Below are 57,671 nucleotides of genomic sequence, written 5' to 3'. Positions count from 1 at the left end.
CATTTTTTTCTTTTTTTGATTCTTTAACTTAATAAGCCATTTTTACTATTTTCTCTACTTTATCTGGAGATAAGTCTTGGTGTTCACCTAATCCCAACCATCCACGGTCAGTAAATCGTTTGGCTATTTTTTCAGCAGTACCTTCATAATCTTTAGTGTAATCAGATAACTTTGTATCGATACCTAATTGGTGAAAGAACTCGGTTGTTTTTTCAATCGCAGCATAAGCCTTATCGTCTGTGCTACCTTCGGTAACATTCCAAACTCGTTCAGCATATTGTGCTAATTTTTCTTTCTTCGCTTCAAAATTAAATTTGTAATGGCTTGGTGCAATTACCGCTAGTGTACGTGCGTGGTCAATACCAAACATTGCTGTTAATTCGTGTCCCATCGAATGAATAGCCCAATCACCTGGTACTCCTTTCTGTATGAGTCCATTTAATGCCATTGTACAACTCCACATAAAGTTTGCGGCAGCATTATAATCTGTAGGATCTTTTAGAACTTTTGGTGCAACTTCAATTAGAGTTTGTAATATACTTTCCGCAAAACGATCTTGTAATAAGGCTCCAACGGGGTAAGTCATATATTGTTCTAGAACGTGAGTAAATGCATCTGTTAATCCGTTTGCTAATTGTCTTTCCGGAATAGATGTAATTACTTGAGGATCTAGAATAGAGAATTCAGGAAATAAACCAGGTCCACCCATAGCTAATTTCTCTTGAGTTTCAGCTCTAGTAATTACGGCACCAGAATTCATTTCAGATCCTGTAGCAGGAAGTGTTAAAACGGTTCCAAAAGGCATTCCTTTTTCAGTTCTAATGTTTTTAGTTAAAATATCCCAAGGTGTTTCTCCTTCAAAAACAGCTGCAGCAGATAAAAATTTTGTACCATCTATTACCGATCCACCACCAACAGCTAATAAATACGTAATGTTTTTGTCTTTAATTATTTTTAAAGCTTCCATTAACTTAGCGTATTCTGGATTTGCAGGAATTCCACCAAATTCAATAACATCAACTTTCGCTAAGGCTGTTTTTACTTGGTCGTAAATGCCATTCTTTTTTATACTACCACCACCATAAAGCATTAATACTTTGGCGTCTTTAGGTATTTCGTTTTCTATTTTTTCTATAGTATCCTTTCCAAATATAATTTTGGTTGGATTTTTAAATTCAAAATTGTTCATTTTTTTTTATTCTTAATTATTCAATTACAGTTACTAAATCTTCCATAGGCTTTCTAACTTTTACCAAGTTTACTAGCCAATCTTTGTCTTCTGCTCTATATCCTATTGGTAATAAAACAGCACTGCGTAATCCTTTTTCTCTTAGTCCTAGGATTTCATCAACAGCAGCAGGATCAAATCCTTCTAAAGGTGTTGCATCTACATTTTCGTAAGCAGCTGCTGTAATTGCATTTGCAAAAGCTATATAAGCTTGTTTTGCAGCATGGTTAAAGTTTTCTTCTGGATCTCTTTGTGGATACATCCCTAATAACATTTGGCGGTAGTTTTCCCATCCTTCATTTTCAAAACCTCTAATTTTGTTTGTAAGATCAAACATATAATTTATTCTATCTACTGTATAAGTATCCCAAGCAGCAAATACAAGTAAATGTGAACAATCTGTAATTACAGATTGATTCCAAGCTATAGGTTTTATTTTTTCTTTAATTTCTTTATTTTTAATTACAAAAATTTCAAAAGGTTGTAACCCACTTGAGGTTGGTGCTAAACGTGCTGCTTCTAAAATACGTGTAATTTTATCTTCTGATACAGCTTTTCCGTTCATTGCTTTGGCTGCATACCTCCAATTTAATTTATCTAATAATTCCATATCTATAATTTATACTTAAACGTTGTTTCCTAATTTATGAATGTTTTCTGAAGTTATAATCACATCAGCATAATAGTTTGTATTTGCCAAGTATATCATAGCTTGTGCTATGTTTTTGGCGTTCACTATTTTATATTTTTTTAATTTACCGAAGAAAAAAGGTTGAATTACTTTGAAAATTACTAATCCTATTTTTTCTAATCGTCTAGATTCTTTTCTTTCACCACCAATTAAAGACGGTCTTAAAACCCATGTTTTTTTAATCTTTTGCTCTAAGACCTTTTGTTCCATTTCTCCTTTCGTCTTATTGTAAAAAACAGTACTATTTTTATTTGCTCCCATTGCTGAGATCACTAAAAATGTAGGGATGTTATTTTCTTTGGAAAGCTTTGCGGCAGCAAGCGGAATTCCGAAATCTATTTTTTTATAAAGCGTTTTATCTGGAGTCTTTTTCGCTGTGGTACCAATACAACAATACACTTCGTCGGCTGTAAAGTCAGTTTTAAATTGATTGAGCTCTAAAAGATCACCAATAAAATGCTTGACTTTATTTGGCAAACCTTCCATTTTTGAACGCGAAAACAATTTAATGGTATCGTAACGCTCATCTTCAATTAATTTTTGAAGCACCAACCCCCCCGTTAAACCAGAAGCACCTAATATAATAGCTGTTTTTTTCATGTTATTTACACATTTTTATGCTGCTCCAAGCTGATTGATAAGCTTCTTCTAAATGTGTTTTATCTAATGTAAAGGCCCCACTTTTTTGAGTCATCATTAAAAATGATAACGGATTGATGGCATAAGCATATAATATATAATCAGAAATCGGTTTTATAACCCCTTCTTTTTTACCACGTTCCCAAAGGTCGAGTAGTGGTTGTAAGTGCTTAATACCTTCCTGTCTGCTTTCCTCGTCTATCATTGGAGTATTATCACACTGTGCTAAAAACATAGCATACTCGCATTCCTTGAGTTTAAAATCAGCGATGCGTTTCCATATCATTTCAAAACCTTCTTTAATGGGCATTGTAGGATCATAATTCGCAAATGCATATTTTGTGTATTCTGCCTTAACATCTATATACGTTTGATTCACTAAGTCTTGTTTGTTTTCAAAGTATAAATAAATCGTTGCTGGTGAGACCTTAGCCATTTTAGCAATTTTACTCATAGGCGTCGCATGAAATCCATTATTATTAACCAGTTCTATGGTTGCCTTAACAAGTGCATTACGTTTATCGATACTTTTTTGAAGTTTTGCCATGATTTCATAAATTCTGAGGCAAAGCTATGTTAAAAATGAATGTTCATTCTTTTTTTTTGATAAGATTTTTAATTACTATTATAAAGAAAATCGATAGGGAAGAGAATATATATGTAGGAAAGTAAAAGCGATTAAAATTAAAAAACTTAATTGTTTATGAACCAATGTAATTAAAACAAATACTTAAAATAAAAAAAAGTAGTTTAAACCTTATTTACACGATCTACATGATCTAAAACTGAAATAGATAAACGAATGATGCAATCTACAGTACAGGTTAAATCATGAGGAACATTTCCTTGTAAGGAAATAATGTCGCCTTTTGATAACACTTGTTTTTCACCATTAATACCAAAGGTTATCTCTCCTTCAAAAATTTCTATAACGATTGGAAAAGGTGCCTTATGTTCTTTCATAAACTGCCCTTCTTTCATTACAATACGAATTTCTTTGGTATGGGCTGTTTCAAATAAAACTGTAATTGTTGGTTTATTGTTTTCTTTATAAGTAATATTATTTAGTAAAGATGCTTTTTGCATAATGATAAATCTTAAATTAGTAATTATATATAAATTAACTTGTTCAATAATAAGGTACAATAAAAGTAGTTTTTCTTTCTAAACAAATGCCACAATATTTCTAAATTATTTTTTGAATAAATTTTGCTAAATTCACCTAATAAATAGTATTACTAATACTTCCAATATTAATAAACAAAATATGATCAAAAAAAGCATATCCACTATTTTAATGATGATTTGTACAAGCATAATATTAGGACAAAGTATTGCAAGGGTCGAGAATATTAAAATACAATCCAAAAAGTTAAAGCAAGAAAGAGAAATTATAGTTTATACTCCAATTGATTACGATTGGAGGAAAAACGAATTTTTTAATGTAATCTATGTGTTTGATAGTCATAGTAGAGAATTCTTTGATTATACAAGCGCTATCGTTTCATTTTTAAATACCAAATCCTTTATTGTAGTTGGTATAACTTCTCCTTATAATGAAAAACTTGATTACTCAAGAAATAACGACCTTTTACCAATTTTAAAAACTAAAAATTCGATTGATAGATTCGGGAAATACTCAGGAAATGCAGAGAACTTCTTTAATTATGTTAGTAAAGAAATCATTCCATATATTGATTCTCATTATAGAACCTTAAATAGTAGAATAGCGGTTGGACATTCGTTAAGTGCTTCATTTATTTTAGATTCATTTATTAAAAACCCTAATCTGTTTAATAATTATATAGCTATTTCGCCAAATTTTGCTTACGATAATAACAAGTTAGCCAATAAGCTTGTTGATTTTGATTATTCTAAAATAGATAAAACAACCTATTTATATTTAAGTAATGCAAATGAGGGTATAAAATATTGGGAAGAATGGAAACCAGCAAGAAATATAGTATACAAATTTTTTAACCAAACATTAAAGAATGATAATTTAAAAGTTCAAATTAATGAATTTCCAGAAAATACCCATTGGAATACTTTTCCTCCAAGTCTTAATAAAGGACTTAATTTTTACTTTAAAAGAATTTCTGATTTACAAGAAAAAGAATTAAGTAAAGAAGAATATAAAGTTACAATAAAAATTAAAGTATTAAATAAAAATGATACTATTTACATAACAGGAAATCAAAATAATTTAGGGAATTGGAATCCTAAAAAAATAAAAATGGAAAGAATTTCAGATTTTGAAAGAGAAATTAAGTTAAATCTTAAAAGTCCAGCTCAATTTAAAATTACAAAAGGAAATTGGAATTCTGAAGCTCAAATAAAAGGAACTTATAAAGCTATTACTATTAAACCTGAAAAACAATCTAAATTTGAGTTTGAGATAGAAAGTTATTATTAAAAATATTCTTGTTTAAACAGATTGTAGAGCTTCTTTTTTTCACTTATTAATATTTAAAACAGCCTTTAATTAAGCATTGGCATTATATATTTTCTTTAAAATGAATGACGTTGCTCTTCTGTTGCAGAAGCTTTTAGCAATTGATTAAAAGTTTTAATACGATTAAAATCATTGGTGATTTCTTGTGCTACAGCAACACCTGAAATTCCACAAGCTAAAATAAGTGGAACATCTGCTGTAGTAATACCTCCAAAACCTATAATGGGTGTTTGGGTATTTAAAGTATTTAGAATGCTTGTATAACCTTCTATTCCTAAATGGTTTGTAGCATTTCTTCTAAATGGGCCTAGACTGATATAATCTACTTGTTTAGATATAGATAATTGACAATCTTGTAAGGTATTGGCTGTTGTTCCTATAATTTGCCAAGTATATAAATAAGTTCTTACTTTAGTAGGACAAGTACTGTCATTTCCTAAATGAACACCATCAGCTTTTACCTCTTTGGCAATTTTATAATGATCTTTTATGATTAATCTTGTTTGAAAATATGCCGTAATTTCTCTGACTTCTTTAGCTAATACCAAAGCTTCCTCTTCCGTTAGTCCTTTTAATGACAACTGTACCAATTCTGCTCCATAAGAACAGGCATTTTGAATATTTTCTAGATGCTCTTTTGGTGTGTTTCCTAGAGAAATATAATGTAGTTTAGAGATAACCATTGTTTTTTATAAAGGTATTTGCAAATTAAAAAATATTAAATAGTCACGGTCTTAGCGTATTCCATAAAAGTAGATTCAAAACGTTTTAGTATAGGATGCATTTTTTCAGAATAAATCACAAACTGACATTTCTGAATACTTTGTGTAATAGCTACCAATGCAGTATAGGATGCATTATCTACTAAAAACTCAGCATCATCTATATTAAATATTTTTAATTGAGAGGTAGGTAATCCTTCTAACAACAGCAATTTGTTTACAGTTTTAGGTGTACCAATTAAAATATCTACTCCTTCAAATATTTCAGATTTAAGAACATCAATATGTGATTTTTCATCACATAAATACACACGTAAATCTGTAAACCTTGTATAAGGTAAAAAGGCATCATTGGTTTCTAATGCTTTTTCATTGTTTGCTACCAAAACAATGGCCCTTGGAGCATTTCCTACTTCTTCACATTTTAATTTATGTAAAGTGGTAAGAACTAATGTACTTGTTTTTCCTCCATCTTTTGGGGCAGTACAAAATACGTTGGTACCACTTTTAATAACAGGAATACTTTTACTTTGAAAAGGGGTAGGAATGTTAATTTCTAGAGAGGTTAACCGCTCTTTAAGATGTGGGTGTAATTTTTTAAAAGGCATAGTAATATAGCTATGATTATGGGATAAAAATGTGCGCAAATGTACAATTAAAACGGCATACAACTAGATAAGATAAATCTACATGTATTTTTTAGAAAAGAAAATTTGTACGCTTATTTCTAATAATTATTTTTTACCTAAATTTTTAAAATGATAGGTGATTCCAAAATTAATTCCGAAAGAAGAATAAGGTACTTTTTCAGCTAATTTGATAGAACCATCTGTATTACTATTTGGCAAATCATCTACATATGTGGTTTTCTTATAAACACCTACAGGTAAATTGTTTAAAGAGTACAAGCCACTTACTGCTACATTTCCATTGGGTAAAACAACATCGGTATTAAATTCAGAAAGTTCAGAGTCTTTTCTTTTTAAACTAATTCCATAATATTCTGCTTCAACAAAAATACTAAAATTGCTACTTAATTCATGTTTATAACCAAGAGCAGCTACAAAACCTAAAGGAAATTGACCGTGAAAATCTTCTATATAATTGGTTTCAGAATACGAGCCTAAGGGTACACCTATTTGATCTGCTTCTGCTTGCGAAAAAACCGATTTTTGGTACACAACTGCCTCTGTTTTTCCTCCAACCTTTATCAAAGCACCAAATCGTCCATAAACATTATTTGTAAATCGATAAACTACAGAAGCTGATGCTCCAAAAGCACGTGCTCTTGCAACCGCATCTACTTCCATAGAAGCTAAAGTAACTTTAGAAACGGTTTGATCTGTTCCTCTTAAATACCCAAGAGATACATCTAAGCCAAATGAATCATTAAAAAAATAGGTTCCTCTTAACTGTACATTACTTCCTTCACCATAACTCCCATAGCTATTTTTTGTTTCTAAGGGATTCACTTTTTCTCCTAATTTCATGCCTGCACTACCTAATGCGTATCCAGAACTCAATGATACTTGAAGTTGTGCATAAGAAATACAACTGATGAAGAGAACTGTAAATACTGTAATTAAATGTTTCATAATATATTATTTTTCAATGATTTATTTTATAAAGTTGATTAAAATAGAGTGATAGAATATCCCTAGTAGTATTTTTTAATACATAGAAATATATTCATAATACCCCCAATTAAATCGACGGCAAATATACTTTTTAGTAAGGTTAGTTAGAGACTATAAAGTTAAATCTTTTAAGATAAAATATGTACATTTATTTAAAAAATAGGATTGATATTTTATAGATATAATAAGTTTTACAAAAAATGATAAAAGTGTACTATTATAAATATAGAAATAACTTAATAACAAAATAAAATTACAACGATCAAACCTTTATTATTTTTACAATTGATAGTATACATTTATGAAAACAGCACATACACAATATTCAATATTAGATCTTGCTTTAGTTTCTAAAAATCATACACTAAAACAAACGTATAAAAATGCTCTTAATTTAGCACAACACGCCGAAGCTTATGGGTATACTCGCTATTGGTTGGCAGAACATCATAACTCTACCAACATTGGTAGTAGTGCAACTACTGTATTAATGGGATATGTAGCTGCAGGTACAACTACGCTTCGTATTGGTTCGGGGGGAATTATGTTACCAAACCATTCTCCTTTAATTATTGCCGAACAGTTTGGTACCTTAGCAACTTTATATCCTAATCGTATAGATTTAGGTTTAGGAAGAGCACCAGGGACCGACAGAGAAACTGCCCAAGCCATTCGTTCAGATTTTATGCAAGCCGCACAATTGTTTCCTAATGAATTACAAAAAATACAACAATACTTTTCTATAGAAAATACAAACTCAAAAGTACGTGCTACCGTAGCAGAAGGAGTAGAAGTGCCTATTTATATTTTAGGTTCCAGTACAGATAGTGCACATTTAGCAGCAAAAAAAGGATTGCCTTATGCTTTTGCAAGTCACTTTGCAACCACATATTTATGGGATGCTATAGAAATTTATCGCAAAGAATTTCAACCATCAAAACATTTACAAGAACCTTATGTAATGGCAGGTATAAATGTAATTTTAGCTAAAACAGATGAAGAAGCACAAAATTTATCAACTTCTTTAATTCGTATGATTTTAGGAATATTTACAGGAAAAAGAGATTTTGTACAACCTCCTATAGCAATGACACATGAACTAAAAGAAAACTTACAAAACCCTCAAGTGCATCAAATGCTAAAATATTCTTTTATAGGTAGTAAAGCTACAGTTAAGGCACAGCTAAAAGAATTTATAAAACAAACACAAGTCAATGAATTAATTGCTGTAACTAATATTTATGATGGTAAAGATAGAATACAATCATTTAAACTATTTTCAGAAATTATGAAAGAGTTAAGTAAATAAGATTACATACATAAAACACTGTTTATTAAATAGATAAATAGTATTATTTAAAGTTATAATACTATTTTATAATTTTAGATTTTATAAGTTAAATAATTACAAATAATGTCTGAACTTAAAGATGATAATACCTGTTTTAAGTTTAGTTTTTATTTATTTCTTTTCTACTTTAAATATAGCATCTAGTGCATTATAAACAGCATTATGTAATGCATCTCCATGTGTTTTATTTTCTAAAAATTCATAAAACAATTTTACATGTTCTTTTTTATTTAACTTTAATTTATTGTACAATTCTTTAGCAGTTCTTTCCATCACTTCTCCTTCTTTTCCTACAGCTATATAAATAGAGGTATTTGAGTCAAAAGAACAAGGTTGTACCTTTAATAGCTTTTCATCATTCCACCATAAACTAGGGCTTACAATAATATAATTATCAAAAAGTGTTGGCTTAGTTAATAAAATTTCAGTAGTTAACAATCCCCCTAAAGACTGTCCAATAATAGTTTTAGTTGTATTTGTTCTGTATGTTGCTTCAACAAAAGGTAAAACTTCTGTTTCTAAAAATTGTATAAATTTTTCGGATTTCCCAGAAGTAGGAAATTCTTTTTGATCTAATTTGTTTAGAGAAGGGGAGGTAAAATCTCTTTTTCTATCTACATTTCCAATTCCAATAACAATAGATTGGAACCATATTTATCCAAGAAAAAGAACCAAATTGAACAATTCCAGAAATGTGTATAAAATCCTCATCCTTAGAACCATCTAACAAATAAATAACAGGATAAGTCTTTAAACTATCAGTAGTATAACTTAAAGGCAAATAAATATTTAAATCTCTCGTTTCTTTTAATATAGTCGATTCAATTGCTATTGATTTTCCAATAGAAAAATCCGTTTCACTTATTTTCTTGGGTATTGTTTGTCCAAATGACAAACAAGTTATCAATATCAAACTAAATCTATATAATCGCATCTTATACTTTTGTAATTAATCTTAAAATATGAAATATTTTTTTAAGGTAGTTGTAAAATAATTTCAATAAATATATTGTTTTTTTTCTTGATACTTTTATAGTCACTCTAAAACTAAAGTAAAAGAGAAGCTAAATACATACAACAAACACAAATATCAAATATAACACTCTAAGATAGAAAAGAAATATTAAGTTCCATAACGTTCTTTAAGTTTGTCAAATAAATAAGTTGTGTTGGTAATACCAACAGCTTCAGCTATTTGCTTTTTACTTGCAAAAGGTTCTTCTGCTCTTAAGTTTCTGGCTTTTTCTAAACGCGCTTCTTGTATTAACTGGTTTACGGTTTGCCCTAATAAACTTTTAACCTTACGATTTAATGTACTTCTAGAAACTTTCATATATTCAGAAATCGTATCAACAGTAAGCAAAGGAGAATTTATATTTTTATTAATGTAGGTAGTAATTTTGATATTAAATTTACCCGCATATTCGTTTAGATTTTTAACTTTTTCAACAGTAGTACTTTTGTCAAAAGTGATTACATTATTATAAAGCGCAATAGAATTTTTGATATTAATTAAAAGTTCCTCTTCCATAAATGGCTTATATATATAACCATCAATACCTAAGCGCAACATAGATAATTTTCCTTGCTGATCTGTTCTAGCAGTAAGTACTATAAATGAACTTACATCAACAGGAGTACTTATCACTTGAAATTGATCACTTTCCATTTTACTCAAATCCATAATACTATTAATAATATCTTGCATCTGTTGGCATTAATCTTTAATAATAGGCGTTTTTTGTTGGTTTTCTTTATCAGATTCTTTAAAAATTAATTGGTATAGCCTTGTAGATAGATTTACAACAAAAATGCGATTTAAATTCATTCAATTCTCGTAATTCTGGTTTTTGTCTTTCTAATATAATTTTATCAGAAAGTACCTTGTCTCTTTCTAGTGCTAAAAGTTTTTCGAATTGTAAATTATTTGATTTAAAATAATTTACCAATAGATGTATTACTAGAAAAACACAAGCAGTTTCTAAAACAATTAAGCGATCTACAACATTAACAGGGTAAACTACATAGAAATAGTAGGGTGTTAAAAACAGTAAAAAACTAATAACTAATGCAAGATATGCTGAACTTTTTTTTTCAAAAAGCGTAATTGCAAGAGGAGATAATAATACAAAATAATACTCAATATATTGACCTGGAGAAATAATCAGTGTAGCATAAGAATTAACAAGTATAAAAAGCCCCATAAAAGATAAACGTGCCCATTTATAATGAAAACTTTTATTAAGAAAAGTAATGAATGTAAGAGAAATTCAGAAATAGGGCACAGCTTATATTTATGCCGTAGATGAAAATCTTTAGTCCTGCTTCGGTAGGACTTTTTTTTATAAAATACCCTCAAAACCAACACAAAAGAGGAGGGAAGCACCACTAAACAAAGTTACCATCTCAACACAGACATATCATTAACAAAAAAACAATTCATTATTTACACTAAAACCTCTCCCTTTTCGGCTACAAGATAAACACCCCAATCTGCAATAGATTGGATAAGCGGAATTAAAGTTTTCCCTAAATCGGTTAAAGAATATTCCACTTTCAAAGGGGGTTTAGAGGTATATACTTTTCTTTTAACAATACCATCTTCTTCCAAAGTCTTTAATTGTAAACTTAAAGTACGTTCTGTAACAGTAGGCATTTCTTTTCGTAATTCATTGTATCGTAGTGTACCACCGATTAAATGATATAATATAACGGTCTTCCATTTACCTCCAATAATTCCCATCGTTAAACTAGCACAACATGGGTATTCTTTTCCTTTAAATTTATACATAGTAGGTTTCATAAATAAAAATCGTTACCGTTATTAAGTGTACAAAGATATAATACTATACTAAATTATACAACTATATTTTTTATAGTAAAAAATTATAATTACAAACTACTGATAATAAGTAGATTAAAAAAATATTTACATACTATCCTTTTTGACCGTTATTGCGAGAGATTAAAACTATATATACTTTTGTCGCTATACTTTTGATAGTATTAAATTATAATATAAAAGACCAAATAAAAACATAGAATTATGACAATACCAAACATCGCAAAAGAAGACATCTTAAACGCATTTAATTATAGACATGCTACAAAAGAGTTTGATGCTACTAAAAAGGTTTCTGATGAAGACATAAAATTCATCTTAGAAACTGCACATTTATCACCAAGTTCATTTGGTTTTGAGCCTTGGCATTTTGTAGTTGTTCAAGACAAAGAATTACGCGAGTTATTAAAACCGGTAGCTTGGGGAGCTCCTCTAAAATTAGATACAGCTAGTCATTTTGTATTAGGGTTAAGTATGAAAGCACCAATGGTAAAACACGATGCAGACTATATTATGCACATGATGAAGGATGTAAAACAATTACCACAAGACGTAATTGATATGTATGCTACATTTTACAGAGAATTTCAAGAACGTGATTTCGATTTAGATACCGACAAAAAATTATTCGATTGGTCTTCTAAACAAACCTACATCGCTTTAGGGAATATGATGACAGCAGCGGCATTAACAGGAATTGATTCTTGTCCTATAGAAGGATTCCATCAAGAAAAAGCAGAAGCGTTATTAAAAGACAAATTTGGAATAGATACAGACAAATATGGTTTATCATTTATGGTGGCTTTTGGATATAGAAAAGCAGATCCAGAATTTGGTAAATCAAGACGTAATTTTGAAGATATCGTAACCTTTAAATAAGTATTTTCCTTCTAAAAAACACACAAAATGAAAGCAATAGGATATAAAGAAAATCTTCCAATAGAAGATGTTAAATCTCTGCAAGACATTCAATTAAGTACCCCCAAAGCAACGGGTAGAGATCTTTTGGTAGAAATTAAAGCCATTTCTGTAAATCCGGCAGATTATAAAGTACGTGCAGGAATCCCTGTAGAGGGAGACAATTGGAAAGTAATTGGTTGGGATGCTACCGGAATCGTTAAAGAAGTTGGTAATGATGTTTCTTTATTTAAAGTTGGTGACGAAGTTTGGTATGCAGGCGATTTTACGCGTCAAGGTAGCTATGCGCAATTCCAAGTGGTAGACGAGCGTATTGTAGGTAAAAAACCTTCTAGTTTGTCTTACCCAGAAGCGGCTGCATTACCCTTAACATCACTTACTGCTTACGAAATGTTGTTTGATAGATTGCAGGTTGCAAAGAACAATGCTAGCAAATCTATTTTAGTCATTGGTGCTGCCGGTGGTGTAGGATCTATTTTGGTACAATTGGCTAAAAAGTTAACCAAACTAAACATTATTGCTACGGCTTCTCGTAACGAAACCACAGATTGGTTAAAAAAATTGGGCGCAGATGCTGTGATTAACCATAGAAATAAATTAAGCGAAGAGTTTCTAAAACACAACCTTCCTGCTCCAGAATATGTAGTGAGTTTAAATGCCACAGAACAGCATGTAGATGAAATTGTAAAACTGATAAAACCTCAAGGTAAATTTGGGTTTATAGACGATCCAAAATCGTTAAATGTAATGCCATTTAAAGCAAAAGCGGTATCTACACATATCGAGTTTATGTTTACCAGATCTATGTTTCAAACAGACGATATGATAGAACAACACAACATTTTAAATAAAGTAGCTACTTTAATTGATAACGGAACTATTAAGACCACTTTAGGTGAAAATTTCGGAATTATTAATGCAGAAAACCTTCGTAAAGCACACGCATTTTTAGAAACTGGAAAAGCTAAAGGTAAAATCGTTTTAGAAGGATTTTAATAAGTACTAAAGGCATTTCTTTCAAAGAATTTTAGCCTTAATAAAACAAGCCCCTAATTATTATTAATTGCAAGGAAGAAACCACTATTTTTTTAGTGGTTTCTTCTATTTTAAAGAATATGTAATACCATATTCCCTAAGAATTCAAAAGATAAGAAACGGCTAAGCGTCCAAAGAGGACAGAGCGTTAAGAAAATGTCCAGTAGACATTTATAGCGAATGGGCCAGCCTGTGCCTGGTGTCTGGACGCGTTAGTGGAAGATCTTGTAGAATTCAAGAAAAATAAAATAAGTCTAGATTTTTGGTGCTGTTCTTCAATAAAAAAGAACAAAGAAAAACCAATATCAAGAACTTTAAGAAGCATTCATTTTACCCCAAGCCATATCCGCTAAAGCTCTTAATTCCTCAGGTTTTTTAACCCATTGTCTTTTTGCATCAATAATTCCGAAAAGCATTCTAGTAAAAAAATAGAGTTTCCCATCTCGAACTTCCCAACTTTTAGGATTAGGATTAGCTTCTGCACCTTCAGACATCGCAATAGCGCAAAATCCACCATATTGGGGAGTGTATTGGGCTGGTGCTGCATCAAATTTTTCCTTGTTTGCTAATGAAGCAAATAAATACTTAGCATCATGGTAAGTTGAAGTATACGAGTCGTTTCCTTTTTTAGGGTTGTCGTTAAAAAATGATACCACATCATATCCTTGTGCTGCCATTCCGTTTTTTAAATTTTGTTTCATGTTATCTATTTCTATTTGTATTAAAGTTTTGTTCGTAATTTTTTTTTAATAGGGCAGGTGCATTTAAGCGTTTTTCTAAAACAAGTTTAACCTATTCAATTTTAGTTACATTATTTTAAATTGTTTTTGTCTAATCGTTACTGCTCTAAAAGAGAAAATCACTAAAGAAAATAGCCCTATAAGCGCAAAAATGATAGCCAATACACTTGTATATAGCGATATTTTTCCAGCAGAATATAAACCATTAAATACTGCAGAAACCAATAAAAGGGCTACTGCTACATAGAAAAACACCATGCCCATATTAAGTAATTTTAATTGCTTTAATTTTTTAGCAATGATGGTTTTTTCTTTAGAGTTTTCAATCATTGTACTTATCTCATTACTTAAAGTAACCATTAAGTTTGATGTTGAAAGAATAAGCAATCCCAAACCAGGAACAATGGTTATGGGCAAATACCAGTTTTCCATGCTTATTTATTTGATACCTGCGTAATTTATTCCTGTTAAATAATGCATCTCTCTATCAAAAGTTGAAAGATCTTCAAAATTAAATTTCGTAACATTATCATATCCACAAGCACGCGCAACAACTCTAATTAAATCGTTGGTCGCTTCAAAGTAATTTTGTAATTGTTTTGCAGATGAATCTATTATTAGCCTACTACGCAAAGATTCTTTTTGAGTCGCAATCCCAACCGGACAATTATTAGATCCACAAGCACGCATCCCTAAACAACCAATTGCTTGTAATGCAGAATTAGATACCGCAATGGCATCTGCACCCAACATCAAAGCTTTGGCAAAATCTTCGGCAACGCGTAAACCTCCTGTAATAACTAAGGTAACATCTGTGGCTCCTACTTTATCCATATAGGCTCTTGCTCTGGCTAATGCCGGAATGGTTGGAACGTTAATATGATCTCTTAAAATACTTGGTGCAGAGCCTGTTCCACCACCTCGTCCATCTAGAATAATATAATCCACTCCAACATCCAATGCAAATTGTATGTCTTTTTCTATATGACTGGCTGCTATTTTAAATCCAATAGGTATACCTCCGGTATGTGCTCTTACTTTATCGGCAAATACTTTAAAATCTTCTACGCTATGAAAATTCGGGTTTGCGGCTGGCGAAATAGCGGTTTCTCCTTCTTTTAATCCTCTTACTTCTGCAATTTCTGCACTCACTTTATTTCCAGGTAAATGTCCTCCTGTTCCTGTTTTAGCTCCTTGTCCGCCTTTAAAATGAAAAGCTTGTACATGGTCTAATTTATCCCAAGAAAATCCAAATTGTGCAGAAGCTAATTCGTAAAAATATTTAGAATTATTGGCTTGTTCTTCGGGCAACATACCTCCTTCACCAGAACATATTCCTGTGCCTGCTAATTCTGCTCCTTTAGACAAGGCTATTTTGGCTTCACGAGATAAGGCTCCAAAACTCATATCACTTACAAAAAGAGGCATAGCTAAGGTTAAGGGCTTTTGGGCATTCGGACCAATAACTACTTTCGTAGCAACTGCTTCATCATCCAACAAAGGTCTTGTAGCCAATTGTGCGGGTAAAAATTGAATATCATTCCACTTAGGAAGTGTATTTCTATCCACGCCCATGGAAGCTGAAAAACCATGATGTCCAATGTTTTTAAGACCATTTTGAGCCAGTTCTTTTATATAACCTGTATAAGGTTCGGTGTCTTCCGGATGTGTATCTGCGTAAGCTCCTAAATAGGCATCTCTATTAAAAGGTTGTGGATTCTTTTCTAAATAGGCATCAATTTCAAAAGCATCTACAAATAAATCATCGCCTTCTATTTTAGTTGAAAACTTATGAAGTACTTCTTTATTATTATATTCAGAAACGCCAGAATCTACACGATAATCCCATCCGTGAACTCCACAAATTAAATTATCTCCATCTACATGTCCATCAGACATTAGTGCTCCTCTATGCAAACACCTTCCGTAAAGTACAGAGATATCTTCATCAAATTTTACAACTACTAAATCCAATCCATTTACAAGTGCGTGTTCGGGTGTTTTGTTTTTTAATGCACTTACTTGTGCAATCACTACTGGTTTTTTCATAGGTATGTTTAGTTAATTATTCGTTTAATTTTATTAGTATTTGTTTAATATTACAACATCTTGTTCAATTTGGTCGTAAAAAACACAAAGTCTTACATAAAAATCAGGTCAAAGCAGCAAAAAAATTTATAAACCCCTAAAAAACATTTGTTTATAAAATAAAAATATTATTATATTTGTTTCACTTTCAAATACTATAAATTTCTTACACCCAAATCAATTACATTATTGTAATTGTAAAAAAGACATCATTGGCCAATGATTTTCAAGAGTTTGTACACCAACAAACCAATTTATTAATCAGATTGTTATAATTTCTGATACGTAAAAAAGAAAAAGTGTAAGAATAAAACACATACCATAAAGAAAGAATAGCAATCATAAAAACCATTTTTATTATGGCTAAACAGAAAGGCTTTATTAAGCTACAAGGCTCTTTAGGCGGACTAACATTCTACGAAAGCAGTGGACAAAGCATTGTAAAAACCACTGGAGGTGTAGATAAAAGCAGAATTACCAACGATCCTACTTACAAAAGAACAAGAGAAAACATGTCAGAGTTCGGTGCCTCCGCAACCGTAGGCAAAGCACTAAGACAAGGTTTTGGTACAATCATCAAAAACATCAAAGACAGCACCGTTACAGGAAGGCTCACAGGTGTAATGAAACGTATAAACAACATGGGATCTGGTGTGCGTGGACAAAGAGAATTTGATATCCTTACCAATAAAGAAATTTTAGAAGGATTCGAGTTCAATAGCAAAACGCCTTTAAACACAGTATTTTATCCAGAATACACAGCGCCAACCTTAGATGCCAACAGAAGCATTGCAACATGGGTAATACCAGATTTCAATACTTCTAATTTTTTAAGAGCTCCAGAAGGGGCAACACACTTTAAACTCATATTGGCATCTACCGTTTTAAGCAATTATCATTACGTATCTGGTTTAAAAAAATACGAAGCCGTAGAGCCTACAGACAATAAAGTAAATGGCATCAACTTAAGCAATGCAATACCAATAGAAGCTATGGTAGGGGCAGACACAACCCTAACCGTAGACCTAGGTTTTGCAGCTGTATTACCAAATACAGTAGCAGTGGTAATGGCAACAGGTATTTTATTTTATCAAGAAATTAATTCCGAATTATACGAGCTATCAAGCGCAAACGCTATGAGAATCTCTGCTGTAGGTTAATACCGATAAAATAAAAGCAAAAAATTAAGGTCGTAAGAAAACCTTAGTATTTGAAAGTTAGAGGCAACCTTGTCCAAAGGTTGTCTCTTTTTTTGTGTAAAATTAAAAACTATCTATTCAGATTATTGTAAGATTAGTTATTTGATAAACATTAAAATAAACTATTCTAAGACTAAGAAACTTATATCTCCATTTTTAAATAAAAAAGAAAATTTTTATCTTTAAGAAAAAAACTATGATAAAAAGAACTCTTTTCTTTCAAAACAAATGTGCTTTAACAACAAAATTAGAACAACTAGTAATTACAAATAGGCAATCAACTGTAAAAACAGTACCTATAGAAGATATAGGGTTTCTTGTTATAGAAAATCAAGAAACGTATATTTCTATACCTGCAATTTCTAAATTAACTCAGAATAATGTTAGTGTTATTTTTTGTGATGATAAACATATGCCCCAAAGCATGTTATTAAATTTAAACAATCATCACATACAACAACAACTTTTTACAAATCAAATAAATGCTTCTGAACCCTTAAAAAAACAATTATGGCAACAAATAATCAAACATAAAATTCAAAATCAAGCAATACTTTTAAATAAACAAGGTATAAACAGCACACCATTAAATCATTATAAATCCAAAATACTAAGTGGAGATAGTGATAATAGAGAAGCTGTAGCTGCAGCATATTATTGGAAGAATATTTTTGATTTTAATTTTATTAGAGAAAGAAATGGCGTATATCCTAACCTGTTTTTAAACTATGGTTATATTGTTTTAAGAGCAGCAGTAGCAAGAGCACTTTCAGGCAGTGGCTTGTTAAATACATTAGGAATCCATCACCACAATAAATACAATGCTTTTTGTTTAGCAGACGATGTTATGGAACCATATCGCCCCTTAATTGATGCTAAAGTCTTAGAAATTATAAAAAAATATGACGAACATGATTTAATTACACCCATAAAATTAGAATTATTAAGTGTACTAACACAAACTGTTTATTTCCAAGACAAAAAAAGCCCATTAATGGTCGCTTTAAGCAGAACAACTAGTTCTTTACAACAATGTTTTGCAGGAAAATCCAGAAAAATTTTATATCCTAAATTATGGATTTAAATGCTTATAGAATTATGTGGTTATTTGTTTTTTTTGATTTACCTACCGACACAAAAAAAGATAAAAAAAATGCGCAGCAGTTTAGAAAAAATCTACTCAAAGACGGCTTTACAATGATGCAATATTCTGTTTATATGCGTCATTGTGCTAGTAGCGAAAGTGCAGATGCTCATCAAAAAAGAATAAAAGCACTTTTACCACCCTACGGAAAGGTTAGTATTTTAAGAATAACAGACAAACAATATGGCAACATCATGAACTTTTGGGGTAGAGTAGAAGCTTACAAAGAACCAACACCAATGCAACTAGAATTATTTTAATAGAAAACAAAAAATGCTTCAAACAAAGTAATTACACCTTTGCAAGAAGCATTTTTTATCTACGATATTTATATTTAAAACTATGATAATTAGAAGTTAACAAAACAACTAATATCGTTTTTTCTAATCTTTAATCAAACCACAACAACACTTCTTGAAGTCACAAAAAACGCTTGAATATCGTTTTTTCTAATCTTTAATCAAACCACAACAATCTGAAATACAGAAGTAAAAGGCGACAAAATATCGTTTTTTCTAATCTTTAATCAAACCACAACAACATCGATAGGTATTTATTATACCGGTCTAATATCGTTTTTTCTAATCTTTAATCAAACCACAACCGAAGGAAACGTGTTGTTTTCGTTCTCTTTAATATCGTTTTTTCTAATCTTTAATCAAACCACAACTAAATAAGATGTTTTGCTTTACTTTATCTAATATCGTTTTTTCTAATCTTTAATCAAACCACAACTAAGACCACTTAAACCCTCCAGAAGTTTTGAATATCGTTTTTTCTAATCTTTAATCAAACCACAACTAAAGTATCATAATTTAGATTATTTGTACAAATATCGTTTTTTCTAATCTTTAATCAAACCACAACGCGCATGGATTCTTACTAAAAAAGAACTTCAATATCGTTTTTTCTAATCTTTAATCAAACCACAACAATAAAGTGTCCACTAAAATATGACCAATCAATATCGTTTTTTCTAATCTTTAATCAAACCACAACCGCTTTTCCGTTTTCGTCTAGCGTTTTCATAATATCGTTTTTTCTAATCTTTAATCAAACCACAACTGGTTTTCCTACTAAAATAAATGTAGTGGTAATATCGTTTTTTCTAATCTTTAATCAAACCACAACAATGGGCAATTACTAACAGATTTTAGAGATAATATCGTTTTTTCTAATCTTTAATCAAACCACAACAGCGAGGAACTTGCAAACTTTATTACAATTAATATCGTTTTTTCTAATCTTTAATCAAACCACAACATGCATTTGGAGGGGAAAGAAATATAGCAAAATATCGTTTTTTCTAATCTTTAATCAAACCACAACTCCATCAGCTCTCTCGTATGAAGTATTTAAAATATCGTTTTTTCTAATCTTTAATCAAACCACAACTATACAGTAATACAAAGTCAAAAATACCCAATATCGTTTTTTCTAATCTTTAATCAAACCACAACAGATACGGACAAGCTTGGAAAGATAGCAGGAATATCGTTTTTTCTAATCTTTAATCAAACCACAACAATACCTGCTGTTACCTTTTTGTCGTGCTCAATATCGTTTTTTCTAATCTTTAATCAAACCACAACGCAAAGTAAATTATAAACCTCTTTCTCTATAATATCGTTTTTTCTAATCTTTAATCAAACCACAACATTTCGCCAGTAGAGTCTACTTTGATTATTAATATCGTTTTTTCTAATCTTTAATCAAACCACAACTTAGTTCTAAACATAGATACTAATATGAAAAATATCGTTTTTTCTAATCTTTAATCAAACCACAACTTTGGTTCTTCAACTCCTGCAGGAACATTAATATCGTTTTTTCTAATCTTTAATCAAACCACAACTATTAATTTAAACAAGCATATAGTGGAAAGAATATCGTTTTTTCTAATCTTTAATCAAACCACAACACTGAAAAAACTGTATATTTTGAACAAGAGAATATCGTTTTTTCTAATCTTTAATCAAACCACAACTAAATTCTTTGGAGGTGATGAAGCTTTAAAATATCGTTTTTTCTAATCTTTAATCAAACCACAACATGCTTACAAAAAGACCTTTTATAGAAGCTAATATCGTTTTTTCTAATCTTTAATCAAACCACAACTAAAAACTGATTTTATAAAATTGAATAATCAATTTTCTGTTGTGGTTTGGTTGTTTAAGATTGATAATTTTATGTCAAAGAACTTTGGTTTGTCATTCCGACGCAGGAGGAATCTCATAATCTGAATCTGAGCATTTTTATGCGATTCCTCCTCATACTTCGTAAGGAATGACACAGAGAACTAGCTTTTTATAAAACGGTTTTCTAAAAATTCAAACTTACTATTAAAAGTACGTATTAGATTCAATTTCTTTTCTCTACGCCAACCTTTTAATTCTTTTTCTCTAGCAATAGCATTTTGGTTTCGTTATAATATATATAAAATACGTGTGGCTACCTTCATTTTCATTATAAGCTATCATCTTTTTTTGATATGTGTTTTCTCCTTTGTAGGAATGACAAAAACTTACTTATTATAGTTTCACTATTTTGCCAATACTATTAAGTTTTACTTTTATTGGTTTTAAATTTTGAAAACTAGGTATACTCTTAATTCTAATTGCTTCTATTTTATTGAGAATAGTAGAAGCTTCGACTTTCCTAAAGTTATAATCTTTAGAACTTATTTTCTGAACTCTATACAGATATCTATTTAATAAATTATTATCTGGTTTTTCCCAATCAATCTCATTTTCATCAACACCTAGTAAAAATAAATCATTAATTTGTAGTGTACTTATAATTTCTTTACCATCTTTTGGTAGCTGAAAAACAGCTTGTTTTTGTCTTTTACGTTCAATGGCAGTCCAAAATGTAACTACTTCTTCTTTTAAATTATCATTAAAATCTTTATATATAAGCACATGATGGTTATTTCGTGGGTTTACATATTGGTTTGTATGTTCTTTTAATTTTTCTGCGCCACCAATATTTTCTTTTATTCTTACTTTTTTAATAGGAACAGGCTTTCCATTTCTATTGGGTAAAAATATTTGTGGTTGTTTTTCTCCATTTTCATCAATAATAAAAAAGGTTTCTTTAGGTATTTTCCCTTTAATAAAACCACCTAATTGCTGTACCTTTTTATAAATTAATTCTCTAATACTTTTATCTACTATTTTTTCTAAATGTTTTTCTGTAGTTAAACTTTCTAAAGGTTTTCGTACATGAAATGCTTGTGTAGAATTTGGAGCTTGTCTTAAACCATAAACAGACTCTTTATGCAATTGCCCTCTTGCAGCAATGCCTAAATTTTTATGTACAACACCGTTTTTTTTAGTGATATGGGTTCTTACAGTTAATAAGCTTTTTTGTTTTTTATGAGATACTAAAATTTGAGCAATAGCCTTTTCAGCATCATTTCTAAAATTAAACCAAGGCTCTGGAAAATCTTTTAATTCATAGTTTTTATTGTATCTATTTCTTTTACTTAGTTCTTGTAAATGACTTCTTGTAGCACAAGCCATTACCAAAGCATCTATAGCATGATGTCTATGGTCATCTCTCGTTTTTGTATCGTCGTCTTTGTTTAAAATACTATTTAATCCCCATTGATGTCTTAAAACGGCAGTCATTTGTCCTGGTGCCACCATAACATTATTACAAATTTTAGATAAATAGTTTTTAGCTTCTTTACTTATATAACGGGTATCGTTCAATTGTCTACTTATAAAATCTTCATCGTGTTTTTGTTTTACAAAATGTTTAAATTTTCTGTAAGCATTAGGGTAACTAGGATATTTATCTTTAAAACAATTTAAGGCTTGCAGTTTTATGGCTTCCCATTTTTTATCTCCATGTTTACTGTAAAACTCATAAGGGGTATAATTTCCTTTCGCTCTGTTTTCATCTGCAAAACAAAGGGTTTTATTATTAAAACTATCATTTAAAGACCTGCTCCAAGGAAAAATATGTTCTATTTGTATCTCTCCTGTAAACAATTGGCTTATGGTAATTGTTTTTCCTGTAAAAGGGCAGGTATGGTTACACTCTTCCCACAATTTATATTTTAAAATATTAGTGTGATTTATACGCTGACCTAATTTCTCTAATTCACCTTTTACTCTATCATTTTCTTTTTCTAAGGTTTGTTGTTTTCTCCTTGTTTCGTAACGATTCTTTTTAGAAGCTTTTAAATCTCTTGCTAGTTCTACTTTTATTTCATCTGGTTTTCCATAAGTATCTATAATTTCGTTAACCAATTTTCTGATTTCAAATAGCGCTGTAATAACAACAGGGTTTTTAATCTTTTGTATTTCTCTATCTGCATGTATATTTACAGGAAGTTTATCTAAAATGGTTACTGTTTCAATGGCGCTACTATGATGATATAGTTTTTCTAATTGTTTATCTGTACAATTAAATTCGTTTTTCATCATATTTTTTAAAGGTTCTATATAACCTCCTTTTAAATTTGAGCGAACAATTTCTGGCACATTGTCCAAAACAAATTGTTTATGCTCTTCCCAATCTTTGCCTAAAACATTTTTAACACCTGCCAAACCAACAGCAACATCATACATAAAACCTTCTTTTAAAAAAGGTAAAATGTTATTAATGGCTTTTCTACTTAAATTAGAATACCCTTCTTTTAAATTAAATTTAGAAATCTTAGTTGCTTTTTCTTCGTCAAAACCCCAATTCTTTATAGCATATTCTTTTAATTTATCTCTATCATCAAAAAAGGAAAGTACATGCCATATATTTTCTTGCTCTTCATCAGAAAAATCAAACCATTCTTTCCCAAAGAATTTTTTATTAGATAAATTACTAATAGTATGCGAGCCAACTATTTTATCATCATCTTTATAATTAAATTGATAACAACCATCTAACTTGTTAATTACCTTTCTAATTTCTTTAAAATTAGGTTTTTCTTTAGATAATAGAAGTGTAACTATTTTCTCTCGTTCTTCAGATGTAATTTTTTGTTTTATTCCATTAACATCATAAGAAAGCGTATTTAACCACTGGTAAATTCTAAATAATTCAAAAGGGATAGCACTAATAGGGCACTTTGTTTTCTTAGGTTCAAAAGTACAGTAACCAACCAAATGCTTTTGAGAACGTAATGGTCTTTGATGAAATAAAACACCATCTTCTTTATATCCATCTTTTTTCCTACCTCCAAGTATCGTTTTTAGAGTAATTGTAAGTTCTTTATGATATTGCTGCTGAAACTCCCAAATAGTTTCAAATTCATCAATATACATCTGCCTTGTTGTATACCTGTTTCTTATACGCTCTAATTCTCCAGAAAAAGGTTCATTTTCTTTTGGATAAATAGTACTTAAATAAGAACCCAATGTTTTGTTTTTATCAATACTATTTAAGGTTTCACTAATCCCAATTTTTCCAATTTTAGCATCTCCTTTAAAAATAGTACTCGCTTCTTTTACATCTGCACCAGCACTTCTACTATTACTTAAAAAGCCTCTTCTTTGTATAAAATGGTAAAATATTCGTCCTAATTCTAACAAGGTAATTTTTTCACTTATAGCTTTTGCTCTTAGTTCGTAAGGGTTTAATTTAAACCATTTTTGTAGTTCTTTATTTTTAAAAATTTCAGTTCCATTCCAATCTTTTATAAGTGTATCAGAAATAGGGCACAGCTTATATTTAGCTAGTTCTTTTAATAAGTATCTTTTACGTAAACGCCTCCTGTAAAATTGTCTTCTAACACCTCTAGCTTCTGTTCTACTTGCGTTTTTAGAAGTTTCTCTTCCTTCTCCTTCTCCTTCTCCTAGATTAACAACTCCTTCAGGAAATATTCTACTTCCCATTCCTAAAATAGTATTGTCTTCTATCAAGGCCCAACCAATAGAGTTAGTCCCTAAGTCTAATCCTAGTATTTTTTTCATATTTTTTTAGCAATTTAAAATGAATACTTAAATTTAAAAATAAAATACATCATAAAAAAATAATTTCTTATATTTGAAACAGATTAAAATTTCTAATCTTTAATCTTATCACAATAAGGCTATATGCCGTAGATGAAAATCTTTAGTCCTGCTTCGGTAGGACTTTTTTTATAAAATACCCTCAAAACCAACACAAAAGAGGAGGGAAGCACCACTAAACAAAGTTACCATCTAAACCCGACATACTTTTATTTTCCCTAAGAATTCAAAAGATAAGAAACGGCTAAGCGTCCAAAGAAGACAGAACGTTAAGAAAATGTCCAGTGGACATTTATAGCGAATGGGCCAGCCTGTGCCTGGTGTCTGGACGCGTTAGTGAAATATCTTGTAGAATTCAAGAAAAATAAAATAAATCTAGATTTTTGGTGCTGTTCTTCAATAAATAAGAACAGAGAAAATAACATCCAAATTTTTAGTGATATTCATAAAAAAAAGAACAGAAAAAAAGCACTATAAAAACATCCAAAAGGTAAAATATTATGTTAAATAGAGTACTTTCAAAAAAGCCCTAAAAAAACCAAAAAAAAGAACCCCAAAATAGACCTTCAAAGTAGTCCCATAGCAACGTCATAGCAGCGTCATAGTAACGTCATATCAACGTCATGGTTACTGCACCTAAAAATCACCTCAAAATCAGAGGTATTTTACACTCAAAAAACAGCATTTTTTAGCCACAAAAAATCAAAGTTAAAAACAACCAAATTTCACAAAAACCTTTCAAATTCAGAAACATAAAAAAACCAGCAAAATACACCCCAAAATAAAACAGATACACAACAGAATTCAGCAGCACAAAAAAGAGAAAACACACCAACCAATACCATATTACAAACAAACAATTACTAAAGATCCCAAAAAGCTAATTACACGTATATACAGCTCAATGTCAAAACAATATTACTTGTATTATAATTTATATTATGTTAAATAGTATTTTTAACAAACTGTACTAATCATAAAATATCTTATATAAAACAATAGGCTCTATAATTGTATTCAAACAATGATAAAGCCTATTACAATACTATGGTCAAAAAAGCTATTCCAACCAATTCAAAAAATACGTCATCATTTCTTCTATCAATTCATAATGCATTTTAATATAAGTACGCATATCATCCATTAAAGGTTGATGGTCATCATGAAATTTTGGTTCTAATAATTCATAAGAATCAGGAGAACTCAATAAAGCAATCTTGTGTTTACAGCGGTGTTTCAATTTAGAAATAACATCCTTCTCTATCATAATCCTGTTCTGAAACTGCTCTAAGGGTACAGAAGTACTCTTACTATAACCTCTTGCGGCAATCTCTTCTAGTTTTTCTTCAAACGTATCCATTTCAGATAAATGAAAACGCAATTCCCTTCTCCAAGTTTCTAAATTAAATTTTAAATCACTTAAGCGTAGTACTTTGGTGTGCATGTTTTGGGGTGTTTAAGTTAAAACTCTTGTAGGTAAAATACTTACCAATTTTAGACCTCTAGATCCAGATATAAAATTAAAGCCTTATCTTCTTAAAAAACATGATTTTTGTTAGGTTCTATCAAAAATTACATATTTTGTGTATAAAAATTATAATCCTTTAAAATCGCGTCTATAAACTCTTTGTCTGTAGTGTGTTTAGACTTTATACCCGTTACTTCTTGTATTTTAGAACGTAGTTTTATCAAGGTCTTATAGTCATTATGTTTACTGGCAACTTTAAACGTTTCTTTTATAATTCTTGCATCATTATCCGTCAACTTTACCACATTAGGATACGTAGGTATATAATCTTCTTTAATATCTTCTAAAATAGTTTCAGAAAATTGGGCTTCATCTTTGGTATTTATGACAACAGTATCTGCTATAATATCTCCAAAACGCTGGTTTTTATCGGTAAAAAGAATCAATACAAATCCTACCAACTTACCAAATATAAAAATGAGCATCAGCAACATATAAAGGCTAGACAAACCTAAAGATGCCATATAAATATAGATCAGAGAAAACAAATTAAAATCAACAATACGCAAAAACCAACGGATAATATAATCCGTTGTAGAAGGTTTAAATCCATCAACATTAATAACCCTAATCTTCAAAAGCTTTTTACCTATAGTCTGTCCATTCATTAGTATTTCAGAATACAATGAATAAAAAGTAATAGGCAAAAAAACCAAAACATCTATTGCTTTTATAGACCATTGGTCTCCTTTTAAAGAATCATTAAACAAATTAAAGTCAAATACGGCTATTATAAAATAGATATAAGCAAACTTTAACAAGTTATCTACTAAGAATGCAACTAGCCTTTGACCAACATTAGCCAAGGTAAAATTGATGTTTACATTTTGTGCAGTTTTTATTTGGAGTGTTTTCATGCAATGGTTAAATTCGCTCTTAATGAGAGAGGTCGCTTTTATAAAGCAAAATAAAGAAAAATGGCTCGAATTTGAACAACTAATTTCAAATAAAGAGAAAAAAAGTCCAGATGCCATAGCCAACCTGCATATAAAAATCATGAACGATTTGGTATATGCACAAACCTATTACCCAAAAAGTAAAGTTACCATATACTTAAACAAACTGGCTAAGTCTAGTTTCGATAAGGTATACGACTCTAAACGTAGAGATACAAATGTGTTTCTATACTTTCTTTTCGACAAAGTACCACTCCTCTCCTACAAATACAGAAAATACATTTATTTGTCTTTCATTTTCTTTTTCATTTGCTTTTTTATAGGATTACTTTCTACTTTTAATGACGAAAATTTTGCCAGACAAATCCTAGGAAATCATTATGTAGACACAACTTTAGAAAACATTAGCAACGGAGACGCCATGGCTATTTACAAAAGCGGTAGCAACTGGGGTACTTTTATTGGCATTTACGACAACAACCAAAGAGTAGGTTTAAACATGTTCCTTTCTGGTTTGTTTGTTGGTATTGGTACCGGTTTTTACATTGTTTACAACGCCATCATGGTAGCTGTTTTTCAAGCATTCTTCTATCAACACAACAGTTTGTTCGATAGTTTAAAAGGAATTTGGATACACGGTACTTATGAAATCTTCGGAATGATTATAGAAGCTGCTGCGGGTTATATTGTGGGCGCAAGCATATTATTTCCTGGAACCTTAAAACGTTTTCAGTCTTTTAAAATCGGAGTCAAAGAAGCCTTTTATATATTTATAAGCACCATTCCTTTTACCATATTTGCGGCTTTCTTAGAAGGATACATTACCAGATATTCTAATACAATGCCTACAATATTTTGCTTTGCAATTATACTTTTTAGTTTCATTACAATTAGCTATTATTATTTGGTTTTACCTTTTAAAGTGGCTAAAAAACACGCACTACGTTAATGAAAAAGCACTTATTTTCTCTCTTTTTAGTAGCCGTAGTACTCACAACTTACTCGCAACAGAATTCAAAAACTGTCATAGAAACAAAGGCAAATACAGATACTATTGTCTACAACAAAACCACTAACTTTTCTTCTAAAAAAGAGTTTAAAGATAATTTAAAAGAAAAATACAACAGCAAAGACTTTCATTATACAGAAGAAGAAGAAAAGGCACAACCCAAAGAAGAAGAAAACAACAAGCCCTCTCCTATTTCCAAGGCTATTGTGGCTGCAATACTCTTTTTCTTTAAAAACATATTTCCTTTTCTATTAGCAGCTGTTTTAATACTAATCATTCTAAAAACATTTGTAGGCACAGACCCAAGCTTCTGGAACTTTAAACGAAATAAGAAAAAAGTAGCAGAAAAGTTAATTTTCCAAGAAGAAGACATTCACGAAATAGATCTAGATACCTTACTTAAAAAAGCAATACAGCAAGAAAACTTTAGATTAGCCGTAAGATATTATTACCTTTCTATATTAAAAAAGCTATCTCAAAACAAACTCATAGACTATCACAAAGACAAAACCAACTCAGAATACCTTTTCGAAATACAAAACAAAGACATTAGAAGTCAGTTTTCTTACCTTTCTTATGTATACGCTTACGTTTGGTACGGAGAGTTTCCTATAGAAGAAAACAAATTTAAAGTAGTAGAAAACAAATACAAATCTTTTTTTAAATCAATTAGTTGAAAAATACAAACTACATAAAAATAGGAATTCTATTACTCATAGTGCAGTTAACTAGTTGTAATAAAACTAACTGGAACGAGTCTTTTAGAGAAAAAGATAAAAACCCTTTTGGTACTTACATACTTTACAACGAAGCAAAAGACTTTTTAAATACCAATGATGTGGTGTATTTAAAAGAAAATATTTACGATTATTTATACAACAATTACAGTACCACTTCTAAAGATTTTGGCAACTACATTTGTATAAAAGACAATGCTTATAAAATTACAGATTCTGGGGTAGACAACCTATTATCTTTTGTTTCTGATGGTAACAATGCGTTTATTTCTTTAAATACTTTTAGTAATTACTTAAAAGAACAGCTAGACTTTACTACAAACAATCTAGACAAACAAGTTTACAAAATAGCAGACTTAAAAAAACGTAAAGGAAACTTTTACTTAGAAAATGAGGCCTTTAAAAACAACACCTATGCTTTCGATAGAAACATTCAAAGAAATTACATTGTAAAATACAATACCAATAAAACAATCGTTTTAGGTACCACAGAAATAGACGGAGAAAAATTACCTAATTTTATAAAAATATACCACGGTAAAGGAGCCATTTATATACACACCAATCCAATAGTTTTTACCAATTATTATTTATTAAAAGACAAAGAAACCTATACAGAAAATGTGTTTTCTTACCTAAACAATATTACCGTCCTTTGGGATCCAATGTCTAAATATAGCAAGTACTCAAACAAAAGAGAAAAAGACAATACATCAGTATTTAAGTTCTTTTTAAAACACAAAACACTTACCTGGTTTCTAATAGTCTCTTTTGTGGGGCTACTCCTATTTATGCTCTTTAACGCCAGAAGAAAACAAAGAGTCATCCCCATAATACATCCTCTACAAAATACAACAGTGGCATTTACACAAACCATATCTAGTTTGTATTTAAAAGAAAACGATCATAAAAACCTTGTCGATAAAAAGATTGCCTTTTTCCTAGAAAAAGTAAGAACAAAATATCTGTTAGATACCTCTAACTTAAACGCAAGTTTTATAGAAAAGTTAGCCGCAAAATCAGGAAACAAACTACAAAACATAAAATACTTAATCAATTCTATTATTGCATTAAATAAAAAAGTAGAATGCTCAGAAGAAAATCTACTAGTTTTACATAAAATGATAGATAATTTCTTTAGAAAATAAAATATATGGAAACACCTAACAACAACCCAAAAACTACCGAAAATACAGAAAACAAGGTAGTTACAGATGCTCAAGAGCAGATAGAATTTACCAGTAGAATCGATTTATCTCAATTACAAGAAAGCGTTTTTAAAATCAAAAAAGAACTGCAAAAAGTAATTGTAGGGCAAAAAGATATGATGGATTTGCTAATTGTTTCACTTTTAGCCAACGGGCATGTACTTATAGAAGGGGTTCCTGGAGTAGCCAAAACCATTACAGCTAAATTATTGTCCAGAACCATAGATGTAGATTTTAGTAGAATCCAATTTACGCCAGATTTAATGCCTTCAGACATTCTAGGTACTTCTATCTTCAATGTAAAAAACTCAGAGTTCGAGTTTAAAAAAGGACCAATTTTCTCTAACATGATTTTAATTGATGAAATCAACAGAGCGCCAGCCAAAACACAAGCAGCACTCTTCGAGGTAATGGAAGAAAAACAAGTAACCATAGATGGTAAAACCTACAAAATGAACGAACCTTTTGTAGTACTAGCAACACAAAACCCTATAGAACAAGAAGGTACATACAGATTGCCAGAAGCTCAATTAGACCGTTTTTTATTCAAAATTAACGTAGCCTACCCTAATGCCGATGAAGAATTAGAAATAATTATGAAAGAGCAAGCATTAGAAAACACTACTAAAATGGAGCAAATAAAAACAATCATTTCTGGTGAAAAAATAGTCGAATATAGAGCTCTTGTCAATCAAATAAACATAGAAGAAAACCTATTAAAATACATTGCCAACATTGTAGTAAACACACGTTCTAATTCATTCTTATATTTAGGGGCATCTCCAAGAGCAAGTATTGCTATTTTAGGAGCTTCTAAAGCTTTTGCCGCAATCAATGGTAGAGACTTTGTAACTCCAGAAGATATTAAAAGAGCTACAATTCCGGTGCTACAACATAGAGTTATAGTAACTCCAGAAAGAGAAATGGAAGGTTTAACAAGCAAACAAATCATAGAACAAATTATAGAGGCTGTAGAAATCCCTAGATAAAAAAAGAGGCTTCTAGCCTTTAGTTTTCTACTAACCGCCAAAAGCCAACAAGCAAATAGCACAAAAAACATTGAAACACTTTTATAACACTTTATTTTTAAACAATAGGTTCTTCTATATACTAGGAGCAATTGCAATACTCTTTGTAATGGGCTTCTTTATACCCATATTTTTCGAAATCTCTAAAGTGTTGCTTTTTATACTCGTAATATTAACACTTATAGATGTTTTTATTCTTTACAAAACAAAAAATGCCATAACTATCCAAAGGTTTTTACCAGAACGTTTGTCTAATGGCGATAATAATAAGATTTCTTTAAAAATAAAAAGCGAATACCCTTTTGTGGCAAATCTATCATTAATAGAAGAATTACCTTATCAATTCCAAAAAAGAGACTTTTTCTTCAATCAAAAGTTAATAAAAAAAGAAGAAAAAACAATCCATTACAATTTAAAACCCAAAGAAAGAGGTATTTACTTATTTGGTTGTATCAATGTTTATACAAGTTCTCCCCTACAATTAGCTACCAAAAAATATATCTTAGGACAAGAAAAAGAACTAAAATGCTACCCGTCTTTTTTAAAGTTAAGAGAGTTTGATTTTAAAGCATTCCAAAATCAATCGGTTTCTTACGGAACAAAAAAAGTACGAAGAATTGGTCATTCCTTAGAATTCGAACAGATTAAAGAATATGTTGCTGGCGATGACATCAGAACTTTAAATTGGAAAGCAACTGCAAAAAGCAACCAATTAATGGTAAATCAATATGTAGAAGAAAAGTCGCAACCCGTATATTCTATTATAGATAAAGGAAGAGCAATGCAAATGCACTTTAATGGTTTAAGCTTATTAGATTATGCCATAAATGCCACATTAGCAATTAGCAACGTAATTCTTAGAAAACAAGACAAAGCTGGAATGTTGTCTTTCTCTAAAAATTTAGAAGACTGGGTAGTCGCAGAAAAAAGAAACTCTCAAATGAGTTTAATATCAGAAGCACTACATACCATCAAAACAGATTTCTCAGAATCAGATTTTAGTACGCTATACACCGTTATTAAAAGAAAAATTACCCACAGAAGTTTATTAATTGTATACACCAATTTCGAAACCATGGATGGTTTAAACAGGCAACTACCTTATTTAAGAGCCTTAGCAAAAAACCATTTGGTCTTAGTTGTATTCTTTAAAAATACAGAATTAGATTCCCTAATTACTTCCAAAGCAAAGAACATTCAAGAAGTTTATGATAGCATCATAGCAGAAAAATTCATGTACGAAAAAAAGCGTATAGTTAATGAATTAAAAAAATACGGAATACAATCTGTACTTACAAAACCAGAAGATTTAACAGGAGATACCATAAACAAATATTTAGAATTAAAATCTAGAGGGCTTTTTTAAATGATTTCCTTACTTTAGCTGTTCATACTAACTAACTAATTAATATATTATGAGTAATTTAAAATTAAAACTAAAAAAGGTTGATGCTGTAAAATATGGTATTATTACAGGGGCAACTATGGCACTATTGTCTTTTATCATGTTATCTATTGCTTTCTTATTTACTAGCTTAATAGGATTAGGTTCTGATGCAGGTGCTCTAGGAGCTATATTTGGTGGCGGTATCATTATGATTATCTTAGCACCTATTTTATACTTTATTATAGGCTTTATTGTTGGATGGATTGGTGCCATCATTGTAAACTTTATTCTAAAGAAAACAGACGGATTAAATCTTGAGTTTGAAAATACTGGTTTAGATATTAACCAAATAGGAAATGAATAAGATTTCCCTTATAAAATAAAAGAGAGCTGCAGTATTTGCAGCTCTTTTTTTTGGCCTTTATTTTAAAGATCTTTTGCTACTTATTACACGAATTAAAACTACTTTTGTTTCCATGGAAATTAAACAAAAAACCGAGTTAGAATTTATAATAATTATGGCTTCTTTAATGTCTTTAGTGGCATTATCTATAGACGCTTTATTACCTGCGATTACAGACATTAGTCTATCTATCAATGTTACCGATCAGCAAAATAACCAGTTATTAATTACCATGATTTTTTTAGGGTTGGGATTCGGACAATTAATTTCGGGTCCACTATCCGATAGTTTTGGAAGGAAACCAGTTATTTATGTCGGTTTTATCATTTTTGCAATGGCCAGTTTGGTGTGTATTTTTGCAAATAATTTAGAGATGATGATTTTTGGTAGAATCTTACAAGGTGTTGGTCTTTCTGCTCCAAGAACTATAAGTATAGCAATGGTTAGAGACCGGTTTAGTGGAAACTACATGGCAAAAGTAATGTCTTTTATTGTCGTTATTTTTATTCTTGTTCCCGTTGTTGCGCCTGCAATAGGTAAAATTATGTTAGACTTATACGGTTGGAAATCTATCTTTTATAGCCAATTGCTATTTGGATGTTTTGTAATGGTTTGGTTATGGAAAAGACAACCCGAAACACTAAAACCAGAAAACAAGAAAAAATTTAAATTCTCTCTTTTTATAGATGGTACTAAAGAATTTATAAAACATAAAGATGCGGTAATTTTTACTTTATTTTCTGGCTTTATTACTGGATCTTTTATGGTATACCTAAGTGCAAGTCAACTAATTTTTGAAGAACAATACAATTTAAAAGAAGAGTTTCCATTTATTTTTGCAGGTCTTGCAATTGGTATTGGTATAGCTACTTTTCTAAACGGAACCTTAGTAGTAAAATGGGGAATGTCTAAATTAGTAAATATTTTTACCATTGTTTTTACAATAATACCTGTAATTTATATTTTTATGTATACAGGCAAAAGCAACCCTAGTATCTATGTTTTAGTTGCCTTTTTTTGGATACAATTTTTTGCATTAGGTTTTTTGTTTGGTAACACAAGAGCTTTAGCTATGAATTCAATAGGTCACATAGCAGGTATTGGAGCTGCAATAAATGGGTTTGTATCTACTATTATGGCAGTTCCTATTGCCACATATATTGGAGGCTTTTTAAACAATACTGCTTTACCTTTATTTATTGGTTTCTTTATTTGTGGGTCAATTTCAATACTATTAATTCAGTATTTAAATTTCTCCAATAAAAACAAAGCAAAAAATCAATAAGAACCCTATTTTTGACTATAATTTATAATAATGAATTTAGAAATCATTTTTGAAGATGCATATATTATTTGTGTAAACAAACCTAATAATATGTTAGTACATCATGCACATCATTCTAGAAATGTTGCAGATGAAACATCTTTGTTACAATTAATTTTTCAAGAAACTGGTTTAAAAGTCTACCCTATTCATAGATTAGACAGAAAAACTTCAGGTATTATTTTGTTAGCAAAAGAAACCCATTATGTTTCTAAATTTCAAGATTTATTCACAACCAATGAAATTCAGAAAATATATTACGGAATTGTTAGAGGTTACTCTCCTACTACAAAAATCATAGATTCTCCCGTAAAAGGACGTGATGCAAATGTACATAAAGAAGCATTAACACATTTAAAAACCTTAGAACAAATCACGTTAAACATACCCGTAAAACCCTATGATTCATCACGCTATAGTTTAGTAGAATTAGTACCAAAAACAGGAAGAATGCATCAATTAAGAATCCATATGAACAAAATTAGCCATCCTTTAATTGGAGATGCAAAATATGGTGATAAGAACCATGATATGATGTTTGACGAAAACTTTGGTTGGAAAAACATGTTTTTACATGCAGGAAAACTAGAATTTAAACACCCTTTTACTTCAGAGGATGTATTATTAAAAGCTACATTTCCAGTAGATTGGAAGTCTTTGTTTGAAAATTTTGACTGGGAAAATCCGTTACAATAAGAATCCTGTTTTTACAGGATTCTTATTCTTTACTGTTCTATAGATTGTGCGTGAAAAGAGATTAATTCTCCTTCTTCAAAAATTGATGTAATCTCTATTGGGTTACAACAAACTTCACAATCTTCAATATATGTTTGTTGATATACGCTTGCATCTAAAAGCATTGAAATACGCTCCCAACAATGTGGACATTGAAAAAAATGTTCCACTATATTATTCTTCGATTACTTTTAAAACAAGTTTCCCGTTTTTTTCTCCAGAAAATAGTCTTTGGTAAGTTTCTTCAAAGTTTTCAATTCCTTCATAAATATCTTCTCTAGATTTTAGTTTTCCTTCTTGCATCCAAATTCCCATTTGTTTTGCTGCAATAGCATAATCTTTCACATAATCCATAACTACCATACCTTGCATAGTAGAACGTGTTACCAATAAAGATAAATAATTACTTGGTCCACTAATTTTAGATTTGTTATTGTATTGAGAAATTGCTCCACAAATAACCACTCTTGCATGCATTCTTAATTTACTTAAAGCAGCATCTAAAATAACTCCGCCTACATTATCAAAATAAACATCAATTCCTTTTGGACATTTTTTCTTTAAAGCAGAATAAATATTTTCAGATTTATAATCAATGGCATCATCAAAACCTAATTCATTAATTAAATAATCACATTTTTCTTTCCCCCCAGCAATACCAATTACTATACATCCTTTAATTTTAGCAATTTGGCCAACAATACTTCCTACTGCACCAGCAGCACCAGAAACCAATACAATATCACCATCTTTAATTTTACCCACTTCTGTAATACCAAAATAGGCTGTCATTCCAGGCATACCTAAAGTACCAAGATACATTGGCATAGGAGCTAAACGCTCATCAACTTTATACCAACCATCTCCATTTGTTACAACATATTGTTGTACACCACCCCAACTAGTAACACAATCTCCAACTTCAAATTTAGGATTCCCATTATTTTTAATAATTTTCCCAATAGAACCCGCTCTCATAACATCATCAATGGCTACAGGAGGAATGTATGATTTTGAATCATTCATCCAACCACGCATTGCAGGATCTAAAGAAACATAATGCTGCTGAATTAATATTTCTCCTTCTTGTAATTCAGGTACAGGATTCGTTTCTAACTGCCAAGTATCTGTATCTGGAGTTCCAATTGGTCGTTTTTTAAAGATGATTTGTTTATTCTTCATTTCTAAGGATTTATTTTGATGCTTTAAATATATTACTTTTAAGGAAAAAAAATGTACTAATATTTACAGAAATAAATCAATTTTAAAATTAATATTGATATAATTTAAGGATTTCTTCTTGTAATTTATTTTTAGATAAATATTGTTGTTCTAAATCCGATTGAAAAGGAATTGGTGTTTCTAAGCTAGCCACTCTTTTTACAGGCGCATCTATAGATTGAAAACAGTTTTCTGTAACTAGTGCAGAAATATCACTAGCGATTCCACCAAATAAAGAATCTTCTTGTACTACCATTACTTTACCCGTTTTTCTAACAGATTTGTAAATTGTTGTAACATCTAAAGGCTGTAATGTTCTTAAATCAATTACTTCTGCAGAAATTTCTGGTAGTTTTTCTAAAGCTTCTAAAACCCAATGAACTCCTGCTCCATAACTAATTATAGTCATTTCTTTACCTTCTTTTAAAATAGCAGCTTTTCCAATTTCTGTAGTAAAATATCCTTCAGAAACTTCCTGATAAACAGATCTATATAATCCTTTATGTTCAAAAAACAATACAGGATTTGGATCATTTATTGCTGCGGATAATAAACCTTTTGCATCTTGAGGAAAAGCAGGATAGATTACTTTTAAGCCAGGAGTCTTTGTAAACCAAGCTTCATTTGTTTGACTGTGAAAAGGACCTGCTCCTACTCCTGCTCCACAAGGCATTCTTACTACAACATCTGCATTTTGATTCCATCTATAATTTGATTTTGCTAATAAATTAACAATCGGATTAAAACCCGACGATACAAAATCAGCAAATTGCATTTCCATTACGGCTTTCATTCCGTTTACCGATAATCCGTATGCTGCAGAAACAATAGCAGATTCACAAATTGGTGTATTTCTAACCCGCTCTTTACCAAAAGCTTCAACAAAACCATCTGTAATTTTAAAAACACCACCATACTCTGCTACATCTTGCCCCATAATTACCAAATCATCATGTTTTTCCATAGATAACTTTAATCCATCCGAAATAGCATCCACAAAACGAATATTATTTTTGGTTGATGAAGCTTTTGTTTCTTGATAATTAAAAGGTTTAAAAACATCATTTAATTCTGTTTCTAAATTCGGAACAATTTTTTCTTCATCAAAAGCAATTTGAAGATTTTTATTTATTTCATGGGTAATTTTTTCTTTATAAGAAACTTCTATAGTTTCTGTAAGAATTCCCTCTTGTTTTAAATATTCTTGAAAATTTTCTAAAGGATCTTTAGCTACCCAAAAATCCATCAAATCTTTGGGTACATATTTTGTTCCACTAGCCTCTTCATGTCCGCGCATTCTAAAGGTTTTAAACTCTAACAAAACAGGTCTTGGCTTTTTACGAATGCTTTCTGCAATTTCAGAAACCTTTGTATATACTTCCAGTATGTTATTTCCATCAATAATGTGGCTTTCCATACCAAAACCAATTCCTTTGTCTGCAATATTTTTACATTTAAATTGTTCTAAAATTGGGGTAGATAAACCATAGCCATTATTCTCTACACAAAATAAAACAGGTAAATTCCAAACAGCTGCAACATTAAGAGCTTCGTGAAAATCACCTTCACTGGTTCCTCCTTCACCGGTAAAAACAGCGCAAATATTATTATTTTTCTTTAGTTTGTTTGCTAATGCAATTCCGTCTGCAATTCCTAATTGTGGGCCTAAATGAGAAATCATTCCCACAATATTATATTCTTGTGTTCCAAAGTGAAAACTTCTATCTCTTCCTTTTGTAAAACCATTCATTTTTCCTTGCCATTGAGAAAATAATCTATGCAAAGGAATTTCTCTAGTAGTAAAAACTCCTAAATTTCTATGCATGGGTAATATGTATTCTTCTTTTTGCAATGCCAGAGTAACTCCTACAGAAATTGCTTCTTGACCAATTCCAGAAAACCACTTAGAAATTTTTCCTTGACGCAATAAGATAAGCATTTTCTCCTCTATTAATCGAGGTTTTAACATGCTTTTATATAAATGTAATAAAGTAGATTTGCTTATTGAGGAATTTGAAGTAAATTCAATTTTTGCTGCCATAAATTATAAATTTCATAAAGATAACAAACATAACAATAAAGAATATTATACCATAAAAAAATCCTTATCATTTCTGATAAGGATTTATATTATAATTTAATGCTTTTTATAAATCTTTGAATATAGCATGCATCATTCTTTTCTTGTCATTAATACTTTCTTCTAAAGCAATCATAGTCTCTGTTCTTTTAACTCCAGGAACATCATCTATTTGATATATAATATCTTTTGCATCGTTTGTTCCTTTTGCTCTAACTTTACAGAAAATATTATACTTTCCTGCAGTTACATAAGCTACTGTTACATTAGAAATTTTTCTTAAATTTTCAATAACACTTTGTGTCATTGATGTTTTTTCTAGAAACACTCCAACATGTGCTATAAATGAATAGCCCATTTTTTCGTAGTTTAATGTTAAAGTAGAGCCTTGAATAATACCTTCATCTTCCATTTTTTTTACACGAACATGAATGGTTCCTGCTGAAACTAATAATTGTTTTGCAATATCAGTAAATGGAGTTCTTGCGTTTTCAATCAAGATGTCTAAAATTTGATGATCTATTTCGTCTAGGGTAAATTTTTTCATATTTTTTTTGAGTATTATTCAATTAATACTGCAAATTTATGATTTTAATTTAATTAAAGCATAATAAACCTAAGAAATATTTAAGAAAATTATTCGTCGAAAACGATTTCGCTATGTCCAATTTTTGTTTTGCTTACTTCTTCTTCAACTTTTATCAAATTTGAAACGAGTCTGTTAGCAATAATTTTATCTTCATATTGAAATGCTATATCATTTTTAGGATTTGAATATCTATGTATAACATCATAAAATATTTTATCATTATTAGGAATGTTAAAATATTCTTTATAGGTATTGAAGTTTGATGAAGATGCAATATGATAAAGGCCTTGTAATATAGAGTAAAAAGTAAATTTTCTAGAGTCTTCTCTAGTGTAGTCATTAATATAATGACCAGACTCTATTAAAATGGTGTTATATCCTAATTTTTGAAAATTATCTCCTGTTGCAGTTGGATAGAATTCATCTGTATATCTACCTACAAAATCAGGAATTATTTGTTGTAACATTTTATTCATAGCAACAATAACATTCATGGTTTGTTTTCTACCTTCTGTTATTGTTCTGCTTACTTCTTCTGAAGGTGCTAAAAAAGATATTGTTGCAGGATTCTTTGTTCCTTCTACTCCAAAAATTGTTCTTTGATCGTGTAAATTAAAACAGAATTGAGGATTAAAATCTTCTAGAACACTTCTTAAAAGTTTACTTTCTTTGGCTATTTTTTCTACAGCATCCCTATTTAAATCTATGTTGTTTGCATTTACTCGAGTATATGCTTTAGCTCCATCAGGATTTAGCATTGGAATAAACAATAAAGTACATTCAATTAAAATAGTTTTTAACTCATCTTTATTAGAATTGGAAAAACAATTAAATAAGTCGAACAATGCTTTTGTTCCAGTACTTTCATTTCCGTGCATTTGAGACCATAAGAAAACTCTCTTTTTACCAGTACCTATTTTTAATTGTAAAATTGGCCTGCCTTCTTCAGAGCTTCCTATTTCTGAAATTTGAAAGATTTTATTGTGCTTATTAAATAAATCTTTAATGTCTTTAAATGTAATCCACTTTCCAAAAAGGGTATTTTCTTTTTGTTCTTTAAATATTGTTTCTAAAAAATCTGTGGATAAAATCTTCATGCTAAATATTTTTCTAGTAAATAACAAAAATAGACTATTCACAATTGTCATCAAACTAAAAGATTACAATTGTAAACTGTAAACATGTTACAAATGTAAATTCAAAAATCAAGCTTAATTGTTACTTTTGTAAACATATGCTTTTTATAAAGCAACTTGTGTAAATTGTTTAATTTCATTGAATTGATTTTATTTATACATGAATTTCAAAAATCTATATTTCAATCACTTACGTATTTTATATAAAGCTTATATTTAACTAATAAGAACGTAAAATATCGATTGTTTTAGAATTGTTTTGTTATTGATTTAAGATACTTTACATTTGTATACCTTTACCAAGTTACAATGATAAACACTTTAGAATTTACTTCTCGTTTAAAAAAAGTGATGGATTTTCATCAATTATCAGCCTCTTTATTTGCTGATAAAGTTGGAGTGCAGCGTTCTAGTATTTCTCATATTTTGTCTGGAAGAAATAAACCTAGTTTAGATTTTATTTTAAAAGTTACTTCAGAATTTAATGATGTAGATATTCAATGGTTGTTAAATGGCAAAGGAAGCTTTCCTAAAAAAGAAGAAAAGAACACCACTTCTGCTCCATCTTTATTTGCAACGAATTCTAATGACGGAAAAACAATACAGCGAATTGTAGTATTTTATAATGATGGTACTTTTGATGAATACATGAAATAAATAGAAAAAGTATCATGTATTTTTTACCGCTTAAAATCAATAACAGAACAAGCATAATCAATTCAATAATTGATGTAAAAGAAATTTAAGTGACATAATCCCACTTAAATAAAATAAGAGCTCCTAAGTTGTGAGATAAAAAACTATTTAGATTCTCCTATAGTTTTCCTTTTTGATAATTGCCACATTAAAATTCCTCCGGTTATAAACATCCAGATAGAATAAGCTGCCGTAGGTATCCCCATTTCTATGTTATTTAGGATGGTTGTAGCAATTACAAATGCCAGCGTTCCGTTTTGTATCCCACTTTCAATTGTTATTGAAATTGCATTTTTTATGTTTAAATTAAATAATTTAGCTGTTAAATAACCAACTGCCATAGTAACTACATTTAACAACAAAGTAACCAATCCCACCTCTTTCATTGCTGTTCCTATCAACTTAAAGTTTGCTGCCAAAACAGCGATAAAAACAAGAATAAAAATAATTGTAGATGCTATTCGCATTGTTTTTTCCATTCTATTGGCAAATTTTTCTCTGTATTTACGAATAAACATTCCTATAGCAATAGGAATAACAGTAATTACCATTATTTGTAAAATTGTATTTAAAATAGGTAGCTTAATTGTAACATTTGTATCTGAACCAAAATAGGACAATGCATAAGACAAAATAAAAGGTATGGTAAGCACACTTACAATACTTGCAATAGCGGTAAGTGTTACAGATAAAGCAATATTCCCTTTACAAATTTGCGTTATTAAATTACTTGTTGGTCCACCAGGACAAGTTGCTAAAATCATTAATCCTACAGCCATTACAGGACTTAAATTAAAGACTATTGCCAACGAAAAACCAATAATAGGTAAAAGTAATAGTTGATTTGTAAGTCCTATTAAAATAGCTTTAGGATATTTAATGATTCTTGTAAAATCAGAAAGAACTAAAGTCATTCCCATACCTAACATAATAATCGCTAGAGATAATGGTAAAAAAATATTACTAATCAATTCGGCAGCTGTCATAGATTATTGTTTCATGAAATTCTATGCGAGCTAAGTTAAAAGAAATAAATTAAATAAAAAATTACAATAGTTTTGCCATTGCTTCTTTAATAATTTCTGTATTTCTATCTCTATTAGAGGTATTTTGTTTCTTTTGATCTTGTATCATAGTACGCATTAAATTAATGACAACCTTATCAAAATTAAACTGTTTATATTGATTTCCTTTTACAACCATATCATCGACTAAGTTTTGAATAGCTTCTGAATTTTCACTTATAGAAATTTGTTTTAATGCTTTTTGATAAAGTACTTTTATAGCATCATCATTAGACAAAAACAAGCCAGAAACTACATTTTTAGCAATAAAAGGCAATTCCTTTTCATCATTTTCTTCAATAAAAATTCTAGTCAGAGGTGTTGCTAAAATTTGTCTAACTTCATCTGGCAATTGTTTAGATTTTGTTATTGCCAATTGTTTGTCTACATAATACATAGCAACTAACGCTTTTCCTAACACAGAATACGATTTACTCTGCAAAGCTTTTTCAAAAATTGGCTTTAACTCCGGATCTGTTAATTTTCCTAAAGTATAAATTGCCGCAGCTTGCACTAATGTTTTCTCATCAGAATTGGCCATTTGCATAATTTTATGAATGGCATCTTTTTTAGAAAATTTATTAATTAAATCTATTTTTTCTAATGCAAGGATTCTAATTTTATAAGCCTTATCATTCATAGCAGCAACAACTGCATTAAATGCATCTTTATCGTCTTGTTTTTTAGCAACTTCTATTAATGCCTCTCTTCGATGCACATAATTATCTGCATTTTTTAGTTGAAAAATATAATCACTTAAAACTTTGTTTTCTGTGATTTCGCAAATCAATGCTCCATCTGCATTTACTTGAATTAATGTTGGCTGTTTTGTGTACGGAAATGAAAAAGAAGCATCTTTACCTTCTACAAAAACAGTGTGCCTTCTTCTCTTATTTCCTTCAAAAATATCAATTGCAAAAGGAAATTTAAACGATTTACCTTGTAATTGAATAATATTTATAGTTACTGTTTTTCTTAAAGTATTATAATCATAAGAGATTTCAATTTTAGGATATCCTCCTCCAAAATACCATTGATTAAAAAACCAGTTTAAGTCTTTTCCTGTAATTTTTTCGAAGATTAAACGCAGCTGATGCACTTCTGCCGTTTTGTATTTATATTCGTTTAAATAAGTTTTTAAACCTTCAAAAAAAGCATCATCCCCTAAATATTTTCTTAACATATGTAAAATAGCTCCACCTTTATTATAGCTTACTAAATCAAACATATCTTCTTTGTCATCATAATTAAAACGAACTAAATGTTTGTCGAAATTTTGACCATTCATATAAGATTTCACTTCCTCAAATAAGTGCATTTCAGCTTCTACTTTTCCATATTTATGTTCTCTCCATAAATATTCACTATAATTTGCAAAAGACTCATTTAACGTAAGATTAGACCAGCTTTCTGAGGTTACTAAATCTCCAAACCAATGATGAAATAACTCATGCGCAATCGTGTTTTCTTGCTTATTCTCATCAATTAGTTGCCCTGGCTTTTGATAAGCCTGTTCTCCATGAATTACAGCTGTTGTATTTTCCATTGCTCCAGAAACATAATCTCTACCAACAATTTGACTGTATTTATTCCAAGGATACTCTACTCCTAAGATTGTAGAAAAGAACTCCATCATTTCTGGAGTTTTACCAAAAATATCTTTAGCATAAGGTGCGTATTCTTTTTCTACATAATAATCTACGGGTATATTTTTATAGGAATCTTTAATAATTTCATATTCACCTACTCCCATAAAAAACAAATATGGAGCATGTTTTTGTTCAAACTTCCAATAATCTGTTCTATTATCTCCTTTTTTAATTTGATTGACGAGTTTTCCGTTAGAAAGTGTTACATATTTATTAGGAACAGTTATATAAATTTCTTGTGATGTTTTTTGATTCGGGCTATCTATTGTTGGAAACCAACAGCTACTTGCTTCAGTTTCTCCTTGTGTCCAGATTTGTGTAGGTTTATTTTTATCTGCTCCATCTGCATTTATAAAATACAAACCTTTAGCATCTGTTATGGCAGCGCTTCCTTTTTGTTTAACTTTTTCTGGACGCGCGGTATACTTAATATAAAGGGTAAATTCTTCGTTCTTTTTGTATTCTTTTGGTAAATCAATAATCAGTTTAAAATCATCATAATTAAAATCTAATTTTCTGTTATTCATAGAAACATTGTGAATAAGCATAGATTTTGCATCTAAAGTAATTTTACTTGTTGTATAAAAATGAGGTTTAGCGGTAATCCAAGCTTCACCATTTAATTGTTTTTCTGCAAAATTAAAATCTACTTTTAATTTTGTATGCACTAAATCGTGAATTTTATCTTTTTCTGCCCTATATAAATTAGAATTTTGCGAAAAACTAACAAAAGTTAACATCACAAAAGATATAAACAGGAATTTTTGAATTTTCATAATCGTCATTTTCTTTAAAGTGTCAAAAATAAGAAATTAAAATAGCGTAGTTGTTAATGAGCAGTTAAAATGAAAAAGCTGTAACTTCTTAAGAAATTACAGCTTTTAATACAGTAAGTTTGAAATTTATTTCCCTTTAAAAATAGCGCTAAATTGTTCTAAATTAAGATTATCAGCATCTACTTTTATACTGTTCATCATTTCTATAATTTTTGCTGGATTCATGTTTTCTCCAAGTAATCTTGCAACTCCCACTCCAGATTTTTTACTATAAGCAAAAGCAATAACTTCGTCTATTGATTCTGTACTTCCTGTATAATAAACTTTTACATTCATTCCTTTTGCCTTCATAGACATTAGGTTTTTGTATCGATTATTATCTTCAAGTATATTTTTTAGTTTTGCTTTTTCAGTTTCATAAGCAGTTGTGTTATCCGCTTTTTTTGGTAAAAAGGCAAAATTAATTTTCTTAATGCTCTTAATAGTTTCTGTAACTTCTTTTGAAACATCTGCTTTTGCAGAAAGCAGCGAACTAATTGGTAAATCTCCTGTATAAAATCCTTCTTTCCCGCTAGTATCTACCAAATAGGTTTGTAATGATTTTTCTTTTTTACAAGAACTTGCAAAAACCATTACAAATACCAAAGAAAGAATTGTAGTTATCTTTTTCATGTTATATGTTTTAAGTTAGAAAAAATCGAGTTATTTAAAACTCGATTTTAATAGTACTAGTTTTATTTTTTATTACCGTCTTTCACAAACGTATCTGCTAATTCAGACATTTTATTGATATCTATATTTCCTGTTAAAGAAACAATTATTGCCTCAGAATTTCCTTTTGTTTTTTTATCAATACCTTTTATAAACATCAATACTTCACTCACATAATCTTTGTTTTTTGTTGATTTTACGTAAATTTTTATACGTGAATCATCTTCTTTAATCCTCATTAATTGAGTTAGGTTTTGTTTTTTGATTGCAGAAATAACCATGGCATCCATTTTGTTTGCTAAAGATTTATTATCTGTAGAAAACATTTTGAATTCTTTTAAATCTTGAATCATTTGAAAGACTTTCATTCCTTCATTATCTTCGATACTAACATTCTTGAATTTAGAAATTAGTTCAAAAGCATCTTTGGTTACTACCACCATATCTATTCCATCTGTATCTTCTAAGGTGTCAAAAAAAGATTGTGCACTTGTTGCTATTGGCGCAACTACTAGCGCTATTAATATTGCTATTTTTTTCATAATTTATCTATTTACTTGGTTTTACTATTTTACTTGGTTTTATTTTAATATTTTTTTTACGGTATTTTCATAAGTATATAAGGTTGCTACTGCTTGCTCTCCTTTTTGAAGGTTTGATGATAAAAGCCTTAATCCTTTACTTATTTGCTCAAATTGTCTTTGCGCCTCTTGTCTTTGTAAGTGTGTGTCATATTGTTGTTTTCCAACAAATACACTAAACAATAATACTACTGATGCTGCTACAGATAACCATTTTAAGTTTTTCTTTTTAAATTTCTTAGGTTCTAACTGAATGGTTTTTGTATACGTTTCATCTTTGCTAATAGTAAAATAATTAAACATGTACTCGTATTCTTGCAAATGTGGTGCAACATCACCTCCTGTAAAATAGTTTCTTAAGGTTGTTTCTTCTTGCAAAGTAGTTTCTGCGTCTAAGTATTTTTGTACTAATTTTTCTATGTTAGCTAACTCCATAGTTGTGTTTTTTAATTAATGCTTCTCTTATTGTTTTTCTTGCTCTAGATAACGCCACTCTTACTGCCGTAGGTTTCATATCAACCATTTTGCAAATTTCATCAAAATCATATTGTTCAATATCTCTTAATTGAATAATAATTTTTTGTTGTTCTGGCAAATCTTCTATCAATCGGTGTACTTGGTTTACACTATCTCGATGTTCTATCTTCTTATCTAAAGACGTTTCTTTTTCTTTATAATTACTATGAACTAAAGTTAAGTTACTTGCTTGTTTCGATTTTAATCTATCATAACAATAATTTTTTGTCATGGTCATTGCAAAGGCTTCAACATTTTTATAATCAGCAATTTTTTCTTTGCTTCTCCATAGTTTAAACAACAGTTCTTGCGTAGCATCTTCAGCTTCTTCAGTAGAAACCAAAAGTCTTTTTGCTAATCTGAAGACTTTGTCTTTAAACGGTAAAACAACTTTTAAAAAGTCTGATTGGTTCATTATTACGGTTGATTTAATTTGTAAAGCCTTTTCTTTTTATCGGGTTTACATTATTACGACGATGTACAATAAATTTTGTTACATCATATTCTTAAAAATAATACTAAATATGTTTAAATTGCGTTAAATTTATTATAATAACTATACATTTTTACATGAGGAATTTTTTAAAACTTATTAGTTTATCATTATTTATTTCCATTTTCACAAGCTGTTCTAAAGAATATGAAGTTCCTCAAGACCTTATTGTTCATGATTTTGTTTGGAAAGGTTTAAACGCATATTACTTGCATCAAGATCAAATTGAAGATTTATCTGATCTAAGATTTCATTCTGATGAGCAATTAAATAGTTATTTAAGTTCATTTCCTGATTATCAGACTTTGTTTTCTAGTTTATTAGTTTCGGGTGATACAAAATCTACTTTGATTGAAGATTACAATACTATTGAAGAAAACTCAGTATTAAGAACAGATTTCACCAACGGTGTTGAGTTTGGTATAATAGCAGAACCAGGCAGTTCAGACAATGTTTTAGCTTACGTAACGCATATTCTACCTAATTCTGATGCTTCTTCTAAAAACATTTTAAGAGGTGAGTATTTTTATGCTGTAGATGGCGTGCAATTAACTAGAGCAAATTATCAAAACATCCTTTTAAATGGATCTGATAATTTCACTTTAAACATGGCTAATTTTAACGGGACTATAGTTACCCCAAATGCAAAAACAGTAGCTTTAGAAAAACAAAACTATACATACGAACCTATATTTTTAGACAAAATAATTACTATTGGGGCAGACAATATTGGGTATTTAATGTATAATAATGATTTTTCAAAGATTTATATAAATAATTTAAATAACACCTTCTTAAGTTTTAAAAATCAATTTGTTAATAAATTAATAATTGACTTAAGATATAATATTGGTGGAGGAAGTTTTGCTAAAAACATCTCACAAATTGCGAATATGATTACTGGGGAATTTCCTGATGAAGTTTTGATAAAAGAAGAATGGAATTCAAAATCCCAATCTTGGTTTTTAGCAAATCAACCTGATTCATTAATCACAAAATTTTCAGATAAGTTAAATGCCAATACTAATTTTAACAGCTTAAAAATAAAAGACCTTTATATCATTTTAAATGGAGAAAATTTTTCAGGCTCTTCTGCAGTAGAATTATTGGTAAATAGCTTAAGTCCATATATTAATGTGCATTTAATAGGGAATCAAACTTCAGGGAACAATACTGGATCTATTACTTTATACAACTCTAATGATTACGATTTTGGTTTAAGAAACATGACACATACTGTTGCTTTACAGCCAATAGTATTGAATTTTTTAAACAAAGACAATCAAACCTATGAAAACGGATTTACACCAAATATCAATTTATGCTCAAATGAAGACGTTATCAATTTAGGTGTATTAGGCGAAACTTCAGATCCTATTTTAAATAGAGTTTTAAATTATGTTTCCAGTGGAAATACAGGTATTAGCCCTATTTGTAACCCTAATAGTTTTGATTATTTATTCAATAGTATAAGTCCTAAAAGAGAAATAGACAATGGTGTATTTATCAAACAAAACTTACCTAACACATATTAAAATGAAAAGGATTATTCAGTTTAGCTTATTATTGATTGTAATTCTACTAAATTCTTGTGAGGACAAGAAATTTTCTCACTTTGAACCAACTATAAATGACGATATTAACTACTTTATTTGGAAAGGTTTAAATGCCTATTATTTATGGCAAAAAGATGTTCCTGACTTAGCGGATAATCGATTTGCTGATTTTGATGAATTATACACACATTATAGCGGATTTTCTTCACCAGAAAGTGTTTTTAACAGCTTACTAAATCAACCAGGAACAATTGATAAATACTCTTGGATTGTAGATGATTATATTGCTTTAGAAAACTCTTTTCAAGGAATAAACTTAAGTAATGGTATGGAGTTTGGCTTGGTGAAATATACTAATGGAAGCTCTAATGTTTTTGGCTATGTTCGATACGTTATTCCTAATTCGGATGCTTTTAGAAAAGGCATAACAAGAGGTATGATTTTTAATATTGTAGATGGAACTCAACTTACACTTTCTAATTATAAAAATTTATTATTTAACAATAACACTAATTATAGTATTGAATTAGCCGATTACAATAACGGGAACCCTATTGGAAATAACAACACTATTTCTTTAGATAAAACTCAATTACAAGAAAATCCAATTGCTATTTCTAAAATAATTAATGATGGAAATAAAAAAATTGGATATTTGATGTACAATCAATTTTCTAGTTCTTTTGATGCTGAATTAAACGCTGTTTTTAATAATTTTAAATCAGAAAACATAAATGAATTAATCATCGATTTACGCTACAATGGTGGTGGATCGGTAAGAACTGCAACCTACTTAGGAAGCATGATAACAGGACAATATAATGACGATACTTTCTCTAAACAGGTATGGAATCGAAAAGTACAAGAAGCATCCGATCCGAGTAGTTTTATAAATAAATTTACAAACAAAATAAATAATGGCTTAGTTAATGAAACGATTAATAGCCTAGGGTTAACAAAAATATATTTTATTGTTACAGGGAGTTCTGCTTCTGCTTCAGAATTGGTTATCAATTCTTTAAGCTCTTATATTGACGTAAGATTAGTTGGTACAAAAACGGTAGGAAAACAAGTGGGATCTATTACCATATATGATTCTGATAACTTAAAAAGAAATGGAAATAACTTAAATCCGAATCACAATTATGCCATGCAACCTTTGGTCTTAGAAATTTCTAACAAAGACAATCAAAATCATCCAGAAGGTTTTACCCCAGGAGTAACTTTACCAGGAATTGTTTTTGCAGAAAATTATAACAACTTAGGAGTATTAGGAGAACGATCAGATCCTCTCTTAAATAGGACTTTAACCTATATTAGTACAAATGCAAGAATGAATAATATTAAAGAACAAGAAGTTATATCAAAAGAAATCTATAGCTCTAAACTAGCAATGCCAACAAGCAATAACATGTATATAGAGTTAAAAGAAGATTTATAATTTTATCAAATTACAAATCATAATTTTCTAGTCCTTCTTCTACCATTTGATTATCAATCATTTCGGGTCTAAAATCATTCATATTTTCATTGTCTTTATATTTTGCATGATGAAAACCAGACTTCCACCATTTTTTCATCAAAACCTTATCAAACACTAATGAATTTGTGGTTAAAACTGATGGAGTATAATATAAATTCAATTTTACATCATGATGCTTTGCAGATAATTTTCCAATAGTAATATTATGTCTTTCTACATGTTCTAACATAAAATCAAATACATCTAACATTAAAGAAAACGGATTTTTAGCAGGCATTCTATTTGTTTGTACAATTTCTGTTTCTAAGATAACTGCATCAATTTCTTTTGCTCCTCTTAAAATTGCTTCTCTAATAGGTATCAAAGAACCAAAACCACCATCGGCATATTGTTGGCCGTCTTTTTCTAACAAACTCATAAACGGAACATAATTACACGAACCCCAAATCCAATCACAGAAATCATCATAAGTACATTCATTGATAGATTTATATTCAATTTGATTTGCAGTTAAATTAGAAACAGTTACAATAACTTCTTTATTATTTTTTTTGATTTCATCATACATTTTTTGGGTAACATTATTTTTAATCAGCTTTCGTAAATTTTTACTTTCACCAAAAGTTTTTCTACCATTTATAAAGTTCCACAATGTATTTAAATGCCTAATACTAATTACTTTGGTACCATGAACATTTTTTACTTTAAAAGGGCTATTACTAAATATAGCCTTTTGATCTACAGAAGTATACAATTCCTTTAATTCGTCAATCATACCTAAGGCCAAATGAGAAACCATTAAACTACCTGTAGAAGTTCCTATAAATAAATCATAATCTTTGTTTTTGTCTTTCATTAAGTACTGAGCAACTCCACCTGCAAATGCTCCTTTACTTCCACCCCCAGAAATTACCAATGCTTTTTTCATTAATTTAAAAATGATTTGTTTATTTTAGTCCTATATCCTATAAATGTATCAATAATGAAAAGAATAACAATAGTAATTTTTACATTCCTTTTAATATTAACTTCTAAAACTACTCTTTTTTCACAAAATACAATCAACTTAAATATTAAAAATATTAATGAGGATAAAGTTATGATTGCTTATTATTTAGGAGACAAACAATATCTTTTAAAAAATGAAATTACAGGCAGCAATAATATTCTGCTAGATAAAAACGGAGTTGGTACATTTAAATCTAATAAATTAAAAAAAGGATTACTTATGTTAGTTTTTCCTCCTAAAAATGATCATGTTAACTTTTTGTACGATGGAAAAGATTTAAATATTTCTTTAGATAGAAATCAAATAGAAAAAAGTATTTCATTTAAAAATTCAAAAACAAATAAACTTCTAAATGACTATACTTTGTTTATTTCTAATTTAACTATCGAAAAAAATAAAATTTTCACACAACAGCAAAAAGGTGTAAATGACGAATTTATATCTAAAGAATTAAAGAAATTAGATTTAAAATATGAAAAACATTTTGAGTCACTTTTAAAGAAAAACAAAAACAGTTTAGCTCTAAAATTTTTAAAAGCGAATAAAGACATTAAGGTTCCTAGTTCTTTAAATAGCCAAAAAGAACAATTTAATTATTATAAAAAAAATTACTTTAATAACTTAAATTTTGATGATGAATGGTTAATTAGAACTCCTTTTTTTTATAATAAAGTGATGTTTTATGTTGATAAATTAACACCTCAAGATATAAACAGCATCACAAAATCTATAGATTTTATAATAGGATTATCAGAAAAAAATCCTGAAATGTATAAATTTTTAGTAACTACTTTTTTAAATAAATATGCTAAAAGTAAATTAATGATTTCAGAAAATATTTATGCGCACATAGTTAAAGAATATTATGTTAGCGGAAAAGCAACTTGGATTGAAGCAAATCAGTTAAATAAAATATTAGTAAGTTACAATGAAATAAAAAACAGCCTTATTGGCGAAAAGGTTGTTGATTTTTCTTTAATTAACGGTAAAAACAAAACCTATAACCTTTACAGTTTAAAATCTGATTATAAAATTTTATATTTTTGGACTCCTCCTTTTAATCAGAATAATTTAAAAGAATTAAAAAAAGAAATTCCTAATAATGTAGAATTATTAAGTATTTCTAAAGGTTTTAATATTCAAAAAAGAGATGATTTTCTTGCTAAATACCCGCAAAAATTTCCATTATCTATTTTAAAAGAAGAAGATAAATTAAAAATATTTAAATCTCTACACATCAAAAAAAACAGTACTAATCCAACCATTTTTTTACTTGATACTACTAATAAAATTATTGCTAAAAGAATTTCTTTAGAACAATGTATTGATTTTATAAACAATTTAGAAAAGTAAATGAGACACCTTATGAAAAAAATAACCCTATTAATTTTTGTTTTTCTTTTAATGAACTCTTGCACAAAAGAATACATTCCAAGAAACATTAAAACTATTGATATTCAAAAATTTAAAATAGACAGTACCAGTATTAGATCTATTGTAGCTGTTGATGCGAAAACTGTTTATTATGCAGGTTCAAGAGGAGATGTTGGTTATACAGATGATAACGGAAAATCTTGGACTACAGAATATCTTTTTTATAAGGACTCTATAAAACCTCATTTTAGAAGTTTTACTAAAAATGGTGATGATTTTTTTGCTATTTCTATAGGAAATCCAGCATTGTTATATAAAATATCAAAAAATAATACTCAATTAGTTTATACAGAAGAACACGAAAAAATCTTTTACGACTCTATGAAATTCTTTACAGATGGAAAACACGGAATTGCCGTTGGAGATCCTACTGATATTTGTGCTTCAATAATAATTACTTCTGATGGAGGAAGTACTTGGAACAAAATACCTTGCGATAAATTACCAGTTTTTGAAGAAGGTGAAGCCTTTTTTGCTGCAAGTAACACCAATATTAAAACTATTGGAAGTACCGTTTGGATTGCTTCTGGAGGAAAAAAAGCACGAATTTTAAAGTCTGATGATTTTGGAAAAACTTGGCAAATTTTTAATACACCAATGATTCAAGGAAATGGACCCCAAGGAATTTATTCTATCGATTTTTATGATAAAAATAATGGAATTATTATTGGAGGAGATTACTCTAAACCTCTAGAGAACAAAGCAAATAAAGCCATTACAAATGATGGCGGAAAAACCTGGACCTTAGTTGCTAATGGAGAAAATCCTAATTATAAAAGCTGTGTACAATATGTGCCTAATACAAATGGAAAAGAAGTTTTTGCTGTTGGTAAAACAGGAATTTCATTTTCTAAAGATGGTGGAAACTCTTGGAAAGACGTCTCTAAAGAATCGTATTATACTATTGATTTTGTTGATAAAAATACCGCATGGTTATCTGGAAACAATAAAATAGGAAAACTTGATTTACAATAATATTATGAAATTTCATTTTTATATTATCATCACTTCTATCCTATTTTTCTCCTGCCACAAACAATCAGAAATAAGTCAACATTTTAATTGTGAATCCATTACAATAACCAACTTAGAAGAAGTTAAAGATGTAAAAAATTTATTTTCTGTAGAGATTCCTAAAAATTGGAAAACAAATTTGTTTTATGATGATGTACAGTCGTCAATTTATACAGCAGATACAACAAAACAATTAACAGAAACTTTGCTTTTAGATGTTACTTTTATCAATAAAAACATTAATTTTGATGATCTGTTTAAACTAAAATTAGAACAAGAAAGTTTGTCTAAACAATTAGTGCAAACGAAATCTAAAGAAACTTCTTTACTTGATAATTCTGCTTTTTACACAATCTCAAAAGGCAAAAAAGGAAAGTTCGATTATCAAGTATGTCAGGCTTTTATAAAAGTTAACGAACAAAATTTTATACTAGTAAAAGCAGAAGTTTACGGAGATTCTTTAGTAAACAAAAGAATGTGTGAAGCAATAACTTTATTAGAAAAAATTAAAATACATCAATAAAAATGATTGATAAAAAACATATCACCAACAGATTTTTAAAATACGTAACAATCGATACTGAATCAGATCCTAATAACCCTGCCTTTCCTAGTACAGAAAAACAATGGGAGTTAGCTAAAATCCTAGAAAAAGAGCTGAAAGAAATTGGGATGCAAGAAGTAGATTTAGATGAGAGTTGTTACCTCATGGCCACATTACCTAGTAATTTAGATTATGAAGTGCCTACAATAGGTTTTGTTGCACATATCGATACTAGTCCTGATTTTACAGGAAAAGATGTTAAACCACAAATTATAGAGAATTATCAAGGTAATGACATCATTTTAAATGAAGAAAAAAAGATTGTTTTATCTCCAGATTATTTTGAAGATTTATTGCAATACAAAGGTCAAACGCTAATTACTACAGACGGAACAACGCTTTTAGGAGCCGATGATAAAGCAGGTGTAACAGAAATAGTTACAGCAATGGAATATCTCATTCAGCATCCAGAAATTAAACACGGAAAAATTAGAATTTGTTTTACACCCGATGAAGAAGTTGGTAAAGGAGCACATTTATTTGATGTTGAAAAATTTGGAGCAAAATGGGCTTACACAATGGATGGAAGTCAGATAGGAGAATTAGAATACGAAAATTTTAATGCGGCAGGAGCAAAAATTACTATAACGGGAAAAATTGTACATCCTGGTTATGCAAAAGGTAAAATGATAAATTCTATGTTAATCGCTAACGAGTTTATTGCTTCCCTTCCTGCTAAAGAAGTTCCTGAAAAAACAAGTGGATACGAAGGTTTCTTTCATTTGCATGATATAAAAGGGAATGTAGAACAAACAGTTTTAGAATATATTATCAGAGATCATGATTTAGATCTCTTTGAAAAAAGAAAATATCTAATGCAAAAAATAGCTTATGATTTTAATGAGCGTTTAGGGCAAGAATTAGTTAAAGTAGAAATTAAAAATCAATATTTTAATATGAAGGAAAAAGTAGTTCCTGTAATGCATATTGTAGATATTGTTGAGGAAGTAATGAATGATATTGGTATTACGCCATTAATAAAACCAATTCGCGGAGGAACAGATGGATCTCAATTATCTTACAAAGGTTTGCCATGTCCAAATATTTTTGCTGGCGGACATAACTTCCATGGGCGTTTTGAATATGTTCCCGTAGAGTCAATGATTAAAGCTACAGAAGTTATAATAGGTATTGCCTCAAAAATTACAACAAAGTTTAAATAAAAAAAAGTCTTCAGTAAACTGAAGACTTATAATTCTATAGCTTTCGCTATTGAAGCAAAATAATTGACAATAAAGCCCCTAATCTTTATTAAAAAAAATAATGCTTATGCTAAGCTAACTATTTTTAGTTTAAAATAAAAACTTTAAGTAAAAAAAATTAAAATAATTCTGGGTTTTTACCCTGTACATTTTTATAGAATGCATAGAAATAATTAAAATCTTTTTCTTTATCATTTGTAGTATAATAAGGTTCAGAAATTTTTACTTTTTTATGCTTAAAATCTAATGTAGCCATTACAATAGGTACATTAGCACCTTTAGCAATATAATAGAAACCTGTTTTCCAAGCATCTACTTTTTTTCTTGTTCCTTCTGGAGACAAGCCCAATCTAAATTCTTCTTTAGAATTAAATATATCAACAATTGCATCTACCAAATTATTACTTTGAGTTCTATCTACAGGAGTTCCTCCTAAAACTCTAAAGAAAAAACCAAAAAGACCTTTAAAAAGTGCATTTTTACCAATAAAATTAATCATAACACCCGATGCCATTCTAGATAAAATTGCAATTGGAAAATCAATCCAACTGGTATGTGGTGCAGCTATAACTACATATTTTTTAATATCTTTAGGGAAATCATTCTCTAATTTCCATCCTAAAATTGTAAATAATATAAATCTTGAAAATCCTTTCATTGTCTGTTTTAAAAGTGATAAATTTAAGGACTTAATTTGATATGATGAACGATTTGATTATTTACTTACTAATTGCTATTCTTTTTGCGCTAATTGGCTTATTTATAGGTAAGTTACTTACAAAACTAAAATTTGAAAAAGAAAAAACAAATTCAGAAAAAGTACAAACTACTTTAGAATTGCAGAATTCTTCACTTAATGAAACTATAAAAAATTTAGAAAATAAAAATTCTGAATTGCAAAATGAACTGAAATTTTTTCAAAAAGAAAAAGAGGGTTTAATTTCAGATAAAACACGCTTAGAAACAGAATTTAAAAACACAGAAGAGAAATTAACTGAAAATAAAGCTGAAGTTGAAAAACTACATGATAAATTTAATAAAGAATTTGAAAATTTAGCGAATAAAATATTGGATGAAAAATCGACAAAATTTACGAATCAGAACAAAGAAAATTTACAAATAATTTTGAATCCACTTCAAGAAAAAATAAAAGTTTTTGAAGATAAAGTTGATAAAACCCACAAAGAAAGTATTGATTATCATGCCGCTTTACGTCAGCAAATTTTAGGTTTAAAAGAATTAAATCAGCAAATGAGTAAAGAAACTATCAACCTAACCAAAGCTTTAAAAGGTGATAATAAAATGCAAGGGAATTGGGGGGAATTGGTTTTAGAGCGAGTATTAGAAAAGTCTGGTTTAGAGAAAGATAGAGAGTATTTTGTGCAGCAAAGCTTTAATAATGAAGAAGGCAAAAGAGTCTTACCAGATGTTGTAATACATTTACCAGATAACAAAAAAATGATTGTTGACTCCAAAGTTTCTTTAGTAGCTTATGAGCAATTTGTCAATGAAGAAGATGAAGTATTAAAAGATACTTTTTTAAAAAACCATATTGCTTCGTTAAAACGTCACGTTGATCAATTATCTGAAAAGAAATACGAAGATATTTACAAAATTGAGTCACCTGATTTTGTATTACTTTTTATTCCAATAGAGCCTGCTTTTGCAATTGCAATTAATACTGATAATTCACTCTATAATAAAGCCTTTGAGAAAAACATTGTAATTGTTACACCTTCTACTCTTTTGGCTACTTTACGTACCATAGATACAATGTGGAATAATGAAAAGCAGCAAAAAAATGCAATTGAAATTGCAAGACAAGCTGGTGCATTGTATGATAAATTTGATGGTTTGTTAAAAGATTTAATTGGTGTAGGAAAAAAAATAGATGCCTCTAAAACCGATTATAACTCTGCAATGAACAAACTTTTTGAAGGAAAAGGGAACTTAATTACAAGCGTAGAAAAACTTAAGAAAATGGGAGCTAAAGCAAAAAAGACACTCCCAGAAAACATTATTGAAAGAGCCCAAGGAGACGATTAATTACCAATCTTTTCTTTTAATTTATTTACTAATTTTCCAACCGTTAATCCTTGTGCTATTATAGAAAATACAACAACTATATAAGTTATTACTAAAAATAAATCTCTATGCATATCTACAGATAATCCTAAAGCTAAGGCTATAGAAATACCACCTCTTAATCCTCCCCAGGTCATAATTAAATTAGTGTTAGGCACAAAGTCTAATTTCTTTTTAAAGAAATTTATAGGTAATAGAAGAGAAATATATCTGCAAATTAATACCACAGGTATAGCAATTAAACCAGCAATAATAAATTTACTTTCTAATACTAAAACTAACATTTCCATACCTATTAAAACAAATAAAACAGCATTTAAAAGAATATCTATTAATTCCCAAAATTTATCTACATAATGTTCTGTTCTTTTAGACATCGCACTATCCCTAACAGTATCATTACCTACTACCAAGCCTGCAGTAACCATTGCTAAAGGTGCCGACAAATGAAATTGATGTGCAAGTAAAGTTCCGCCCATTACAGTAGCAAGTGTAATAATAACCTCAATATCATAATCGTCTATAGATTTTAATAGTCTATAAGTTAGCCAACCTAAAACTAAACCTAAACCAATACCTCCAATAACTTCTTGACCAAATAATTTAAAAACATCAATAGTTTCTGTATTAGCAATCCCCGATTTAGCAATCTGATAAATAGTTAAAAAAACAACAACTCCTACTCCATCATTAAACAAAGATTCTCCAACAATTTTGGTTTCTAATTTTTTAGGAACTTTTGCTTTTTTTAAAATACCTAAAACAGCAATAGGATCTGTAGGTGAAATTAAAGCTCCAAATAACAAACAATAAATAAAACCTATCTCTAAATTTAATAACTGAAGAATCAAAAACATAGCACCACCTACTA

General features: G+C 29.5%; 57 protein-coding genes and 1 CRISPR repeat array (2 of these 58 cut by a window edge). Of the genes, 23 read left to right on the top strand and 34 right to left on the bottom strand.

Annotated features, from left to right (window positions below; all coding sequences use genetic code 11):
* The 6 genes from MC378_RS05080 to MC378_RS05055 form a co-directional block, all read right to left on the bottom strand.
* Positions 1-3: the 5' end (the start) of a type 1 glutamine amidotransferase domain-containing protein gene (locus tag MC378_RS05080; protein ID WP_242177641.1), read on the bottom strand. It extends 675 nt beyond the left edge of the window; only the first 3 of its 678 coding nucleotides appear in the window; it begins with the start codon at positions 1-3; its stop codon lies beyond the left edge, outside the window.
* Between the two features lie 25 nt (positions 4-28).
* Entirely contained in the window at positions 29-1,189 is a 1,161-nt protein-coding gene (locus MC378_RS05075) for an iron-containing alcohol dehydrogenase (RefSeq protein WP_242177640.1), read from the bottom strand.
* Between the two features lie 16 nt (positions 1,190-1,205).
* Positions 1,206-1,838 carry a nitroreductase family protein gene (locus tag MC378_RS05070; protein WP_242177639.1) on the bottom strand — a complete coding sequence of 211 codons (633 nt, stop codon included), beginning with the start codon at positions 1,836-1,838 and terminating at the stop codon, positions 1,206-1,208.
* Positions 1,839-1,853: 15 nt separating this feature from the next.
* Positions 1,854-2,519: an NAD(P)H-binding protein gene (locus MC378_RS05065; protein ID WP_242177638.1), complete on the bottom strand. Its 666-nt coding sequence runs from the start codon at positions 2,517-2,519 to the stop codon at positions 1,854-1,856.
* Position 2,520: 1 nt separating this feature from the next.
* Positions 2,521-3,105 (bottom strand): TetR/AcrR family transcriptional regulator, encoded by a 585-nt coding sequence (locus MC378_RS05060; protein WP_242177637.1) that lies wholly within the window; start codon positions 3,103-3,105, stop codon positions 2,521-2,523.
* Positions 3,106-3,308: 203 nt separating this feature from the next.
* On the bottom strand, positions 3,309-3,644 hold the full coding sequence (locus MC378_RS05055; protein ID WP_242177636.1) for a cupin domain-containing protein: 336 nt from the start codon (positions 3,642-3,644) through the stop codon (positions 3,309-3,311).
* Between the two features lie 181 nt (positions 3,645-3,825).
* Between MC378_RS05055 and MC378_RS05050 the strand changes: the two genes are divergently transcribed.
* On the top strand, positions 3,826-4,974 hold the full coding sequence (locus MC378_RS05050; protein ID WP_242177635.1) for an alpha/beta hydrolase-fold protein: 1,149 nt from the start codon (positions 3,826-3,828) through the stop codon (positions 4,972-4,974).
* A 95-nt stretch (positions 4,975-5,069) separates the two neighbouring features.
* Here MC378_RS05050 and MC378_RS05045 read toward each other — a convergent pair whose 3' ends face one another.
* The 3 genes from MC378_RS05045 to MC378_RS05035 form a co-directional block, all read right to left on the bottom strand.
* On the bottom strand, positions 5,070-5,696 hold the full coding sequence (locus MC378_RS05045; protein WP_242177634.1) for a thiamine phosphate synthase: 627 nt from the start codon (positions 5,694-5,696) through the stop codon (positions 5,070-5,072).
* A 35-nt stretch (positions 5,697-5,731) separates the two neighbouring features.
* The gene (locus MC378_RS05040; protein ID WP_242177633.1) at positions 5,732-6,343 is read right to left on the bottom strand and encodes a DEAD/DEAH box helicase; all 612 of its coding nucleotides are present in this window, start codon (positions 6,341-6,343) and stop codon (positions 5,732-5,734) included.
* A 126-nt stretch (positions 6,344-6,469) separates the two neighbouring features.
* The gene (locus MC378_RS05035; RefSeq protein ID WP_242177632.1) at positions 6,470-7,330 is read right to left on the bottom strand and encodes an outer membrane beta-barrel protein; all 861 of its coding nucleotides are present in this window, start codon (positions 7,328-7,330) and stop codon (positions 6,470-6,472) included.
* A gap of 343 nt (positions 7,331-7,673) precedes the next feature.
* Between MC378_RS05035 and MC378_RS05030 the strand changes: the two genes are divergently transcribed.
* Positions 7,674-8,681, top strand: a complete 1,008-nt coding sequence (locus tag MC378_RS05030; RefSeq protein ID WP_242177631.1) for an LLM class flavin-dependent oxidoreductase — start codon at positions 7,674-7,676, stop codon at positions 8,679-8,681.
* A gap of 153 nt (positions 8,682-8,834) precedes the next feature.
* Here MC378_RS05030 and MC378_RS15370 read toward each other — a convergent pair whose 3' ends face one another.
* The 5 genes from MC378_RS15370 to MC378_RS05010 all read right to left on the bottom strand — a co-directional run bounded on the left by MC378_RS15370 (position 8,835) and on the right by MC378_RS05010 (position 11,514).
* Entirely contained in the window at positions 8,835-9,350 is a 516-nt protein-coding gene (locus MC378_RS15370) for an alpha/beta hydrolase (RefSeq protein WP_338048439.1), read from the bottom strand.
* Complete coding sequence (locus MC378_RS15365) at positions 9,334-9,657, bottom strand: alpha/beta hydrolase-fold protein (protein ID WP_274704102.1); 324 nt, start codon at positions 9,655-9,657, stop codon at positions 9,334-9,336. The genes MC378_RS15370 and MC378_RS15365 overlap by 17 nt, the downstream gene beginning before the upstream one ends.
* Before the next feature lie 189 nt (positions 9,658-9,846).
* Positions 9,847-10,431, bottom strand: a complete 585-nt coding sequence (locus tag MC378_RS05020) for a response regulator transcription factor (protein WP_242177630.1) — start codon at positions 10,429-10,431, stop codon at positions 9,847-9,849.
* Between the two features lie 58 nt (positions 10,432-10,489).
* Positions 10,490-10,927 (bottom strand): hypothetical protein, encoded by a 438-nt coding sequence (locus tag MC378_RS05015; RefSeq protein WP_242177629.1) that lies wholly within the window; start codon positions 10,925-10,927, stop codon positions 10,490-10,492.
* A gap of 242 nt (positions 10,928-11,169) precedes the next feature.
* A complete protein-coding gene (locus tag MC378_RS05010) occupies positions 11,170-11,514 on the bottom strand; it encodes a winged helix-turn-helix transcriptional regulator (protein ID WP_242177628.1) in 345 nt (114 codons plus the stop codon).
* A 255-nt stretch (positions 11,515-11,769) separates the two neighbouring features.
* On the opposite strand from MC378_RS05010, the gene MC378_RS05005 reads away from it, so the two are divergent.
* A complete protein-coding gene (locus MC378_RS05005; protein WP_242177627.1) occupies positions 11,770-12,444 on the top strand; it encodes an NAD(P)H-dependent oxidoreductase in 675 nt (224 codons plus the stop codon).
* Positions 12,445-12,471: 27 nt separating this feature from the next.
* Entirely contained in the window at positions 12,472-13,479 is a 1,008-nt protein-coding gene (locus tag MC378_RS05000; protein WP_242177626.1) for a zinc-binding alcohol dehydrogenase family protein, read from the top strand.
* A 353-nt stretch (positions 13,480-13,832) separates the two neighbouring features.
* Here MC378_RS05000 and MC378_RS04995 read toward each other — a convergent pair whose 3' ends face one another.
* The 3 genes from MC378_RS04995 to MC378_RS04985 form a co-directional block, all read right to left on the bottom strand.
* Complete coding sequence (locus tag MC378_RS04995) at positions 13,833-14,219, bottom strand: YHS domain-containing (seleno)protein (protein ID WP_242177625.1); 387 nt, start codon at positions 14,217-14,219, stop codon at positions 13,833-13,835.
* A gap of 105 nt (positions 14,220-14,324) precedes the next feature.
* Positions 14,325-14,690, bottom strand: coding sequence for a hypothetical protein (locus MC378_RS04990; RefSeq protein WP_242177624.1), 366 nt, complete (start codon positions 14,688-14,690; stop codon positions 14,325-14,327).
* 6 nt (positions 14,691-14,696) lie between these two features.
* The gene (locus MC378_RS04985; RefSeq protein ID WP_242177623.1) at positions 14,697-16,307 is read right to left on the bottom strand and encodes a glutamate synthase-related protein; all 1,611 of its coding nucleotides are present in this window, start codon (positions 16,305-16,307) and stop codon (positions 14,697-14,699) included.
* Between the two features lie 398 nt (positions 16,308-16,705).
* Here MC378_RS04985 and MC378_RS04980 point away from each other — a divergent pair, with 398 nt between their 5' ends.
* The 3 genes from MC378_RS04980 (at position 16,706) to cas2 (ending at position 18,949) form a co-directional block, all read left to right on the top strand.
* Entirely contained in the window at positions 16,706-17,506 is an 801-nt protein-coding gene (locus MC378_RS04980) for a hypothetical protein (protein ID WP_242177622.1), read from the top strand.
* Positions 17,507-17,741: 235 nt separating this feature from the next.
* Positions 17,742-18,629: a type II CRISPR-associated endonuclease Cas1 gene (gene cas1, locus MC378_RS04975; protein WP_242177621.1), complete on the top strand. Its 888-nt coding sequence runs from the start codon at positions 17,742-17,744 to the stop codon at positions 18,627-18,629.
* Positions 18,620-18,949 carry a CRISPR-associated endonuclease Cas2 gene (cas2, locus tag MC378_RS04970; RefSeq protein WP_242177620.1) on the top strand — a complete coding sequence of 110 codons (330 nt, stop codon included), beginning with the start codon at positions 18,620-18,622 and terminating at the stop codon, positions 18,947-18,949. The genes cas1 and cas2 overlap by 10 nt, the downstream gene beginning before the upstream one ends.
* Positions 18,950-19,059: 110 nt before the next feature.
* Positions 19,060-20,807: a CRISPR direct-repeat array (repeat unit 36 nt; unit sequence AATATCGTTTTTTCTAATCTTTAATCAAACCACAAC).
* Positions 20,808-21,220: 413 nt separating this feature from the next.
* Here cas2 and cas9 read toward each other — a convergent pair.
* The 3 genes from cas9 to MC378_RS04955 form a co-directional block, all read right to left on the bottom strand.
* Positions 21,221-24,607, bottom strand: coding sequence for a type II CRISPR RNA-guided endonuclease Cas9 (cas9, locus tag MC378_RS04965; RefSeq protein ID WP_242177619.1), 3,387 nt, complete (start codon positions 24,605-24,607; stop codon positions 21,221-21,223).
* A 1,099-nt stretch (positions 24,608-25,706) separates the two neighbouring features.
* The gene (locus MC378_RS04960) at positions 25,707-26,090 is read right to left on the bottom strand and encodes a hypothetical protein (protein ID WP_242177618.1); all 384 of its coding nucleotides are present in this window, start codon (positions 26,088-26,090) and stop codon (positions 25,707-25,709) included.
* A 128-nt stretch (positions 26,091-26,218) separates the two neighbouring features.
* Positions 26,219-27,031 carry an RDD family protein gene (locus tag MC378_RS04955; RefSeq protein WP_242177617.1) on the bottom strand — a complete coding sequence of 271 codons (813 nt, stop codon included), beginning with the start codon at positions 27,029-27,031 and terminating at the stop codon, positions 26,219-26,221.
* A gap of 22 nt (positions 27,032-27,053) precedes the next feature.
* On the opposite strand from MC378_RS04955, the gene MC378_RS04950 reads away from it, so the two are divergent.
* From MC378_RS04950 to MC378_RS04915, 8 genes are all read left to right on the top strand, one after another.
* A complete protein-coding gene (locus MC378_RS04950; protein ID WP_242177616.1) occupies positions 27,054-28,019 on the top strand; it encodes a stage II sporulation protein M in 966 nt (321 codons plus the stop codon).
* Positions 28,019-28,756 (top strand): hypothetical protein, encoded by a 738-nt coding sequence (locus tag MC378_RS04945; RefSeq protein WP_242177615.1) that lies wholly within the window; start codon positions 28,019-28,021, stop codon positions 28,754-28,756. Before MC378_RS04950 ends, MC378_RS04945 begins: the two co-directional genes overlap by 1 nt.
* Entirely contained in the window at positions 28,753-29,964 is a 1,212-nt protein-coding gene (locus MC378_RS04940) for a DUF4350 domain-containing protein (RefSeq protein WP_242177614.1), read from the top strand. The genes MC378_RS04945 and MC378_RS04940 overlap by 4 nt, the downstream gene beginning before the upstream one ends.
* Positions 29,965-29,969: 5 nt before the next feature.
* Entirely contained in the window at positions 29,970-31,013 is a 1,044-nt protein-coding gene (locus MC378_RS04935) for an AAA family ATPase (protein ID WP_242177613.1), read from the top strand.
* A gap of 148 nt (positions 31,014-31,161) precedes the next feature.
* Positions 31,162-32,418, top strand: a complete 1,257-nt coding sequence (locus tag MC378_RS04930) for a DUF58 domain-containing protein (protein WP_242177612.1) — start codon at positions 31,162-31,164, stop codon at positions 32,416-32,418.
* Positions 32,419-32,467: 49 nt separating this feature from the next.
* Complete coding sequence (locus MC378_RS04925) at positions 32,468-32,803, top strand: hypothetical protein (RefSeq protein ID WP_242177611.1); 336 nt, start codon at positions 32,468-32,470, stop codon at positions 32,801-32,803.
* A gap of 112 nt (positions 32,804-32,915) precedes the next feature.
* Positions 32,916-34,127 carry a multidrug effflux MFS transporter gene (locus MC378_RS04920; RefSeq protein WP_242177610.1) on the top strand — a complete coding sequence of 404 codons (1,212 nt, stop codon included), beginning with the start codon at positions 32,916-32,918 and terminating at the stop codon, positions 34,125-34,127.
* A gap of 30 nt (positions 34,128-34,157) precedes the next feature.
* On the top strand, positions 34,158-34,862 hold the full coding sequence (locus MC378_RS04915) for a pseudouridine synthase (protein WP_242177609.1): 705 nt from the start codon (positions 34,158-34,160) through the stop codon (positions 34,860-34,862).
* A gap of 29 nt (positions 34,863-34,891) precedes the next feature.
* Here the strand turns inward: MC378_RS04915 and MC378_RS04910 are convergent, their stop codons facing one another.
* The 5 genes from MC378_RS04910 to MC378_RS04890 form a co-directional block, all read right to left on the bottom strand.
* Positions 34,892-35,074, bottom strand: a complete 183-nt coding sequence (locus tag MC378_RS04910) for a CPXCG motif-containing cysteine-rich protein (protein WP_242177659.1) — start codon at positions 35,072-35,074, stop codon at positions 34,892-34,894.
* Between the two features lies 1 nt (position 35,075).
* Entirely contained in the window at positions 35,076-36,083 is a 1,008-nt protein-coding gene (locus MC378_RS04905; RefSeq protein ID WP_242177608.1) for an NADP-dependent oxidoreductase, read from the bottom strand.
* 88 nt (positions 36,084-36,171) lie between these two features.
* Positions 36,172-38,163, bottom strand: a complete 1,992-nt coding sequence (locus tag MC378_RS04900; protein WP_242177607.1) for an alpha-ketoacid dehydrogenase subunit alpha/beta — start codon at positions 38,161-38,163, stop codon at positions 36,172-36,174.
* A 106-nt stretch (positions 38,164-38,269) separates the two neighbouring features.
* The gene (locus MC378_RS04895) at positions 38,270-38,749 is read right to left on the bottom strand and encodes an Lrp/AsnC family transcriptional regulator (protein ID WP_242177606.1); all 480 of its coding nucleotides are present in this window, start codon (positions 38,747-38,749) and stop codon (positions 38,270-38,272) included.
* 89 nt (positions 38,750-38,838) lie between these two features.
* Positions 38,839-39,888, bottom strand: coding sequence for a M14 family zinc carboxypeptidase (locus tag MC378_RS04890; RefSeq protein ID WP_242177605.1), 1,050 nt, complete (start codon positions 39,886-39,888; stop codon positions 38,839-38,841).
* Between the two features lie 348 nt (positions 39,889-40,236).
* Here MC378_RS04890 and MC378_RS04885 point away from each other — a divergent pair, with 348 nt between their 5' ends.
* On the top strand, positions 40,237-40,584 hold the full coding sequence (locus MC378_RS04885; protein WP_242177604.1) for a helix-turn-helix domain-containing protein: 348 nt from the start codon (positions 40,237-40,239) through the stop codon (positions 40,582-40,584).
* A gap of 143 nt (positions 40,585-40,727) precedes the next feature.
* Here the strand turns inward: MC378_RS04885 and MC378_RS04880 are convergent, their stop codons facing one another.
* From MC378_RS04880 to MC378_RS04855, 6 genes are all read right to left on the bottom strand, one after another.
* Entirely contained in the window at positions 40,728-41,609 is an 882-nt protein-coding gene (locus MC378_RS04880) for a bile acid:sodium symporter family protein (RefSeq protein ID WP_242177603.1), read from the bottom strand.
* A 61-nt stretch (positions 41,610-41,670) separates the two neighbouring features.
* Positions 41,671-44,112 (bottom strand): M1 family metallopeptidase, encoded by a 2,442-nt coding sequence (locus MC378_RS04875; RefSeq protein WP_242177602.1) that lies wholly within the window; start codon positions 44,110-44,112, stop codon positions 41,671-41,673.
* Between the two features lie 126 nt (positions 44,113-44,238).
* A complete protein-coding gene (locus tag MC378_RS04870; protein ID WP_242177601.1) occupies positions 44,239-44,784 on the bottom strand; it encodes a DUF4252 domain-containing protein in 546 nt (181 codons plus the stop codon).
* Between the two features lie 62 nt (positions 44,785-44,846).
* Complete coding sequence (locus MC378_RS04865; RefSeq protein WP_242177600.1) at positions 44,847-45,365, bottom strand: DUF4252 domain-containing protein; 519 nt, start codon at positions 45,363-45,365, stop codon at positions 44,847-44,849.
* Between the two features lie 39 nt (positions 45,366-45,404).
* Complete coding sequence (locus tag MC378_RS04860) at positions 45,405-45,839, bottom strand: hypothetical protein (RefSeq protein ID WP_242177599.1); 435 nt, start codon at positions 45,837-45,839, stop codon at positions 45,405-45,407.
* On the bottom strand, positions 45,826-46,335 hold the full coding sequence (locus MC378_RS04855; RefSeq protein WP_242177598.1) for an RNA polymerase sigma factor: 510 nt from the start codon (positions 46,333-46,335) through the stop codon (positions 45,826-45,828). The genes MC378_RS04860 and MC378_RS04855 overlap by 14 nt, the downstream gene beginning before the upstream one ends.
* Positions 46,336-46,490: 155 nt before the next feature.
* Between MC378_RS04855 and MC378_RS04850 the strand changes: the two genes are divergently transcribed.
* A complete protein-coding gene (locus MC378_RS04850; protein WP_242177597.1) occupies positions 46,491-47,948 on the top strand; it encodes a S41 family peptidase in 1,458 nt (485 codons plus the stop codon).
* Between the two features lies 1 nt (position 47,949).
* A complete protein-coding gene (locus MC378_RS04845) occupies positions 47,950-49,410 on the top strand; it encodes a S41 family peptidase (RefSeq protein ID WP_242177596.1) in 1,461 nt (486 codons plus the stop codon).
* A 10-nt stretch (positions 49,411-49,420) separates the two neighbouring features.
* On the opposite strand, the gene MC378_RS04840 is transcribed toward MC378_RS04845, so the two are convergent.
* On the bottom strand, positions 49,421-50,380 hold the full coding sequence (locus tag MC378_RS04840) for a patatin-like phospholipase family protein (RefSeq protein WP_242177595.1): 960 nt from the start codon (positions 50,378-50,380) through the stop codon (positions 49,421-49,423).
* 54 nt (positions 50,381-50,434) lie between these two features.
* Between MC378_RS04840 and MC378_RS04835 the strand changes: the two genes are divergently transcribed.
* The 4 genes from MC378_RS04835 to pepT are packed head-to-tail and all read left to right on the top strand — an operon-like array spanning position 50,435 to position 54,676.
* A complete protein-coding gene (locus MC378_RS04835; protein ID WP_242177594.1) occupies positions 50,435-51,814 on the top strand; it encodes a DUF5106 domain-containing protein in 1,380 nt (459 codons plus the stop codon).
* A gap of 12 nt (positions 51,815-51,826) precedes the next feature.
* Entirely contained in the window at positions 51,827-52,870 is a 1,044-nt protein-coding gene (locus tag MC378_RS04830; RefSeq protein ID WP_242177593.1) for a WD40/YVTN/BNR-like repeat-containing protein, read from the top strand.
* A 4-nt stretch (positions 52,871-52,874) separates the two neighbouring features.
* On the top strand, positions 52,875-53,432 hold the full coding sequence (locus MC378_RS04825) for a hypothetical protein (RefSeq protein ID WP_242177592.1): 558 nt from the start codon (positions 52,875-52,877) through the stop codon (positions 53,430-53,432).
* Between the two features lie 2 nt (positions 53,433-53,434).
* Positions 53,435-54,676, top strand: a complete 1,242-nt coding sequence (gene pepT, locus MC378_RS04820) for a peptidase T (RefSeq protein ID WP_242177591.1) — start codon at positions 53,435-53,437, stop codon at positions 54,674-54,676.
* Between the two features lie 157 nt (positions 54,677-54,833).
* Here the strand turns inward: pepT and MC378_RS04815 are convergent, their stop codons facing one another.
* Complete coding sequence (locus MC378_RS04815) at positions 54,834-55,373, bottom strand: 1-acyl-sn-glycerol-3-phosphate acyltransferase (protein WP_242177590.1); 540 nt, start codon at positions 55,371-55,373, stop codon at positions 54,834-54,836.
* A gap of 44 nt (positions 55,374-55,417) precedes the next feature.
* Here MC378_RS04815 and rmuC point away from each other — a divergent pair, with 44 nt between their 5' ends.
* Positions 55,418-56,761: a DNA recombination protein RmuC gene (rmuC, locus tag MC378_RS04810; RefSeq protein WP_242177589.1), complete on the top strand. Its 1,344-nt coding sequence runs from the start codon at positions 55,418-55,420 to the stop codon at positions 56,759-56,761.
* Here the strand turns inward: rmuC and MC378_RS04805 are convergent.
* Positions 56,758-57,671, bottom strand: partial view of a cation:proton antiporter gene (locus tag MC378_RS04805; protein ID WP_242177588.1) — the 3' portion only. 337 nt of this gene lie beyond the right edge of the window; only the last 914 of its 1,251 coding nucleotides appear in the window; the start codon falls outside the window, past its right edge; its stop codon occupies positions 56,758-56,760. The genes rmuC and MC378_RS04805 overlap by 4 nt on opposite strands.

This window comes from Polaribacter marinus, assembly GCF_022662535.1.
Taxonomy (GTDB): domain Bacteria; phylum Bacteroidota; class Bacteroidia; order Flavobacteriales; family Flavobacteriaceae; genus Polaribacter; species Polaribacter marinus.
The sequence above is the reverse complement of the archived record's forward strand: the minus strand, read 5'-3'. Positions and strand labels throughout refer to the sequence as shown.

Excerpts from the sequence above, each read along its gene's own strand:
- MC378_RS05075 (WP_242177640.1), bottom strand. The coding sequence starts at position 1,189 with ATGAACAATTTTGAATTTAAAAATCCAACCAAAATTATATTTGGAAAG.
- MC378_RS05070 (WP_242177639.1), bottom strand. The coding sequence starts at position 1,838 with ATGGAATTATTAGATAAATTAAATTGGAGGTATGCAGCCAAAGCAATG.
- MC378_RS05065 (WP_242177638.1), bottom strand. The coding sequence starts at position 2,519 with ATGAAAAAAACAGCTATTATATTAGGTGCTTCTGGTTTAACGGGGGGG.
- MC378_RS05060 (WP_242177637.1), bottom strand. The coding sequence starts at position 3,105 with ATGGCAAAACTTCAAAAAAGTATCGATAAACGTAATGCACTTGTTAAG.
- MC378_RS05055 (WP_242177636.1), bottom strand. The coding sequence starts at position 3,644 with ATGCAAAAAGCATCTTTACTAAATAATATTACTTATAAAGAAAACAAT.
- MC378_RS05050 (WP_242177635.1), top strand. The coding sequence starts at position 3,826 with ATGATCAAAAAAAGCATATCCACTATTTTAATGATGATTTGTACAAGC.
- MC378_RS05045 (WP_242177634.1), bottom strand. The coding sequence starts at position 5,696 with ATGGTTATCTCTAAACTACATTATATTTCTCTAGGAAACACACCAAAA.
- MC378_RS05040 (WP_242177633.1), bottom strand. The coding sequence starts at position 6,343 with ATGCCTTTTAAAAAATTACACCCACATCTTAAAGAGCGGTTAACCTCT.
- MC378_RS05035 (WP_242177632.1), bottom strand. The coding sequence starts at position 7,330 with ATGAAACATTTAATTACAGTATTTACAGTTCTCTTCATCAGTTGTATT.
- MC378_RS05030 (WP_242177631.1), top strand. The coding sequence starts at position 7,674 with ATGAAAACAGCACATACACAATATTCAATATTAGATCTTGCTTTAGTT.
- MC378_RS15365 (WP_274704102.1), bottom strand. The coding sequence starts at position 9,657 with ATGCGATTATATAGATTTAGTTTGATATTGATAACTTGTTTGTCATTT.
- MC378_RS05020 (WP_242177630.1), bottom strand. The coding sequence starts at position 10,431 with ATGCAAGATATTATTAATAGTATTATGGATTTGAGTAAAATGGAAAGT.
- MC378_RS05015 (WP_242177629.1), bottom strand. The coding sequence starts at position 10,927 with ATGGGGCTTTTTATACTTGTTAATTCTTATGCTACACTGATTATTTCT.
- MC378_RS05010 (WP_242177628.1), bottom strand. The coding sequence starts at position 11,514 with ATGTATAAATTTAAAGGAAAAGAATACCCATGTTGTGCTAGTTTAACG.
- MC378_RS05005 (WP_242177627.1), top strand. The coding sequence starts at position 11,770 with ATGACAATACCAAACATCGCAAAAGAAGACATCTTAAACGCATTTAAT.
- MC378_RS05000 (WP_242177626.1), top strand. The coding sequence starts at position 12,472 with ATGAAAGCAATAGGATATAAAGAAAATCTTCCAATAGAAGATGTTAAA.
- MC378_RS04995 (WP_242177625.1), bottom strand. The coding sequence starts at position 14,219 with ATGAAACAAAATTTAAAAAACGGAATGGCAGCACAAGGATATGATGTG.
- MC378_RS04990 (WP_242177624.1), bottom strand. The coding sequence starts at position 14,690 with ATGGAAAACTGGTATTTGCCCATAACCATTGTTCCTGGTTTGGGATTG.
- MC378_RS04985 (WP_242177623.1), bottom strand. The coding sequence starts at position 16,307 with ATGAAAAAACCAGTAGTGATTGCACAAGTAAGTGCATTAAAAAACAAA.
- MC378_RS04980 (WP_242177622.1), top strand. The coding sequence starts at position 16,706 with ATGGCTAAACAGAAAGGCTTTATTAAGCTACAAGGCTCTTTAGGCGGA.
- cas1 (WP_242177621.1), top strand. The coding sequence starts at position 17,742 with ATGATAAAAAGAACTCTTTTCTTTCAAAACAAATGTGCTTTAACAACA.
- cas2 (WP_242177620.1), top strand. The coding sequence starts at position 18,620 with ATGGATTTAAATGCTTATAGAATTATGTGGTTATTTGTTTTTTTTGAT.
- cas9 (WP_242177619.1), bottom strand. The coding sequence starts at position 24,607 with ATGAAAAAAATACTAGGATTAGACTTAGGGACTAACTCTATTGGTTGG.
- MC378_RS04960 (WP_242177618.1), bottom strand. The coding sequence starts at position 26,090 with ATGCACACCAAAGTACTACGCTTAAGTGATTTAAAATTTAATTTAGAA.
- MC378_RS04955 (WP_242177617.1), bottom strand. The coding sequence starts at position 27,031 with ATGAAAACACTCCAAATAAAAACTGCACAAAATGTAAACATCAATTTT.
- MC378_RS04950 (WP_242177616.1), top strand. The coding sequence starts at position 27,054 with ATGAGAGAGGTCGCTTTTATAAAGCAAAATAAAGAAAAATGGCTCGAA.
- MC378_RS04945 (WP_242177615.1), top strand. The coding sequence starts at position 28,019 with ATGAAAAAGCACTTATTTTCTCTCTTTTTAGTAGCCGTAGTACTCACA.
- MC378_RS04935 (WP_242177613.1), top strand. The coding sequence starts at position 29,970 with ATGGAAACACCTAACAACAACCCAAAAACTACCGAAAATACAGAAAAC.
- MC378_RS04930 (WP_242177612.1), top strand. The coding sequence starts at position 31,162 with ATGGGCTTCTTTATACCCATATTTTTCGAAATCTCTAAAGTGTTGCTT.
- MC378_RS04925 (WP_242177611.1), top strand. The coding sequence starts at position 32,468 with ATGAGTAATTTAAAATTAAAACTAAAAAAGGTTGATGCTGTAAAATAT.
- MC378_RS04920 (WP_242177610.1), top strand. The coding sequence starts at position 32,916 with ATGGAAATTAAACAAAAAACCGAGTTAGAATTTATAATAATTATGGCT.
- MC378_RS04915 (WP_242177609.1), top strand. The coding sequence starts at position 34,158 with ATGAATTTAGAAATCATTTTTGAAGATGCATATATTATTTGTGTAAAC.
- MC378_RS04905 (WP_242177608.1), bottom strand. The coding sequence starts at position 36,083 with ATGAAGAATAAACAAATCATCTTTAAAAAACGACCAATTGGAACTCCA.
- MC378_RS04900 (WP_242177607.1), bottom strand. The coding sequence starts at position 38,163 with ATGGCAGCAAAAATTGAATTTACTTCAAATTCCTCAATAAGCAAATCT.
- MC378_RS04895 (WP_242177606.1), bottom strand. The coding sequence starts at position 38,749 with ATGAAAAAATTTACCCTAGACGAAATAGATCATCAAATTTTAGACATC.
- MC378_RS04890 (WP_242177605.1), bottom strand. The coding sequence starts at position 39,888 with ATGAAGATTTTATCCACAGATTTTTTAGAAACAATATTTAAAGAACAA.
- MC378_RS04885 (WP_242177604.1), top strand. The coding sequence starts at position 40,237 with ATGATAAACACTTTAGAATTTACTTCTCGTTTAAAAAAAGTGATGGAT.
- MC378_RS04880 (WP_242177603.1), bottom strand. The coding sequence starts at position 41,609 with ATGACAGCTGCCGAATTGATTAGTAATATTTTTTTACCATTATCTCTA.
- MC378_RS04875 (WP_242177602.1), bottom strand. The coding sequence starts at position 44,112 with ATGAAAATTCAAAAATTCCTGTTTATATCTTTTGTGATGTTAACTTTT.
- MC378_RS04870 (WP_242177601.1), bottom strand. The coding sequence starts at position 44,784 with ATGAAAAAGATAACTACAATTCTTTCTTTGGTATTTGTAATGGTTTTT.
- MC378_RS04865 (WP_242177600.1), bottom strand. The coding sequence starts at position 45,365 with ATGAAAAAAATAGCAATATTAATAGCGCTAGTAGTTGCGCCAATAGCA.
- MC378_RS04860 (WP_242177599.1), bottom strand. The coding sequence starts at position 45,839 with ATGGAGTTAGCTAACATAGAAAAATTAGTACAAAAATACTTAGACGCA.
- MC378_RS04855 (WP_242177598.1), bottom strand. The coding sequence starts at position 46,335 with ATGAACCAATCAGACTTTTTAAAAGTTGTTTTACCGTTTAAAGACAAA.
- MC378_RS04850 (WP_242177597.1), top strand. The coding sequence starts at position 46,491 with ATGAGGAATTTTTTAAAACTTATTAGTTTATCATTATTTATTTCCATT.
- MC378_RS04845 (WP_242177596.1), top strand. The coding sequence starts at position 47,950 with ATGAAAAGGATTATTCAGTTTAGCTTATTATTGATTGTAATTCTACTA.
- MC378_RS04840 (WP_242177595.1), bottom strand. The coding sequence starts at position 50,380 with ATGAAAAAAGCATTGGTAATTTCTGGGGGTGGAAGTAAAGGAGCATTT.
- MC378_RS04835 (WP_242177594.1), top strand. The coding sequence starts at position 50,435 with ATGAAAAGAATAACAATAGTAATTTTTACATTCCTTTTAATATTAACT.
- MC378_RS04830 (WP_242177593.1), top strand. The coding sequence starts at position 51,827 with ATGAAAAAAATAACCCTATTAATTTTTGTTTTTCTTTTAATGAACTCT.
- MC378_RS04825 (WP_242177592.1), top strand. The coding sequence starts at position 52,875 with ATGAAATTTCATTTTTATATTATCATCACTTCTATCCTATTTTTCTCC.
- pepT (WP_242177591.1), top strand. The coding sequence starts at position 53,435 with ATGATTGATAAAAAACATATCACCAACAGATTTTTAAAATACGTAACA.
- MC378_RS04815 (WP_242177590.1), bottom strand. The coding sequence starts at position 55,373 with ATGAAAGGATTTTCAAGATTTATATTATTTACAATTTTAGGATGGAAA.
- rmuC (WP_242177589.1), top strand. The coding sequence starts at position 55,418 with ATGAACGATTTGATTATTTACTTACTAATTGCTATTCTTTTTGCGCTA.